The sequence below is a fragment of the Salmonella sp. SSDFZ69 genome, assembly GCF_004010755.1.
GTDB lineage: Bacteria > Pseudomonadota > Gammaproteobacteria > Enterobacterales > Enterobacteriaceae > Salmonella > Salmonella enterica.
Genome location: NZ_CP034831.1, coordinates 2,354,908 through 2,412,201, shown reverse-complemented (window position 1 = coordinate 2,412,201; position 57,294 = coordinate 2,354,908). Strand labels below are relative to the sequence as shown.

Annotated in this window: 59 protein-coding genes (2 of these 59 cut by a window edge); 20 read left to right on the top strand and 39 right to left on the bottom strand. The window is 50.7% G+C overall.

The genetic code is table 11. The annotated features are described in order from the left end of the window. The 11 genes from clcB to EOS98_RS11940 all read right to left on the bottom strand — a co-directional run. A protein-coding gene (clcB, locus tag EOS98_RS11990; protein ID WP_126524093.1) for a voltage-gated ClC-type chloride channel ClcB crosses the window boundary here: on the bottom strand, positions 1-572 show its beginning. It extends 718 nt beyond the left edge of the window; 572 of the gene's 1,290 nt are visible here — the first part of the coding sequence; it begins with the start codon at positions 570-572; its stop codon lies beyond the left edge, outside the window. 135 nt (positions 573-707) lie between these two features. Further along, complete coding sequence (gene osmV / locus EOS98_RS11985; protein ID WP_000593092.1) at positions 708-1,856, bottom strand: osmoprotectant ABC transporter ATP-binding protein OsmV; 1,149 nt, start codon at positions 1,854-1,856, stop codon at positions 708-710. Beyond that, complete coding sequence (osmW, locus tag EOS98_RS11980; RefSeq protein WP_000379677.1) at positions 1,856-2,503, bottom strand: osmoprotectant ABC transporter permease OsmW; 648 nt, start codon at positions 2,501-2,503, stop codon at positions 1,856-1,858. Before osmW ends, osmV begins: the two co-directional genes overlap by 1 nt. A gap of 9 nt (positions 2,504-2,512) precedes the next feature. Then, positions 2,513-3,415, bottom strand: a complete 903-nt coding sequence (osmX, locus tag EOS98_RS11975; protein WP_001211193.1) for an osmoprotectant ABC transporter substrate-binding protein OsmX — start codon at positions 3,413-3,415, stop codon at positions 2,513-2,515. Positions 3,416-3,443: 28 nt separating this feature from the next. Then, positions 3,444-4,154, bottom strand: a complete 711-nt coding sequence (osmY, locus tag EOS98_RS11970) for an osmoprotectant ABC transporter permease OsmY (RefSeq protein ID WP_000557304.1) — start codon at positions 4,152-4,154, stop codon at positions 3,444-3,446. 304 nt (positions 4,155-4,458) lie between these two features. Beyond that, positions 4,459-5,073, bottom strand: a complete 615-nt coding sequence (gene dmsD, locus EOS98_RS11965) for a Tat proofreading chaperone DmsD (protein ID WP_126524094.1) — start codon at positions 5,071-5,073, stop codon at positions 4,459-4,461. Between the two features lie 42 nt (positions 5,074-5,115). Then, on the bottom strand, positions 5,116-5,973 hold the full coding sequence (locus tag EOS98_RS11960; protein ID WP_000534704.1) for a dimethyl sulfoxide reductase anchor subunit family protein: 858 nt from the start codon (positions 5,971-5,973) through the stop codon (positions 5,116-5,118). 1 nt (position 5,974) lies between these two features. Then, positions 5,975-6,592 (bottom strand): dimethylsulfoxide reductase iron-sulfur subunit DmsB, encoded by a 618-nt coding sequence (dmsB, locus tag EOS98_RS11955; RefSeq protein WP_126524095.1) that lies wholly within the window; start codon positions 6,590-6,592, stop codon positions 5,975-5,977. Between the two features lie 10 nt (positions 6,593-6,602). Continuing rightward, on the bottom strand, positions 6,603-9,038 hold the full coding sequence (ynfF, locus tag EOS98_RS11950; protein WP_126524096.1) for a selenate/tellurate reductase subunit YnfF: 2,436 nt from the start codon (positions 9,036-9,038) through the stop codon (positions 6,603-6,605). A 98-nt stretch (positions 9,039-9,136) separates the two neighbouring features. Then, the gene (gene ynfE / locus EOS98_RS11945; RefSeq protein ID WP_126524097.1) at positions 9,137-11,575 is read right to left on the bottom strand and encodes a selenate/tellurate reductase subunit YnfE; all 2,439 of its coding nucleotides are present in this window, start codon (positions 11,573-11,575) and stop codon (positions 9,137-9,139) included. A 156-nt stretch (positions 11,576-11,731) separates the two neighbouring features. Continuing rightward, positions 11,732-12,040 (bottom strand): DUF1161 domain-containing protein, encoded by a 309-nt coding sequence (locus EOS98_RS11940; protein ID WP_000975516.1) that lies wholly within the window; start codon positions 12,038-12,040, stop codon positions 11,732-11,734. 103 nt (positions 12,041-12,143) lie between these two features. Here EOS98_RS11940 and EOS98_RS11935 point away from each other — a divergent pair, with 103 nt between their 5' ends. Further along, positions 12,144-12,854, top strand: coding sequence for a YnfC family lipoprotein (locus EOS98_RS11935; protein WP_001618776.1), 711 nt, complete (start codon positions 12,144-12,146; stop codon positions 12,852-12,854). 40 nt (positions 12,855-12,894) lie between these two features. Here the strand turns inward: EOS98_RS11935 and speG are convergent, their stop codons facing one another. Next, positions 12,895-13,455: a spermidine N1-acetyltransferase gene (gene speG / locus EOS98_RS11930; RefSeq protein ID WP_000199997.1), complete on the bottom strand. Its 561-nt coding sequence runs from the start codon at positions 13,453-13,455 to the stop codon at positions 12,895-12,897. Between the two features lie 35 nt (positions 13,456-13,490). Beyond that, positions 13,491-13,832 carry a DUF1283 family protein gene (locus EOS98_RS11925; protein WP_001066440.1) on the bottom strand — a complete coding sequence of 114 codons (342 nt, stop codon included), beginning with the start codon at positions 13,830-13,832 and terminating at the stop codon, positions 13,491-13,493. A 152-nt stretch (positions 13,833-13,984) separates the two neighbouring features. Between EOS98_RS11925 and EOS98_RS11920 the strand changes: the two genes are divergently transcribed. The 5 genes from EOS98_RS11920 (at position 13,985) to EOS98_RS11900 (ending at position 19,720) form a co-directional block, all read left to right on the top strand. Continuing rightward, positions 13,985-14,311: a YnfA family protein gene (locus EOS98_RS11920; RefSeq protein ID WP_000921389.1), complete on the top strand. Its 327-nt coding sequence runs from the start codon at positions 13,985-13,987 to the stop codon at positions 14,309-14,311. Positions 14,312-14,432: 121 nt separating this feature from the next. Beyond that, positions 14,433-15,647: a starvation-sensing protein RspA gene (gene rspA, locus EOS98_RS11915; RefSeq protein WP_000706270.1), complete on the top strand. Its 1,215-nt coding sequence runs from the start codon at positions 14,433-14,435 to the stop codon at positions 15,645-15,647. Between the two features lie 10 nt (positions 15,648-15,657). After that, a complete protein-coding gene (locus EOS98_RS11910; RefSeq protein WP_000836494.1) occupies positions 15,658-16,677 on the top strand; it encodes a Zn-dependent oxidoreductase in 1,020 nt (339 codons plus the stop codon). A 53-nt stretch (positions 16,678-16,730) separates the two neighbouring features. Further along, the gene (locus tag EOS98_RS11905; protein WP_000192118.1) at positions 16,731-18,110 is read left to right on the top strand and encodes an MFS transporter; all 1,380 of its coding nucleotides are present in this window, start codon (positions 16,731-16,733) and stop codon (positions 18,108-18,110) included. A gap of 143 nt (positions 18,111-18,253) precedes the next feature. After that, positions 18,254-19,720: a mannitol dehydrogenase family protein gene (locus EOS98_RS11900; RefSeq protein WP_076735657.1), complete on the top strand. Its 1,467-nt coding sequence runs from the start codon at positions 18,254-18,256 to the stop codon at positions 19,718-19,720. A 66-nt stretch (positions 19,721-19,786) separates the two neighbouring features. Here the strand turns inward: EOS98_RS11900 and ydfZ are convergent, their stop codons facing one another. The 3 genes from ydfZ to ydfG all read right to left on the bottom strand — a co-directional run bounded on the left by ydfZ (position 19,787) and on the right by ydfG (position 21,734). Beyond that, positions 19,787-19,990 (bottom strand): putative selenium delivery protein YdfZ, encoded by a 204-nt coding sequence (gene ydfZ, locus EOS98_RS11895; protein ID WP_000989267.1) that lies wholly within the window; start codon positions 19,988-19,990, stop codon positions 19,787-19,789. A gap of 181 nt (positions 19,991-20,171) precedes the next feature. Next, complete coding sequence (locus EOS98_RS11890; RefSeq protein WP_000215563.1) at positions 20,172-20,858, bottom strand: GntR family transcriptional regulator; 687 nt, start codon at positions 20,856-20,858, stop codon at positions 20,172-20,174. A 129-nt stretch (positions 20,859-20,987) separates the two neighbouring features. Next, entirely contained in the window at positions 20,988-21,734 is a 747-nt protein-coding gene (gene ydfG, locus EOS98_RS11885; protein WP_000636564.1) for a bifunctional NADP-dependent 3-hydroxy acid dehydrogenase/3-hydroxypropionate dehydrogenase YdfG, read from the bottom strand. Positions 21,735-21,872: 138 nt separating this feature from the next. Here ydfG and dcp point away from each other — a divergent pair, with 138 nt between their 5' ends. Next, a complete protein-coding gene (dcp, locus tag EOS98_RS11880) occupies positions 21,873-23,915 on the top strand; it encodes a peptidyl-dipeptidase Dcp (RefSeq protein WP_017441367.1) in 2,043 nt (680 codons plus the stop codon). 344 nt (positions 23,916-24,259) lie between these two features. After that, complete coding sequence (locus EOS98_RS11870) at positions 24,260-24,442, top strand: general stress protein (protein WP_000807642.1); 183 nt, start codon at positions 24,260-24,262, stop codon at positions 24,440-24,442. Between the two features lie 119 nt (positions 24,443-24,561). Here the strand turns inward: EOS98_RS11870 and EOS98_RS11865 are convergent, their stop codons facing one another. Next, positions 24,562-25,089, bottom strand: coding sequence for a 2-oxo-tetronate isomerase (locus tag EOS98_RS11865; RefSeq protein ID WP_001235357.1), 528 nt, complete (start codon positions 25,087-25,089; stop codon positions 24,562-24,564). A gap of 426 nt (positions 25,090-25,515) precedes the next feature. Here EOS98_RS11865 and EOS98_RS11860 point away from each other — a divergent pair, with 426 nt between their 5' ends. Further along, entirely contained in the window at positions 25,516-25,908 is a 393-nt protein-coding gene (locus EOS98_RS11860) for a YdeI family stress tolerance OB fold protein (protein ID WP_000776348.1), read from the top strand. Positions 25,909-26,255: 347 nt separating this feature from the next. Here the strand turns inward: EOS98_RS11860 and mgtS are convergent, their stop codons facing one another. Further along, a complete protein-coding gene (mgtS, locus tag EOS98_RS11855; RefSeq protein WP_000901531.1) occupies positions 26,256-26,351 on the bottom strand; it encodes a protein MgtS in 96 nt (31 codons plus the stop codon). Positions 26,352-26,598: 247 nt separating this feature from the next. Further along, positions 26,599-27,786 (bottom strand): efflux MFS transporter YdeE, encoded by a 1,188-nt coding sequence (gene ydeE, locus EOS98_RS11850; protein WP_064013360.1) that lies wholly within the window; start codon positions 27,784-27,786, stop codon positions 26,599-26,601. 227 nt (positions 27,787-28,013) lie between these two features. Here ydeE and eamA point away from each other — a divergent pair, with 227 nt between their 5' ends. Continuing rightward, complete coding sequence (gene eamA, locus EOS98_RS11845) at positions 28,014-28,916, top strand: O-acetylserine/cysteine exporter (protein WP_000987750.1); 903 nt, start codon at positions 28,014-28,016, stop codon at positions 28,914-28,916. Positions 28,917-29,034: 118 nt separating this feature from the next. On the opposite strand, the gene marB is transcribed toward eamA, so the two are convergent. From marB to marR, 3 genes are read right to left on the bottom strand one after another with little or no spacing between them, the layout of a single operon-like run. Then, positions 29,035-29,250 (bottom strand): multiple antibiotic resistance protein MarB, encoded by a 216-nt coding sequence (marB, locus tag EOS98_RS11840; RefSeq protein WP_000783049.1) that lies wholly within the window; start codon positions 29,248-29,250, stop codon positions 29,035-29,037. A gap of 28 nt (positions 29,251-29,278) precedes the next feature. Then, the gene (gene marA / locus EOS98_RS11835) at positions 29,279-29,662 is read right to left on the bottom strand and encodes an MDR efflux pump AcrAB transcriptional activator MarA (protein WP_000091194.1); all 384 of its coding nucleotides are present in this window, start codon (positions 29,660-29,662) and stop codon (positions 29,279-29,281) included. A gap of 19 nt (positions 29,663-29,681) precedes the next feature. Further along, on the bottom strand, positions 29,682-30,116 hold the full coding sequence (marR, locus tag EOS98_RS11830) for a multiple antibiotic resistance transcriptional regulator MarR (RefSeq protein ID WP_000843434.1): 435 nt from the start codon (positions 30,114-30,116) through the stop codon (positions 29,682-29,684). 258 nt (positions 30,117-30,374) lie between these two features. On the opposite strand from marR, the gene EOS98_RS11825 reads away from it, so the two are divergent. Next, a complete protein-coding gene (locus EOS98_RS11825; RefSeq protein WP_000968968.1) occupies positions 30,375-31,040 on the top strand; it encodes a MarC family NAAT transporter in 666 nt (221 codons plus the stop codon). 46 nt (positions 31,041-31,086) lie between these two features. Here the strand turns inward: EOS98_RS11825 and EOS98_RS11820 are convergent, their stop codons facing one another. Then, positions 31,087-32,277 (bottom strand): sugar transporter, encoded by a 1,191-nt coding sequence (locus EOS98_RS11820; RefSeq protein WP_000154617.1) that lies wholly within the window; start codon positions 32,275-32,277, stop codon positions 31,087-31,089. Between the two features lie 115 nt (positions 32,278-32,392). Then, on the bottom strand, positions 32,393-33,265 hold the full coding sequence (gene ptrR, locus EOS98_RS11815; protein ID WP_000366537.1) for a putrescine utilization regulator PtrR: 873 nt from the start codon (positions 33,263-33,265) through the stop codon (positions 32,393-32,395). Positions 33,266-33,367: 102 nt separating this feature from the next. Between ptrR and sad the strand changes: the two genes are divergently transcribed. From sad to EOS98_RS11795, 4 genes are all read left to right on the top strand, one after another. After that, positions 33,368-34,756, top strand: a complete 1,389-nt coding sequence (gene sad, locus EOS98_RS11810; protein WP_126524098.1) for a succinate-semialdehyde dehydrogenase — start codon at positions 33,368-33,370, stop codon at positions 34,754-34,756. 72 nt (positions 34,757-34,828) lie between these two features. Continuing rightward, entirely contained in the window at positions 34,829-35,755 is a 927-nt protein-coding gene (glsB, locus tag EOS98_RS11805) for a glutaminase B (RefSeq protein ID WP_000090081.1), read from the top strand. Then, positions 35,755-36,114, top strand: a complete 360-nt coding sequence (locus EOS98_RS11800) for a DUF4186 domain-containing protein (protein ID WP_000992449.1) — start codon at positions 35,755-35,757, stop codon at positions 36,112-36,114. The genes glsB and EOS98_RS11800 overlap by 1 nt, the downstream gene beginning before the upstream one ends. A gap of 257 nt (positions 36,115-36,371) precedes the next feature. Next, positions 36,372-37,286, top strand: coding sequence for a bestrophin family protein (locus EOS98_RS11795; protein WP_268651560.1), 915 nt, complete (start codon positions 36,372-36,374; stop codon positions 37,284-37,286). A gap of 55 nt (positions 37,287-37,341) precedes the next feature. On the opposite strand, the gene EOS98_RS11790 is transcribed toward EOS98_RS11795, so the two are convergent. After that, a complete protein-coding gene (locus tag EOS98_RS11790; protein ID WP_047606206.1) occupies positions 37,342-37,884 on the bottom strand; it encodes a YybH family protein in 543 nt (180 codons plus the stop codon). A 716-nt stretch (positions 37,885-38,600) separates the two neighbouring features. Here EOS98_RS11790 and ompC point away from each other — a divergent pair. Continuing rightward, on the top strand, positions 38,601-39,719 hold the full coding sequence (gene ompC, locus EOS98_RS11785; protein WP_000758336.1) for a porin OmpC: 1,119 nt from the start codon (positions 38,601-38,603) through the stop codon (positions 39,717-39,719). 129 nt (positions 39,720-39,848) lie between these two features. Here ompC and hypA read toward each other — a convergent pair whose 3' ends face one another. The 9 genes from hypA to EOS98_RS11740 are packed head-to-tail and all read right to left on the bottom strand — an operon-like array spanning position 39,849 to position 47,079. Then, a complete protein-coding gene (gene hypA, locus EOS98_RS11780; RefSeq protein ID WP_000544772.1) occupies positions 39,849-40,190 on the bottom strand; it encodes a hydrogenase maturation nickel metallochaperone HypA in 342 nt (113 codons plus the stop codon). 12 nt (positions 40,191-40,202) lie between these two features. Further along, positions 40,203-41,090 (bottom strand): ATP/GTP-binding protein, encoded by an 888-nt coding sequence (locus tag EOS98_RS11775; protein WP_126524100.1) that lies wholly within the window; start codon positions 41,088-41,090, stop codon positions 40,203-40,205. Beyond that, positions 41,078-42,139, bottom strand: coding sequence for a hydrogenase expression/formation C-terminal domain-containing protein (locus EOS98_RS11770; RefSeq protein ID WP_126524101.1), 1,062 nt, complete (start codon positions 42,137-42,139; stop codon positions 41,078-41,080). The genes EOS98_RS11775 and EOS98_RS11770 overlap by 13 nt, the downstream gene beginning before the upstream one ends. A gap of 17 nt (positions 42,140-42,156) precedes the next feature. After that, positions 42,157-42,567 (bottom strand): hydrogenase, encoded by a 411-nt coding sequence (locus tag EOS98_RS11765; protein ID WP_126524102.1) that lies wholly within the window; start codon positions 42,565-42,567, stop codon positions 42,157-42,159. Continuing rightward, complete coding sequence (hypC, locus tag EOS98_RS11760; protein WP_000334904.1) at positions 42,564-42,863, bottom strand: HypC/HybG/HupF family hydrogenase formation chaperone; 300 nt, start codon at positions 42,861-42,863, stop codon at positions 42,564-42,566. The genes EOS98_RS11765 and hypC overlap by 4 nt, the downstream gene beginning before the upstream one ends. Beyond that, positions 42,863-43,471, bottom strand: coding sequence for a HyaD/HybD family hydrogenase maturation endopeptidase (gene hybD / locus EOS98_RS11755; RefSeq protein WP_000852664.1), 609 nt, complete (start codon positions 43,469-43,471; stop codon positions 42,863-42,865). Before hybD ends, hypC begins: the two co-directional genes overlap by 1 nt. Before the next feature lie 5 nt (positions 43,472-43,476). After that, positions 43,477-44,220 carry a Ni/Fe-hydrogenase, b-type cytochrome subunit gene (cybH, locus tag EOS98_RS11750; protein WP_000924456.1) on the bottom strand — a complete coding sequence of 248 codons (744 nt, stop codon included), beginning with the start codon at positions 44,218-44,220 and terminating at the stop codon, positions 43,477-43,479. Continuing rightward, on the bottom strand, positions 44,171-45,973 hold the full coding sequence (locus EOS98_RS11745) for a nickel-dependent hydrogenase large subunit (RefSeq protein WP_000331200.1): 1,803 nt from the start codon (positions 45,971-45,973) through the stop codon (positions 44,171-44,173). The genes cybH and EOS98_RS11745 overlap by 50 nt, the downstream gene beginning before the upstream one ends. A 2-nt stretch (positions 45,974-45,975) precedes the next feature. Then, positions 45,976-47,079: a hydrogenase small subunit gene (locus tag EOS98_RS11740; RefSeq protein WP_001194448.1), complete on the bottom strand. Its 1,104-nt coding sequence runs from the start codon at positions 47,077-47,079 to the stop codon at positions 45,976-45,978. A 427-nt stretch (positions 47,080-47,506) separates the two neighbouring features. Here EOS98_RS11740 and EOS98_RS11735 point away from each other — a divergent pair, with 427 nt between their 5' ends. Together EOS98_RS11735 and EOS98_RS11730 are read left to right on the top strand one after the other, a co-directional pair. After that, positions 47,507-48,598, top strand: a complete 1,092-nt coding sequence (locus EOS98_RS11735; RefSeq protein WP_000976500.1) for a choloylglycine hydrolase family protein — start codon at positions 47,507-47,509, stop codon at positions 48,596-48,598. A gap of 45 nt (positions 48,599-48,643) precedes the next feature. Beyond that, positions 48,644-49,435: a FadR/GntR family transcriptional regulator gene (locus EOS98_RS11730; RefSeq protein WP_000388417.1), complete on the top strand. Its 792-nt coding sequence runs from the start codon at positions 48,644-48,646 to the stop codon at positions 49,433-49,435. A gap of 58 nt (positions 49,436-49,493) precedes the next feature. Here EOS98_RS11730 and EOS98_RS11725 read toward each other — a convergent pair whose 3' ends face one another. From EOS98_RS11725 to EOS98_RS11705, 5 genes are all read right to left on the bottom strand, one after another. Further along, positions 49,494-50,519 (bottom strand): zinc-binding alcohol dehydrogenase family protein, encoded by a 1,026-nt coding sequence (locus EOS98_RS11725; protein WP_023216425.1) that lies wholly within the window; start codon positions 50,517-50,519, stop codon positions 49,494-49,496. Next, positions 50,494-51,780 (bottom strand): MFS transporter, encoded by a 1,287-nt coding sequence (locus EOS98_RS11720; RefSeq protein ID WP_000824240.1) that lies wholly within the window; start codon positions 51,778-51,780, stop codon positions 50,494-50,496. The genes EOS98_RS11725 and EOS98_RS11720 overlap by 26 nt, the downstream gene beginning before the upstream one ends. 176 nt (positions 51,781-51,956) lie before the next feature. Further along, the gene (locus EOS98_RS11715; protein ID WP_076932805.1) at positions 51,957-53,513 is read right to left on the bottom strand and encodes a PhoPQ-activated pathogenicity-related family protein; all 1,557 of its coding nucleotides are present in this window, start codon (positions 53,511-53,513) and stop codon (positions 51,957-51,959) included. A gap of 69 nt (positions 53,514-53,582) precedes the next feature. After that, entirely contained in the window at positions 53,583-54,824 is a 1,242-nt protein-coding gene (locus EOS98_RS11710) for an MFS transporter (protein WP_126524103.1), read from the bottom strand. Continuing rightward, entirely contained in the window at positions 54,814-56,322 is a 1,509-nt protein-coding gene (locus EOS98_RS11705; RefSeq protein ID WP_001644426.1) for an FAD-dependent oxidoreductase, read from the bottom strand. Before EOS98_RS11705 ends, EOS98_RS11710 begins: the two co-directional genes overlap by 11 nt. A 44-nt stretch (positions 56,323-56,366) precedes the next feature. Between EOS98_RS11705 and EOS98_RS11700 the strand changes: the two genes are divergently transcribed. After that, the gene (locus EOS98_RS11700; protein WP_001293634.1) at positions 56,367-56,855 is read left to right on the top strand and encodes a MarR family winged helix-turn-helix transcriptional regulator; all 489 of its coding nucleotides are present in this window, start codon (positions 56,367-56,369) and stop codon (positions 56,853-56,855) included. A gap of 192 nt (positions 56,856-57,047) precedes the next feature. Beyond that, on the top strand, positions 57,048-57,294 hold the beginning of the coding sequence (locus EOS98_RS11695; RefSeq protein ID WP_001728244.1) for an S-adenosylmethionine:tRNA ribosyltransferase-isomerase. It continues 833 nt past the right edge of the window; only the first 247 of its 1,080 coding nucleotides appear in the window; its start codon is at positions 57,048-57,050; its stop codon lies off the right edge, out of view.

Below are 57,294 nucleotides of genomic sequence, written 5' to 3'. Positions count from 1 at the left end.
ATTAAGGTACCGAACAGGATCTCCGCGATAAACAGGCTGCCCGCCAGCGGCGCATGGTAAGCGCCCGCCATGCCCGCAGCGGCGCCGCTGGCGATCCATAATTTCCATTCCTCACGCGGCGTGAAGCGTCGGGCAAAGCTGGATGCCGCCAGCGCGGCGAGGAGGATCATTGCGCCTTCGCGACCAATTGCGCTGCCGCTGACCACGACCAGCAGCGAGGCCAGCGATTTCACCAGACTGGCGCCAACGTCAAATTGCCCGTCGGTTTGCAATGCTTCCATATAGTCAGTGGGCGCATGGGGACGCTGTTGGTTCATTTTTTGCCACCCCCACAGCAACAGACCAGCGGCCAGGCCGCCAAGCGCCGGCGTAATCAGCCGTCGCCAGGGCGAAAGCCCCTCAGCCGCATTCACCAGACTGCCGGTGTCATTACTCAGGAAAATCCACTCCAGCAATTGCATCGCATGACGGAAGGCGGCGACAGCCAGCGCCGCGAGAATACCGATGAGCGTAGCGATCAGCAGGCGACGAAACATCGCGCGCAGATCCGGGTAAGCGTGTAAACGATGCATGAGCGGGTAAACAGGGAGTTTCAGGATAGCCTATTCTGCGGGGAAATGGCGTCAGACGCAAAAGCACTATGTGCGATATAATATTGCGTACAATAATGATATTGCCGGATAGCGAGAGGCCATCCGGCGGCAGCGTTAGCTGTTTTCGTGAATATTTAACGCCCGACGCGTGCGGCCTGAGCTGAGATAATCGGCGATGTAATCCTGAGAGATTTCACCGTTATAGCGTCCGTCTTCATCAACGATCGGCATCCAGCTGGTATTACTTTCGTACAATCTGGACAGCACAATACGCAGATTATCTTCCGCTTTGCCCGTAATACGGAAAGGATGGGTGATATCGGCGCAGATTCCGCTGGCGTTCCGCGCCTCCCGGCGCTTCACAAATCCCAGTGGCTTACCGTCGTTGTCAATGACGGTAATGGCGCGAATATCGTGATCATCCATAATGCCGAACGCCTCGCTTAACGGCGTGGAAGGCCGCGCGGTAATGGTTGGCTGTTGGTCGGTAACATCGCCCGCGGAGACCAGTAGCAAACGCTTTAACGTTCTGTCCTGACCGACAAACGACCCGACAAACTCGTTAGCCGGCTTGGCCAGCAGTTCATCAGGACTGGCGCACTGTACAATTCGCCCCTGACGGAACACGGCGATACGGTCGCCGAGTTTTAGCGCTTCGTCGATATCATGGCTGACCAGCATCACGGTCTTTTTTAGCTTACGCTGCATATCCAGAAACTGGTTCTGGATCACTTCGCGGTTAATGGGGTCCACCGCGCCGAAGGGCTCATCCATCAGCAGTACCGGCGGATCGGCGGCCAGAGCGCGGATCACGCCAATGCGCTGCTGCTGTCCCCCGGACATCTCCTTTGGATAGCGATGCAGAAATTTTCTGGCATCCAGCGCCACCATGTCCATCAACTCTTCGGCGCGTTGCTTGCAGCGTGCTTTGTCCCAACCCAACATGCGCGGCACAACGGTAATATTTTCTTCAATCGTCATATTAGGAAACAGGCCGATCTGCTGGATAACATACCCAATATTGCGGCGTAGCGTTACCGTATCCATATCGTTGGTATTCTCGCCGTTGATAAGAATATTACCGCTGCTGGGCGCGATCAGCCGGTTGATCATCTTTAACGTGGTGGTTTTGCCGCAGCCGGAGGGACCGAGCAAGACGCACATTTCGCCTTCCGGCACGTTCAGGTTGACGTTGTCGACGGCTTTTAGCGGCTGCCCCTTTTTCTGTACAAATTGTTTGGTGAGATTTTCCAGTTTTATCATTATCGTATCCCCTTCGGTGTCAGTACGACTTGCAGACGATGCAACAGCCAGTCAAGCACAATCGCCAGTAGACAGATCATCAGTGCGCCGGCAATTAACATGCGAATATCGCTGCCGCTAATGCCGTTTAACAGTAGCAGTCCCAGACCGCCGGCGCCGATCACCGCGGCAATCGCCATCACGCCGATATTCATCACTACCGCGGTGCGGATACCCCCGAAAATAACCGGTAGGGCCATTGGGATTTCGACCCAGCGCAGCCGTTGCCAGAAAGTCATACCGATGCCGCGTCCCGCTTCACGCAGACCGGGCGGCAAACTATCAAGCGCAGTATGGGTATTACGCACAATCGGCAGTAAAGAGTAGAGAAAAACGGCCGTCACAGCGGGCAGAACGCCAATACCATGTCCGATCAGCGAAAAGAGCGGGATCATTAATCCAAACAGCGCGATAGACGGAATGGTAAGAAGTAGCGTGGCGGCGCCCAATACCGGCGTTGCCAGCCATTTGTGGCGTACAATCAAAACGCCTAACGGTACGCCGATGATAATCGCCAGACCGACGGCCAGCGCGACCAGCCAGAGATGCTGAAAGGTAAGGCTGGCGAGATAGCCTGCGTTATCCAGCATATAATGTATCGTATCCATAGGCGCTCCTTACAGCAGACCTTTGTCCTGCAAAAATTGATGGGCTACCTGTTGCGGCGTGCGATGCTCGATATCGACCTGGGCGTTTAGGGTCGATATCACATCGTTATTGAGCAGGCCTGAAAGGGTGTTTAAGGCGTCATCAAGGCCAGGATTGGCTTCCAGCACCTCTTTACGCACCACGGGCGTGACAGCGTAACTTGGGAAGAAGCCTTTATCATCTTCCAGCACTTTCAGATCAAACCCTTTCACCCGTCCGTCGGTGGTATAGACCAGCCCGGCGTCAACCAGCCCATCCCGAACGGCGTTATAGACCAGCCCTGGGTCCATCTGTCGTATTTGCGGGCGATCAAGCTGCATTTGGTAGGCTTGCTGAAGGGGCTTCATCCCATCGCTGCGCCCGGCAAATTCCAGATCGAGGCCGAGCATCCAGTTGTGGTCAGGATCGTTCTGCCGGACCTGTTCGATTTTTGCCACCATTTGCGAGATGGTGGTGATATTTTCCGACTCGGCGCGTTTGCGCTGCATCGCGAACGCGTAAGTATTGTTCATGTCAGCCGGTTTGAGCCATACCAGGCCCAGCTTCGCATCCAGGCGTTTTACCGTGTCGTAGGTTTCCTGTGGACTCATGCGCTTATCGATACGGTTGAAAATAATCAGCGATGTACCGGTGTATTCCCAGGTAATATCAATTTGTTTATTCACCATCGCATTACGTGAAATCACCGCGGCGATATTGGTTTGCGGCTGAACCTGAAAGCCTTTCTTCTGCAAATACTGAACGGTCATTGCGGAAAGAATATGCTGCTCGGTAAAGCTTTTGGTGGCGAGAACCAGCGGCGCGGCCTGCGTCTGGCTACTGAACAACAGCGTTGCGGCAAGCCATCCCAACAGGTGTTTTTTGAATCTCATTTAACGCTCCTTATTGTTATTTATGCGTTCAGACGGTATGAGGGCTAAGGCGTCGCCCAAACCAGGCAAGCAGAGTGTCAAGAATCAGCGCGAATAACGCCGTGGCCGTTGCGCCGAGGATCAACGTCGGAAAATCGTTGAGATAAATTCCCGGGAAAATCAGCTCGCCGTAGCTGCTGGCGCCAATCAGAAAGGCCAGCGGCGCGGTGCCGACATTGATGGCGGTCGCGATGCGAATACCGGACAGCATCACTGGCCACGCATTAGGTAGCTCTACCTGACGAAGCCGCTGCCATTTTGTCATCCCAATCCCGTTCGCCGCTTCAATCAGTGAGGCGGGAACGGAACAGAGGCCCGCATAGGTATTGCGGACGATAGGCAGAAGAGAAGCCAGAAATAGCGCGACAATGGCGGGCGTATCGCCGATCCCGATAATCACCATCGCTAAGGCCAGGACGGCCAGTGGCGGCAAGGTATTACCAACATTAAAGATTTGCATGACATATTCAGCAAATCCTTTTGCCGCAGGACGGCTGAGTAAAATCCCACTCGGGATACCGACCAGTAAAGCAAAAAACATGGACGTAAAGACCAGCATCAAATGCCGTTGTCCGAGATACAGCAGATCGACCTGACGTGCTTTCAGCGTCTCCAGACCGATTCCCCAGATAAACAGCGCCAGTAACAGCAAAATGACGATAGTGAACCCAAGTACACGTTTTAGGGTGAGGGTGTGCATTGCGGTGTGTCTCCCTGTTTGCATGTGTTATGGCGACGTTAAGAGTCGCGTGTTGTTATGCCATGTTCCGGCAGGGTGCTTTGAGCTATAGCAACAGGTTGGGAAGGATTCCAGCGAAGCGTGATGTTTAACACTATTAAACATCTATTAACAATTATGTTTTGCCCTTATGCGGCTTAGCGTGAACATTCACGATAAAGAATTATCTTAAAAATAGAAGTGTAGTGTGACGTTGTCACTTTTTGTAGATAAAAATAGGCCGCAATGGGAGAAAAGGCAGGTAAAATCCTGCCTTTTGTGGGGATTAACGGAATAACGGTTTTACAGCGACGGGAATAATAAGTTGAGCTTGCCATTGCGTCAGCGTCAGACGCGCCAGTTGCCCCAACGCCTGATAAAACGGATGCCCGGCATGATCGATAAATACGTCCAGAAAGCGGGACGACCACGGAAACAGATGCCAGGCCAGGAGTTGTTCGCATTCATGATGACGATCATTCTCGGCAAGCCAGGCCGCCAGCAGCAACAGCGACCCAAAATGATCTTCTGGCTCGTTTTGCTGCATTTCAAACTGAATTCCGTTTTCGCGCATCCACTGACGTAGCGCCAGCGTAGAATCGCCAAATAATACGCTCTCACGATCCAGCCAGACGGAACCCCACGGCGGAGACGGCAGAGCGTAAGGGCCGATAAACAGACGCTGCCAGGCCTGTGGCAACGACTCTTCGCTGTGGGACTTAAACATAGCCGCCACAGGCGCAAGCGCCTCGGCATCAAGCGGCCACTGCGCCTGCCAGTCGTCGGTTAATAGCGCCTGAACCAGAGGAGCGGTTTCGTGGCTTTCCGGCGAATAATAAAACAACGCGCCGAGAACACGCGCCGTTACTGCAAAATCATCACGTTGTAAAAAAGTGGTCATTCAAACAATCCCGAAAGGTGCGGGTCGCCCCGCACGCATAAATTAACCTGCGACGGCCATACCTACAGTCATATGCAGGCCATAAAAAAGTCCGCGGCCAATAATTTCGCCTGCCAGCACCAGCACGACACCGAGCAGCAAACCAACGGTATGCGGTTCGCGGCGACGGATTAGCGGACATAGCCAGCAGCCTAATCCGGCAGCAAGCAAGACAATGCGCCAGACCTGTAGCATACCGTAATCCGGTGCGAGATGGCTGGCCTGTTGCACGGAACTGTGAATGGTTGAGAGAGACAGTCCTTGTAGTACGATGACCGTCACGCACACCACCAATGCCAGGCCGCTAATACTGGCAAACGTCACGCTGCAAAATGGGACGCGCGCGATGCGTAGCAGTAACGCCGCAAACACCGGGCCGCACAGGAATGCCGTGAGGAAAAAGGCCAGCGTGGTGTAGCCATTATACCAGGTTGGCACGGTATCTATCTGATAAACGAGCGTCATTGCCCAGATGAATGCAACGCCGAGCGCCATACTGACCAGCAGCCACACTTTACCCAGCACCGGGGGCATTTTACCGAGTACCGCCACCAGCCACCAGATGCCGCCTACGGCAAAGAACACCGATCCTGCGGCGATTTCATTACTCAGTGCGGAAGCGCCTACGCGGTTAAGCGAGTTAAACGCGCGCATCGGCGAGCCGAGATGCATAATCGACGCGAGGAATCCCAGTCCCATCACTAGCCACAGAAAAAACATGCTGCGCACGATGCGCTGACGGGCGATGGTATCGTCTTTTGCCGTCAGCCAGCCCAGTCCGCTAACGATTAACGCGCCGACCACGCACTGACCAAAGACCGTGAAGATCATCAACGGCCATTCATGCCATCCACTTCCCATCTTATACCTCCTTCGGATTGGCCAGATAACCGGTAGTGTCCCCGGTCGGGCGGCTGTTGGCGTTGGGTTTAATCACAATATTCGGCTTCGTGAAATGCGCGCGCGGCAACGGCGCGACGGCAGCCAGCTCTCCGTGTTTTTTACGCAGTTCGTCTATCGGGCCAAAGTCCAGCGCCCGCAGCGGGCAGGATTCCACGCAAATCGGTTTCTTGCCGTCGGCGACGCGATCATGACAGCCGTCGCACTTAGTCATATGACCTTTGGCGGCGTTGTACTGCGGCGCGCCGTACGGGCAGGCCATGTGGCAGTAGCGGCAGCCGATACAGACCTCTTCGTTCACCACCACAAAACCGTCATCGCGCTTGTGCATCGCGCCGCTCGGGCAGACTTTGGTACAGGCCGGGTCTTCGCAGTGGTTGCATGAAATGGAGAGGTAATAGGCAAAGACGTTCTGGTGCCAGACGCCGTTATCTTCCTGCCAGTCACCGCCCGCATACTCATAAATGCGGCGGAAGTTGACGTCGGGAGTGAGATCTTTGTAGTCCTTGCAGGCCAGTTCGCAGGTTTTGCAACCGGTGCAACGACTGGAATCAATAAAAAATCCATACTGGGTTGTCATCGGTTACTCCTTACGCCTTTTCAACCTGAACAAGATTACTGTGTGACGGATTACCTTTCGCCAGTGGGGAAGGCCGGTGCGACGTCAGAATGTTAATGGAGCCGCCGCGATCGACTTTGTCGCCAAACATGTCGGCATTTAACCAGGCGCCCTGGCCGATAGCGGTGACGCCAGGCAATATGCGCGGCGTGACTTTTGCCGGAATGAGCATCTCTCCGTTCTGGTTAAAGACCCGCACGGTGTCGCCGTGCTGAATGCCGCGCGCTTGCGCATCAATCGGGTTGATCCAGATCTCCTGCGGACACGCCTGTTGCAGGACGTCGATATTGCCGTAGCTGGAGTGGGTACGCGCTTTATAGTGGAAGCCGGTTAGCTGTAGCGGGTAGCGCTGACGAAGCGGATCGTCCCAACCGTCAAAGCCTGGCGTATAGGCGGGTAAAGGATGGATAATCTCATCTTTCTTCAGCTCCCACGTGTTGGCGAGGGTTGCCAGACGCTCGGAATAGATTTCGATTTTACCGGACGGCGTTTTCAGTGGGTTGGCGGCAGGGTCTTCGCGGAAGGCGCGGAAAGCGACGTAGTGCTCCTCCGGGCATTTTTTCTTGAAAATCCCTGTTTGTTTCATCTCTTCGTAATCCGGCATTTCCGGGTTACGCGCTTTGGTTTTTGCGTGCAGGTATTTGACCCACTCATGCTGCGTGCGGCCTTCTGTGAAGGTCTGGTATACGTCCGGACCAAGCCGTTTAGCCACTTCACTGAGCGTCCAGTAAATGGGCTTTCTTTCAAATTTCGGCGAGGTGGCGGGCTGACCAAGAATGACATAGCCCATATTGCCTGCGGATTCGTGGGAAATCAGATCTTCCTGCTCGGTCGGCATTAAATCAGGCAGCAGAATGTCGCAATATTTTGCCGACGCGGTCATAAAGTGCTCGATACCGACGATCATTTCACATTTACTGTCGTCCTGAAGCACCTCGTGGGTGTGGGCGATGTCGCCATGCTGATTGATCAGCGTATTACTGGCGTAGCACCACAAAAATTTGATCGGCACGTCGAGCTTGTCTTTTCCCCGCACGCCGTCGCGTGTGGCGGTCATTTCCGCGCCATGATCGATAGCGTCGGTCCAGGTAAAGACCGAAATCTGGGTTTTTACCGGGTTCTCCAGCATAGAAAACCATTCGACGCCCAGATCCCAGGTGCCTTCGCGCACGCCGGAATTTCCGCCATTTATGCCGACGTTACCGGTGAGTACAGACAGCATGGCGATTGCGCGTGCGGTCTGCTCCCCGTTAGAGTGGCGTTGCGGTCCCCAGCCCTGGCAAATGTAAGCCGGTTTCGCCGAGCCGATTTCCCGCGCCAGTTGAATGATTTTTTCCGCCGGAATACTGGTAATCTGCGCGGCCCATTGCGGCGTTTTAGCAATACCGTCGTCGCCCTGACCCAAAATATAGGCTTTATAGTGCGCGTTACGCGGGGCCGAGGCGGGCAGAGTGGTTTCGTCGTAGCCGATGCAGTATTTATCCAAAAACGGTTTATCAATAAGATCTTCGGTAATCAGCACCCAGCCGATTGCCGCCGCCAGCGCGCCATCGGTACCCGGGCGAATCGGCAGCCACTCGTCTTCGCGGCCGGCGGCAGTGTCGTTATAACGCGGGTCAATGACGATCATCCGGGCGTTGGAGCGTTCGCGCGCCTGTTCGACATAGTATGTCACGCCGCCGCCGCTCATACGTGTTTCCGCGGGGTTATTGCCAAACATCACCACCAGTTTTGTATTGGCGATATCATCCGGACTGTTGCCGTCGTTGCCGCCGAACATATAGCTCATGGCCGCGCTGATTTGGGCGGTGCTGTAGCTACCGTAACGGCTGAGATAGCCGCCGCAGGCATTCATCAGGCGATACGGTACGTTAGAATTGGTAATATTGCCGCCGTCCACGCCGGTACCGTAAAGCACATGTACCGCTTCGTTGCCGTAGTCCTTGAGGATACGTTTCAGGCTATCGCCGATGGTATCCAACGCTTCATCCCAACTGATACGTTCGAATTTGCCTTCTCCACGTTTACCAACGCGTTTCATCGGATATTTCAGGCGATCGGGATGATTCATCCGGCGACGAATAGAACGACCGCGCAGGCAGGCGCGTACCTGATGGTTGCCATATTCATCGTTGCCCGTGGTATCCGACTCAACCCAATATACGGTGTCATCTTTTACGTGCAGGCGCAGCAGGCAGCGGCTGCCGCAGTTAACGGTACATGAACTCCAGACCGCTTTTTCTGCCACATTGCCAGATGCGAGGTCTGCTGCGGCGTGGGCGATGCGGGAGAACGGAAGGGTGAAAGCGCTACTGGCAAGCGCAAGGCTACCGATAGCGGAGGTTTTCACCAGGCTTCGTCGGCTGATACTGGCCGCCATTAATGCCTCAGGGTTGGTGATTTTCATAACAGCTCACTATGCTCATCCAAAAAAGAGTTTTAAATGTTGTTGTGTTCGCAAAACGGGGAGCTCCGGGCGCGTAAAAACGTCCCGGAGCAGGCGGCTTAGATTTTTTCGATTTCCACCAGATTTGTATGTTGAGGATTCCCTTTTGCCAGGGGGGAAGGACGCAGCGTCGTGAGCGTATTGATGCAGGCGCCGTGGTCAATTTTATCGCCAGCCATATCCGCATTATGCCATGCGCCCTGACCCATCGCGCTGACGCCCGGCAGAATACGCGGCGTGACCTTGGCGGGTAGACGCACCTCTCCACGATCGTTAAAGACGCGAACCTTATCGCCATTCGCGATACCGCGTTTTTGCGCATCAAGCGGATTTATCCACACCTCCTGGCGACAGGCGGCCTGTAGAACATCAATATTGCCGTAGCTTGAATGGGTACGGGATTTATAGTGAAAGCCAAACAGCTGTAGCGGGAAGGTGCTCCGTTTCGGATCGTCCCATCCTTCAAAAGTAGGGGTATAAATCGGCAGTGGGCTTATCACGTCGCCTTCCGCCAGCTCCCAGGTACTGGCGATGTGAGCGAGTTGGCTCGAGTAGATTTCGATTTTACCGGACGGCGTTTTTAACGGATTGGCCTGCGGATCTTCACGAAATTTTTTATAGGCGACAAAATGGCCGTTGGGATCTTTACGTTTATAGATGCCCATTTTTTTTAGATCGTCATACGCGGGCAATGCCGGATCTCTTGCCTGCATTTTGGCGTACAGATATTGCAGCCATTGCGCCTGTGTACGGCCTTCGGTAAACCGCTGATACACATCGTCGCCGAGGCGTCTGGCGATTTCGCTGAGTACCCAGTAGATGGGCTTGCGCTCGAACTTAGGCGTCGTCGCCGGTTGGATAAAAATCAGATATCCCATATTGCCGGCGTAATCATTGGGGATGATATCTTCCTGTTCGACGGTCATGAGATCCGGCAGTAAAATATCGGCGTACTTCGCGGAAGAGGTCATAAAATTGTCGATGACCACAATCATTTCGCATTTCGCTTCATCCTGAAGAATTTCATGGGTTTTATTAATATCCGAATGCTGATTAATCAGGGTGTTGCCAGCGTAGTTCCATAGAAATTTGATCGGGACATCCAGCTTATCTTTGCCGCGTACGCCGTCGCGCAGGGCGGTCATTTCCGGGCCGCGCGCAATGGCGTCCGTCCAGCTAAAGCAGGAGATGGCGGTTTTAACGGGATTCTCCAGGACCGGCAGACGTTCAATGGTAATGGTGTAAGTAGATTCGCGTGCGCCGCTATTACCGCCATGAATGCCGACGTTGCCGGTCAGAATCGGTAACATGGCGATGGCGCGAGCGGTTTGTTCGCCGTTCGCCTGACGCTGCGGGCCCCAACCCTGACAGATGTAGGCCGGCTTGACGCTGCCTATCTCGCGCGCCAGTTTGATAATCCGATCGGCGGGGATGCCGGTAATATGCGATGCCCACTGCGGCGTTTTGGCGATACCGTCTTCGCCCTGGCCCAAAATATAAGCCTTATAATGGCCATTGGGGGGCGCGTCAGCCGGAAGGGTCTTTTCATCGTAGCCGATGCAATAGTTGTCGAGAAAAGGCTGGTCAACGAGATTTTCGTTAATCAATACCCAGGCAATTCCCGCCACCAGCGCGGCGTCGGTGCCGGGGCGAATCGGTATCCACTCGTCTTCACGTCCGGCAGCGGTATCGGTATAGCGCGGATCTATCACGATCATGCGCGCATTTGAGCGTTCACGCGCTTGCTCCAGAAACCAGGTAATGCCGCCGCCGCTCATGCGTGTTTCAGCCGGATTATTGCCGAACATGACCACCAGTTTACTGTTTTCGATATCAGACGTGCTGTTGCCGTCGTTGGAGCCATAGGTGTAGGGCATGGCGCAAGAAATTTGCGCGGTACTGTATGAGCCGTATTGATTCAACGAACCGCCGTAGCAGTTCATCAAACGCTTCACCGGCGAGGCGGCAGGCGACGAGCGGGTTATGTTGCCGCCTACGATGCCGGATGAATAGTGGATATAAACGGCTTCATTGCCGTAGATCTCTACGGTCTTTTTCAGGCTGGCGCTAATGGTGTCCAGCGCTTCCTGCCAGCTAATGCGTTCAAATTTGCCTTCGCCGCGGCGGCCAACGCGTTTCATGGGATAGTTAAGGCGATCCGGATGGTTAATGCGCCGACGGATTGAACGGCCCCGCAGACAGGCGCGAACCTGATGATTGCCGTAGACATCGTCGCCAGTATTATCAGTTTCAACCCACCAGACTTCATTATCTTTTACATGCAGACGCAGAGCGCAGCGACTGCCGCAGTTGACCGAACAGGCGCCCCAGACGATTTTATCTTCTTCGTTGCGCATGGCCTGCTGCACCGCCGCGGCCGCGGTACGCATCCCAAACGGTAAAGATACGCCTCCGGCAGCCAGCGCCAGTGAGCCAAGCGCCGCTGATTTCACTAACGTCCTGCGGCTAACGCCTGTTTGTTGCTTTTCTCCGGGCATCACTCACTCCATTGTCGTTATTATTTCGCTATATATTGATAACTATAACGAAATTATTAACATGCTAATGATGTAATGAGTTTACCCCTTTGGGAGTAAGGATTATTAATCCATGTCAAAGAGCGTTACCCTCCGGACCCGGAGGGCAGGAGGAGGTTATTGCGGTTCGGCGGATGAACCGTCCTGAGCGGGAGAGGTATTGGCTGGCGCATTGCCGCTGCTGGTGCGGGTATAAAGAATTTTATGCGTGTCGTTCGCGCAATGGCCCACCACCTGTGAGTCCGGCTGATCGGCCTGGTCGTTAGGAACGATAGTGAGCGTAAAATTATCCGCCGGCACGCCGTTATTGATGATACGTTGTTCAATATCGCTTTTTACTCTCTCGCACGATCCCGGTGCCGCCATCACCAGCGAGGGGGCGCTGACTAACGCCAGAGCGGCTATTGCAGTTGCGATTTTCATCATGAACTCCTGTGATTAATGACGATGTTCTAAGCTTAGCATTTTTCGTGTAAATAACTGTATTTGCTAATATGATGATAAATATCTTTTCATCCTGGTGATACGTGTGAAGAAACCCCTTTTACTGACGTTATTGTGCATGATACTGGCAGGTTGTGATAACCCGAAATCCCTTGAGTCTTTTACGCCGGAAATGGCCAGTTTTTCGAACGAATTTGATTTTGATCCATTACGTGGTCCGGTAAAGGATTTCAGCCAGACATTGATGAGTGAGCATGGCGAAGTGGCGAAGCAGGTCACCGGTACGCTTTCACAGGAAGGCTGTTTTGATACGCTTGAGTTACACGATCTGGAGAATAATACGGGGCTGGCGCTCGTGCTGGATGCCAATTATTACCGGGATGCTCAGACGCTGGAAAAAAAGGTGCAGTTACAGGGGAAGTGCCAGCTGGCGGCGTTGCCTTCGGCGGGCGTGACCTGGGAGACGGACGACAACGGTTTTGTGGTCTCGGCGACGGGCAAAGAGATGAAAGTCGAGTATCGCTATGATAGCGAAGGTTATCCGTTAGGTAAGACAACCATAAACTCGCAGAATACGCTCTCTGTAACGGCAAAACCCTCCGCGGACCCGCGTAAAAAGCTGGACTATACGGCAGTCAGCCGGGTGGATGATCGACAGGTCGGCAACGTCACACAGAGCTGCGAATATGATGCGTACGCGAACCCTGTTGACTGCCGGCTTGTTATCGTCGATGAGAGCGTTAAGCCGGCAGTGTCCCACCATTACACCATTAAAAATCGTATCGATTACTACTAAACCGGGCGCGGTGCGACTCTCCGTGACTACCGCGCCGCGTTTACTGCGCGGTGGGTTTCAGGAGCGTAGAACCGGACGTTTTATGTTCATCCAGATACTGCTGCTGGAAGATACACATGCGGATGGTGTTACGGTATTCGCCGTTAATGAAGAACTCATGAATCAGCTCGCCTTCTACTCTAAACCCGAGTTTACGGTAGATGTGAATCGCTTTTTCATTCTCTTTATCGACGATCAAATACAATTTATAGAGATTGAGTACGGTAAATCCGTAATCCATCGCCAGTTTGGCCGCGCGTGACGCCAGGCCTTTTCCCTGGTACTCCGGCGAGATAATAATCTGAAATTCCGCCCGCCGATGCACATGGTTAATTTCCACCAGTTCTACCAGCCCGGCGTTTTCACCATCGCATTCGACGACAAAGCGCCGTTCGCTTTGGTCGTGGATGTGTTTGTCGTAGAGATCCGACAGTTCGACAAAAGCCTCATACGGCTCTTCAAACCAGTAACGCATAACGCTGGCATTATTATCAAGCTGGTGGACAAATCGTAAATCTTCACGCTCAAGCGGGCGCAGTCTGACCTTATAGTCACTTGTCATACTGTATCCTTACACTTCCTTTTAGTTATCCTGCATCAGGGCGTAATAACGCGACCTGTACGACGATCCAGACACCGCAGCGTATTGGGTTCCCAATAGGCGTTGATGTTGGCGCTTTGCTCGCATTTATCGCGGTTATCAAAGGCGGCATCGGCTTTGTCCCACTCTTTTTCTGCGCGGGTATTCACTTTCTGACGCAGACTGCGAGTGTCGTTCCATTGTTCCTTTTCCATCGCCGCTTCCTGACGACTTTGTGCGCTATCTCCCGATTCAATCACCAGTTTACTGGTTTCAGCGAATGCGGAAGTAGTATATACAACGGCCGCCAACGTAAGCATTGCCGTCAGGCACAGGCGTTTGCTCAGCGTATTGTTCATCACAACATCCTTTCATTAGAGGGGAAAAAGCGGTAAACCACCTGTAAATTCTACACCAATCCTTATGCCTGGCATATACACAAGAATGGCCGGATAACCGTAACGATATTCTGTTGTATTATCACTTATCATTTCGTAACCAAATGAATCTCATGCTAAAGACGACTCTGCTTTTCTTTGTCACCGCCCTCTGTGAAATCATTGGATGTTTTCTTCCCTGGCTATGGCTTAAGCGCGGCGCCAGCGTGTGGTGGCTTCTGCCCGCTGCCGCGTCACTCGCGTTATTCGTCTGGCTTTTGACCTTGCATCCGGCGGCGAGTGGGCGGGTTTATGCGGCTTACGGTGGGGTATATGTCTGTACTGCGCTCCTGTGGTTACGTGTTGTCGATGGCGTCCGGCTCACGGTTTATGACTGGTGCGGCGCGCTGATCGCGCTGTGTGGAATGCTGATTATCGTCGTCGGATGGGGACGTACGTAACATTGCCGCGCGACCAGAACATTTTGTGATCTGGCAGCGCTTTTTACATCAATATACTTGTATGGTAGTAGCTCAGTTGGGTAAATTTCCTGCATCCCATAATGCGATGTAAGGAATAAAAATGAAGATTGTAGGGGCTGAAGTTTTTGTTACGTGTCCAGGGCGTAACTTCGTCACCTTAAAGATAACCACGGAAGACGGGATCACCGGTCTGGGGGATGCCACCCTGAACGGACGCGAGCTCCCGGTGGCCTCGTACCTTACCGATCACCTGTGCCCACAGCTCATCGGGCGGGATGCTCGCCGCATCGAAGATATCTGGCAGTTCTTCTACAAAGGCGCGTACTGGCGCCGTGGCCCTGTCACCATGTCCGCCATTTCCGCGGTTGATATGGCGCTATGGGATATTAAAGCCAAAGCTGCCAATATGCCGTTGTATCAGTTACTCGGCGGCGCTTCGCGTGAAGGCGTCATGGTGTATTGCCATACCACAGGCCACACCATCGACGATGTGCTGGAAGACTACGCGCGTCATAAAGAGCAAGGGTTCAAAGCAATCCGCGTGCAGTGCGGCGTTCCGGGGATGAAAACCACCTACGGCATGGCGAAAGGCAAGGGGCTGGCCTATGAGCCCGCGACAAAAGGCCAGTGGCCGGAAGAACAATTGTGGTCAACGGAAAAGTATCTCGATTTTACGCCAAAGCTGTTTGACGCCGTGCGTAATACGTTCGGGTTTAATGAACATCTTCTGCACGATATGCATCACCGACTGACGCCTATTGAGGCTGCCCGCTTTGGCAAAAGTATTGAAGACTATCGTTTGTTCTGGATGGAAGACCCGACGCCGGCTGAAAATCAGGCGTGCTTCCGCCTCATCCGCCAGCATACGGTCACGCCGATTGCCGTAGGTGAAGTCTTTAACAGTATCTGGGATTGCAAACAGCTCATTGAAGAGCAATTGATTGACTATATCCGCACCACGCTTACCCATGCCGGTGGTATTACCGGGATGCGCCGCATTGCCGATTTTGCCTCGCTCTACCAGGTGCGTACCGGTTCGCATGGGCCGTCCGATCTGTCGCCGGTTTGTATGGCCGCTGCATTACATTTCGACCTGTGGGTGCCTAACTTTGGCGTACAGGAGTATATGGGCTACTCCGAACAGATGCTGGAGGTTTTCCCGCATAACTGGACGTTCGAGGGCGGCTATATGCATCCGGGCGACAAGCCAGGACTGGGCATTGAGTTCGATGAAAAACTGGCGGCGAAATATCCGTACGATCCAGCCTATTTGCCGGTGGCCCGCCTGGAAGACGGCACACTGTGGAACTGGTAAGGAGCGAAAAATGAAAAGCATCGTAATCGAAAAACCGAATACATTAACTATCGAAACGCGCGCGCTTCCGCAGCCTGCGCCGGGCGAAGTTCGTATTAAAGTGAAACTGGCGGGTATCTGCGGTTCCGACAGTCATATTTATCGGGGACATAATCCCTTTGCAAAATATCCCCGTGTCATAGGCCATGAATTTTTCGGTGTCATCGACGCGGTAGGCGACAACGTCAATCGCGACCGGATAGGAGAACGGGTATCCGTCGATCCGGTGATCAGTTGCGGGCATTGTTACCCTTGTTCAGTCGGTAAACCCAATGTGTGTACCTCGCTGGTGGTGCTGGGCGTGCATCGTGACGGCGGTTTCAGCGAGTATGCGGTGGCGCCGGCCCGTAATGCTCATCGCATACCGGACAACATCGCAGATCATCATGCCGTCATGGTTGAGCCGTTTACCATTGCGGCAAATGTGACGGGGCAGGTGAATCCGACCGAGCAGGACGTGGCGCTTATCTATGGCGCAGGCCCGATGGGACTGACGACCGTACAGGCGCTGAAGGGGGTTTATCAGGTTAAAACGGTCATAGTCGTTGATCGCATTGAAGAGCGTTTAGCGATGGCGAAGCAGAGCGGCGCTGACTGGACCCTCAATAATGGTCAACATTCACTGGCGGAATTTCTACAGCAGAAGGCGCTAAAACCGACCTTGATTGTCGATGCCGCCTGTCATCCCGCTATCCTGCAAGAGGCGATTACCCTTGCATCGCCTGCGGCACGCATTGTCCTGATGGGATTTTCCAGCGACCCGTGTGAGATTGTACAGCAGGGTATTACCGGAAAAGAGCTGGCTATTTATTCATCGCGTCTTAATGCCAATAAATTCCCGGTCGTGATTGACTGGCTGAATAAAGGGCTTATTGATCCGGATAAGCTGATAACGCATACATTTGATTATCAACATGTCACCGACGCGATTGAGCTTTTCGAGAAAGACCAGCGTCAATGCTGCAAAGTCTTACTCACGTTTGCGAAATAATATAAATAATTGCGAGTAAGTGGTACGCATCTTACCTCTTAGAGATTGCCTATATGACACAAATAAAACATGAACGATCGACTCAGGATTTAGTGCGCGCTGCCGTATCTGGCTGGTTAGGCACCGCGCTTGAATTTATGGATTTTCAGTTATATTCACTAGGCGCGGCTCTGGTCTTCCATGAGATATTTTTCCCGGAACAGTCTGCCGCGATGGCGCTTATTCTGGCAATGGGCACCTATGGTGCAGGTTATATAGCCAGAATTATCGGCGCCTTTGTTTTTGGTAAAATGGGCGACCGCATCGGACGAAAAAAAGTATTGTTTATTACTATCACCATGATGGGGATCTGCACCACGCTGATTGGCGTACTGCCGACGTATGCGCAAATCGGCATTTTTGCGCCAGTATTACTGGTGACATTGCGAATTATACAGGGGCTGGGCGCCGGGGCGGAAATTTCCGGCGCGGGTACCATGCTGGCCGAGTATGCGCCGAAAGGAAAGCGTGGCATCATTTCCTCGCTGGTCGCGATGGGCACCAACTGCGGTACGTTGAGCGCGACGGCGATCTGGGCGGTGATGTTCTTTGCGCTTGAACGCGAACAACTGATCGCCTGGGGATGGCGTATTCCTTTCCTGGCGAGCGTCGTTGTTATGATATTCGCGATCTGGCTGCGAATGAATCTGAAAGAAAGTCCGGTATTCGAAAAAGTAAGCGAAGGCGAAAAATCGCCAGCGTTAACGCCTGCGTCAGAAAATACATTGGGCGCGATGTTTACCAGCAAATCTTTCTGGCTGGCTACCGGTTTACGTTTTGGGCAGGCGGGCAATTCCGGGCTTATTCAAACCTTCCTTGCCGGATATTTAGTTCAGACGTTATTATTTAACAAATCTATCCCAACCGATGCGTTAATGATAAGTTCCGTAATTGGTTTTATCACTATCCCACTCTTGGGGTGGTTGTCCGATAAATACGGTCGTCGGCTGCCGTATATAATATTGAATATCTCCGCGATTATCCTCGCCTGGCCGATGCTGTCTATTGTGGTAGATAAAACGTATAGCCCTGGCGTAATTATGGCGGCGCTCATTGTTATTCATAACTTTGCCGTGCTGGGATTATTTGCGCTGGAAAACATCACCATGGCGGAAATTTTCGGATCGCGTAATCGCTTCACCCGGATGGCGATTTCAAAAGAGGCAGGAGGCCTGGTGGCGGTCGGTTTTGGCCCCGTCCTCGCAGGGATCTTTTGTAACATGACCGATTCCTGGCTGCCCATCTTAATTATGCTGGTGCTCTACTCGTGTATTGGTCTGATTTCTGCGCTGTTGATGCCGGAGGTCAGAGATCGCGACCTGAGTTTGCCTGAGGATGCGGCGGAAGCGACAGCGGCAGAGAAGTTACGCCACTCCGCAACCCAGACGAGTTAAATCGTGTCGACGGTATGGCCGGAACGCTAATGCGGTTTCGGCCATGCTGTCCGGTCACTTTTGTTTAATTAGCGTAAATCCAAATGCACCAGGGCAGGCGTTACTCTGCGACTGTTCCGCTTTCAGAATATAGAGGTTATAAAATGCAAAACAGGCTTTTATCGGCAAAGGCGACGCTTCCTGATTACGATCGCGCGGCGCTGGCGGCGCGGATGGTCCATCTCGGTTTTGGCGCGTTTCATCGCGCGCATCAGGGGGTTTACACAGATATTCTGGCTGCGGAGCAGCATAGCGACTGGGGCTATTATGAGGTTAATCTTATTGGCGGCGAACAGCAGATTGCCGATCTAAAGCAGCAGGATAACCTCTATACCGTGGCGGAGATGTCGGCGGAAGCCTGGACGGCGCGTGTGGTGGGCGTCGTCAAAGCGGCGTTGCATGTTCAGGTTGATGGTCTGGAACGTGTGCTGGCGGCGATGTGCGAACCGCAAATAGCGATTGTGTCTCTGACCATTACCGAGAAAGGGTATTGTCATTCGCCAGCCACGGGCCAACTTCTGCTGGAACATCCCATGATTGCCGCCGACCTGCAAAATCCGCATCAACCGCTAACGGCACCGGGTATTATTGTCGAAGCGTTAGCGCGTCGTAAAGCCGCAGGCTTACCGGCATTTACCGTGATGTCCTGCGACAACATGCCGGAAAATGGGCATGTGACGCGTCAAGTTGTGACGGCTTACGCCCGGGAGGTGGATGCGGAACTGGCGATATGGATCGAGCAAAACGTGACATTTCCGTCAACCATGGTTGATCGGATTGTCCCTGCGGTCACGCCGGAGACGCTGGATAAAATCGAACAACTGACCGGCGTGCGCGATCCGGCGGGCGTCGCCTGCGAACCGTTTCGTCAGTGGGTGATAGAAGATACGTTTGTGGCGGGGCGTCCGCAGTGGGAAAACGCGGGCGCGACGTTGGTCGCCGACGTGGTTCCGTTTGAAGAGATGAAACTGCGAATGCTTAACGGCAGTCATTCATTCCTGGCTTATCTGGGGTATCTTGCCGGCTATCAGCATATTAATGACTGCATGGCTGACGACAACTATCGTCTGACCGCGCAGGCGTTAATGTTACGCGAGCAGGCGCCAACGCTGAAAGTCCAGGGGGTAGATTTACAGCGTTATGCCGATCAGTTGATTGCGCGTTACCGTAATCCGGCGCTGCGTCATCGTACCTGGCAGATTGCGATGGATGGTAGCCAGAAACTTCCGCAGCGTATGCTGGACTCCGTTCGCTGGCATCTTGCTAATCATAGCGATTTTGATTTGCTGGCGCTGGGCGTGGCGGGGTGGATGCGTTACGTTGGCGGCGTGGATGAACAGGGCAAGGCGATCGACATTAGCGATCCGCTATTGCCGGTTATTCAGCGCGCCGTGGCAAACAGTGAAGAAGGCGCCAGTCGTGTTAAGGCGCTGCTGGGAATGGCTGAAATTTTCGGCAACGATTTGCCGCAGGTGGCGCGGTTTACGCAAAAAGTGCAAGAAGCCTATGACAGTTTACTGACATATGGCGCGAAAGCGAGCGTGGCGAAATATGCCGAGCGGTTGAAATAGCGTAACAGAGACCCGGTAGCATTATGCTACCGGGAAGGCCGGAGCGGTTCTTAGCGGCCAGTGGTATCAGTTCATGCCAAGACGAATCAGTTCGACCGGCGCGAATTTACCTTCACAACCTTCGACAATCACCGTTTTGCCGCGGCGAATTTGACCTGCATCCAGACCTTCGCTCTCAATGGCTTTGATAATCCCGGTATGACCCGTGCCGCTTATCATGACCCGGCTACCGGTAGTGATTGCGTTACGGTTACGATCGTATGTCATCATGGTGTTTTCTCCTTTCAAACTTACAGCCAAAGCCCGCAGGTTTCCCCGCATGACGGGCGACATATAAATACGCTTATCGTTGCGAATTTTTTTTGTTTTTGATCAAGCTCACGGCTTTTTAGGCGGGAATGTGCAGGGTGAGAAAGCGGAGAAGGCGTCTCACCCCGACGTTAAAGGGGGTTTACTCTTCGCTAAACCAGCCGCTGTTTTCCTGACGGATAAGCTGAACGGATTCGCTAATTTCCTGCAAATGCTGGGTCATTGCGCTCTCAACCGCATTGCCGTCACGATTTTCCAGCGCGGAGAAAATATCATGGTGCTGGCGCAACAACATCTCCGGTGGAGAAACATGATCCAGACTCATATAGCGAACCCGGTCGATTGTCGCTTTGATATTTTCAATGGTATCCCACGCTAACTGGCAATCGGCGATCTGCGCCAGTTTTTGGTGGAAATCGTCATCAAGCTGGAAAAAATCATCAATCTGTTTGCGCTCGATAGCAATATGTTGCAGGTGCAGGTTTTGTGCCAGTTGATAGCACTGATTATCGGTGATCATCGCCGCCGCACGGCGGACCACCGCGCATTCGATCGCCTGCCGAACAAAGCAGCCATTCTGTACCTGAGAAAGCGAAATCTTATTCACATAACTACCGCGCTGAGGGCGGATCTGAATCAACCCATTTTCCGCCAGCTTTATAAAAGCCTCGCGCACCGGTTGACGCGAAACGTTAAAACGGGTTGAGACCTCTTTTTCTGATAGCGGCGTGCCAGGCGGGATAAGACAATGCACGATATCACGCCGAAGAATACGGTAAATTTGCTGGTTGACAGGCTGTGTAGGGTTAAGCTGCGTTTCGACGGTCATTCATTCTTACTTTTTAGGCGGTTGACCCGGATACTCTACCACTTTTCCGTGGTGGTCTATACCGATCATGTTCTTGGTTGCAGATACGTTTGCCAGGGATTACCCGGCCCGCAGACCGGGTATAACCTCTTAGCTACGGTGGACGCTGAGCCCTGCGAAAGATTGGGTAACAGGCATCATTTCAACGGTATTAATATTCACATGCGCGGGGAGTGTGGCCACCCACCATACCGCTTCGGTAATGTCTTCTGGCGTGAGCGCGGTGGTATTTTCGTAAGTTTTACCCGCTTTCTCATCGTCGCCTTTGAAACGGACGCTGGAAAACTCGGTACCGCCAACCAGACCCGGTTCAATGTCGGTCACGCGAACCGCCGTGCCGTGTAAATCCGTGCGCAAATTCAGGCTAAACTGGCGCACAAAGGCTTTCGTCGCGCCATAGACATTGCCACCAGCATAAGGCCAACTGCCGGCGGTCGAACCGATGTTAATGATATGACCGCGATTACGTTCGACCATTCCTGGCAGCACGGCGCGGGTCATATAAATTAAGCCTTTATTATTAGTATCGATCATAGTTTCCCAGTCTTCTACGCTGGCTTTATGCGCCGGTTCAAGACCCAGCGCCAGACCGGCGTTATTGACCAGCACATCAATATCGCGCCACTGCGCAGGCAGAGAGGCCATCATCTCTTCGATGGCCGCGCGGTTGCGCACGTCCAGTTGGGCGGTCAATACGTTCTCGCCAAGCTCATCTTTTAACGCTTGCAGGCGTTCATGACGACGTCCCGTGGCAATGACTTTATGTCCATTCTCAACAAAACGGCGTGCAATGCACTCGCCAAACCCTGCGGTTGCTCCAGTTACTAAAACGATCATCACACAGTTCCTCAACGCTTTTTGTGTTGTATTACCATAGCACGCGGCGTTTATGAAAGGGTAATCCTGGTTAACACGGTTGCGGTCAGCATAGGGGGAAGCTTACTCTTATGATCAACCTATTTTCAGGAGTGAAAAATGTCGACGAATCCTTTGTTAGACCAGAGTATGTTGCCTTATCAGGCACCGCGTTTTGATCGGATCAAAGATTGCCATTATCGTCCTGCTTTTGATGAGGGCGTGCGGCAAAAACGCGTAGAAATCGAGGCCATCGTCAATCATCCGGCGGCCCCTGATTTTACGAATACGCTTCTGGCGCTGGAGCAAAGCGGGGCGCTTCTGTCACGCGTCACCAGCGTTTTTTTCGCGATGACGGCCGCGCACACTAACGATGAACTCCAGCGGTTGGATGAGGCCTTTTCTGCCGAGCTGGCGGCGCTCTCCAACGATATTTATCTGAATAGCGCGTTATTCGCTCGCGTGGACGCCGTCTGGCAACAGCGTCACTCACTGGGGCTGGATGATGAGTCGCTACGGTTGGTCGATGTTATCCATCAGCGTTTTGTGTTGGCAGGCGCGCGGCTTGCCGAAGAGGATAAAGCGCGACTGAAGGTATTGAATACTGAATCCGCGACCTTAATGAGTCAGTTTAATCAGCGTCTGCTGGCGGCAAGTAAAGCGGGCGGGCTGGCGGTAGATGACGCGCATTGCCTGGCAGGATTAAGCCCGGAAGAAATGACCGTCGCTGCTGAAGCGGCGCGTGAAAAAGGCCTGGAGGAGCGCTGGTTCATTCCGCTCCTTAATACGACGCAACAGCCTGCGCTTGCTACGCTGCGCGATCGCCAGACTCGCGAAAATTTATTCGCAGCGTCATGGACTCGGGCGGAAAAAGGAGATGCCCACGATACCCGCGCTATCGTTCAGCGTCTGGTAGAGATTCGTCGCTGTCAGGCAAAACTGCTGGGTTTCCCCAATTATGCCGCATGGAAAATGGCCGATCAGATGGCGAAAACGCCGCAAGCCGCACTGAGCTTTATGCGTGGCATTGTGCCGCCAGCGCGTCAGCGTGTACTCAATGAACAGGCGGAAATTCAGAACGTCATTGATGGTGAGCAGGGCGGCTACACCGTTCAGGCCTGGGACTGGATGTTCTATGCTGAACAGGTACGGCGGGAAAAATATGCGTTAGATGAAGCGCAACTGAAGCCCTATTTTGCCTTAAATACGGTGTTGCAAGAGGGGGTTTTCTGGACCGCCAACCAGCTATTCGGCATCACCTTCGTCGAGCGTTTTGACATTCCGGTGTACCACCCTGATGTTCGGGTGTGGGAGATTTTCGACTCCGATGGTGTCGGCATGGCGTTATTTTATGGCGACTTCTTCGCGCGGGACTCGAAAAGCGGCGGCGCGTGGATGGGGAATTTTGTCGAGCAATCCACACTCAATGAAACCCGGCCCGTTATATACAATGTATGTAACTATCAGAAACCGGTTGATGGGCAGCCTGCATTACTGCTTTGGGACGACGTTATTACGCTCTTCCATGAGTTTGGCCATACGTTACATGGTTTGTTTGCCGTTCAGCGCTATGCCACGCTTTCAGGTACCAATACGCCCCGCGACTTTGTCGAGTTTCCCTCCCAGATTAATGAGCATTGGGCGAGCCATCCACGCGTGTTCGAACGCTACGCGCGTCATGTCGACAGCGGTGAAAAAATGCCCGCTGATTTACAGGAAAAAATGCGCAAGGCGAGTTTATTTAATAAAGGTTACGATATGACTGAATTGCTCGGCGCCGCATTGCTGGATATGCGCTGGCATATGCTGGAGGAGAGCGTAGCAGAGCAGTCTGTCGCTGAGTTCGAGCAGCAGGCGCTGGCCGCCGAGCATCTTGATTTACCGGCGGTGCCGCCCCGCTATCGCAGCAGTTATTTTGCCCATATCTTCGGCGGCGGCTACGCAGCGGGATACTACGCCTACCTGTGGACGCAAATGTTAGCGGATGACGGTTATCAATGGTTTGTAGAGCAGGGCGGCCTGACGCGTGAAAACGGGCAGCGTTTTCGTGATGCTATCCTTTCCCGGGGGAATAGTACTGATTTAGAAACGCTTTATTCAGCCTGGCGTGGACATGAACCGCATATTGACCCCATGTTGCAATATCGTGGGCTCGATCGCTAAGCTGATACGGTTGTTCGGCACTGTCGAACAACCACCTGAAAATGAATCCTGCACTTCTGATGACAGCCAGTTAAATTTATGGGGTTAAATTGTCTGAATATAAAGAGGGCGTGCATTCGGATTTTTCTAATTATTTTCCCGTGGTGGCTTGATTGCCAAAGATTTATTACCGCTTCGCTGTTGATGTTTTCAAAAAATATATTTTCCGCTATGTGTCGGCGTTATGTAAATAATGCAGAAATGAATTTGACACTGCGCACAGGGCGACTAGATTTAGAACTGTATCACATGATATGAGAAGACATATCATATTTAAAACGCAACATCATCATGAGGATTATATTATGGCAGAACATCGCGGCGGTTCCGGTAATTTTGCAGAAGATAAAGAGAAAGCCTCAGAAGCAGGTCGTAAAGGCGGCCAGCATAGCGGTGGGAACTTTAAAAACGACCCACAGCGTGCATCTGAAGCGGGTAAAAAAGGTGGCCAGAATAGCCACAGTGGCGGACGGAAATCCGGCAATTAATTTTACTGCTGATATTTCATAAATATATTCTGAAATATTGCGCATACGATGCGGGCCATAGGCTCGCATTTTTTTATTCTGACCGGGAGTTATTCTGACCGGTCAGATGAAATTATTGTTTATGCTTTCTTCGTTAACAGAAAAAGCAATTCAGCGAGGGCGAAGCGTACGCATTTTTCCAATACTTCCTGACAATCTCCGTTGAAATGTTGTCGGCTTGTAAAAGTTGTATTGTTAATATTCCAGGCAAACCAAACTGTGCCCGCCGGCGTGCCATCTTCGCCGCCTTCCGGACCGCCATAGCCGCTGATTGCTATGCTGATATTGACCTCAGCCTGATCCTTAGCGCCCTGTGCCATTTCAGTAACGACCGCTTCGCTGACGGCGGTATGTTCGGCAAGACTGTGGCGTTGTACGCGTAAGATTTTTGCTTTGGCTTCATCAGTAAAGGTGACATAACCCACACCGTAAAATGAGGGCGTATCTTCTGCTGCGCACAATGCTGAAGCCAGTTTCCCGCCAGTGCAGGATTCTGCAGTGGTCAGACGGAGTTTCTGGTTAACCAGTAAATCACCAAGTTTTTTTGTCAGGCTATCGACGGATTCGGCTTCATCAAGGGTGACAATATCGTGCTGTTCTAATCTCATCGTTTATTTTTCCGTTACAGAGACAAATGAAATCTGTTCGTTCTTCTCAAGTATGGCATATTTATTTTATGACATTGTCAGTGAATGATTATTTTATCCAGTTACCAACAAACCCGCTGTTGCATAACTTGCTTACTTTCTTACGGCGATGACTGTCATTGATTATGCGTAAGGCCATTATCCTCAAAAAATAAAGCCGATTATTCTGAATTGCTATCCAGACGTTGATGCATATGACTTCAGCTATGTGGCAAGTTAACTATTACGCCGTTACGCTTTCGCGCTCACCGGCGCTGATGTCGGTTGCATATTAATCCGGATGGGTTGATTTTATTGCTTAATATTCTTCGGGTAAATTCATGTTTGTAAAAACTAAAAATAGCGGCCAGACTTAATACGTCAAATAGACGTTATTAAGGAGAGAGCATGAAACTACAGGTGGCTGCATTTTTAAGTTTTCTGATAATGCCTTACGCGCTAGCGGATGATCAAGGGGGATTAAAAAAAGACGTGGCACCGCCGCCGCCTCATGCTATTGAGGATGGTTATCGCGGTACGGATGATGCAGAAAAAATGACCATCGAACAGGCAAAAACCCTGCATGATGGCGCGACCGTTTCGCTGCGCGGCAACCTTATTGATCATAAAGGCGACGATCGCTATGTATTTCGTGATAAATCCGGCGAGATTAACGTGATAATTCCTTCCGCCGTATTTGATGGGCGGGAAGTTCAGCCGGATCAAATGATCAACATTAACGGTAGTCTGGATAAGAAAGCGAAGGAACCGCTTGTTCGCGTGAACCGACTGCAAAAATAACGCGCGCTAACCGGCAATATCCAGGTCAGCCATACGGGGCATGCGGCTGGCCTGATACCATGGGTCTTGTAAAAGCGCCTGGGGGACAAAAGGTCTCATAATGTCTTATTCAGGTCTGGTTGCGTATCGTTTAAGCTTCATTGATATTGACGGTGCTACAGTCGTTAGCGATCCGTTATCCTCGCAAGAATTTGCCCGGTAGCGTATAAGCAAAACACAAATCTATCCATGCAAGCATTTACCGCTGGTGAACCGGCGGTTTTTTTTTGCCTGCCATCCAGACAAAAGCGGCCCCTTGCGCAACGATGCAGCAAGGGGCCGGCTCTGCGAGGGATTATCTCCGTTCATTAATCATCCCATTTGTGACTGAACCAGGCGGCCAGAAATCCGGAAAATAAAATAATTCCTAATACAACGATAAAAAGGTTAATACTGCCTAACATCTCGTTTCTCCTTATTTTAGCGTGCATCCTCTTTTTTAAAAAACCTCGTACAGACTATAGTACTAATTTATACTTAAGCAAAGTCTGAATTGCGTATTTATTTTACTGGAAGGGTAAAGCATTAGAATATTTTCGTCAGCGCCCAGGAATATTCCTGAATTACCGCAGTGACAGCAGATAATTAGCCTGCAATATATAGGGTTAACCCAGTGCGCCAGAAACAGCGCACATGACTGGCTGCAGATAATTAACAGGTGATAGCCTGTTGCGTAGGGGTAATCCGCATTCCTTTTAACATCAGTGCCCAGGCGAACACAATGGCGATTATCAGGACAACGAAAAGCGACCAGGCGGGAAGCGTCGTCAGGATGACGCCGCTGGCCAGCGGGTTTACCGCCGCACCCAGCCAGCCCAGCGATTGCGCTGAAAAATAGCTGGCTTTCATCCCGGCAGGCGCAATGTTGTCAATTAACATATATTCGCCGGGGGCATAAATAATTTCGCCAATCGTGAATACTGCCGCTGAAAGCCCCCAAAAAAACAGATTGTCGCCTGAAAAAATAAATCCGATGAGCCCGGCGATAAAAAAGACGGTGCCGGTCGTCATCATTGGTCGAATATTGACGGCGGTAAGTCGACGGCCCACGGCGTATTGCAAACTGACCACAATAACCGCATTAATCGGCAGGACGACGGCTACCACTTTTTCCGCGAAGCCGCTATCGGCAACGACCATAACGTACTGTGAAATACAGGACGCAAAGGCGCCCCCCACAAAGGAGGCCAGAAATGCCGAAAGCGTAAACCACAACAATGCTTTGTCGCGCAGCAGAACGGAGGGAGACCAGATAGCGGCATTTTTCCCCTCGCTGGCGGCAACCGATCGTGTCACCCATACCTGAATAAAGACCAGCGGGAATGCGGAACAGATGGCGGCAAGCCAGAAGGGTAAATTGATGCTTTGCATCACCAGCAGCGTGCCGAGCGGCGGGCCAACCGTCCAGCCGATATTGAGTACGGTATAGTTGAGCGAAAAAATCCGTGTTTTTGTTGTCGCGGTGAGATTATCGGCGAACCAGGCCTTCAGGACGGTAGAAAAAACCGAATAGGCGCAGTTAATAAGCGCAAAAAGCAGGACAACCAGTACGACATTGTGCACCATTGGGATGGCGATAAATCCGCAGGCGAAGGCGATAATCGCGAGTAACATGTAGCGCTTTTTATCAAACTTGTCCGCCAGAATCCCAAAGCCAAGACTAAAGACGACGCCGATCGTTAACGCGCTGGTCAGCGCGTAGCCAATCAGATCCACGCCTAAACCGTACTGACGGTTAAGATAGATGGTCATAAAGGGGAGCGTGGCGCCGCGTCCAATTGTCAATAACAGCGATGAGGCGAGTAGAGCCAACGTCGAACGTCTCAATCCTGGATTCATTTTTCCTGCCTGAAATGGAGGTTACGTATCGGGACGTTTTAATCTACCGTGCCCGCAAAAGCATGATGTCTGTACGCTATAGCGTAGTCTTAACATACCATAACGCAGGATTTTGCCCATCGTGTGTTGTTCAATGCCATGCTCACGGTAAAAAGAAAAGTCCTGTTATGGCGCACTGATTTCCGATAACTTACCTTTTTACAAAATTTTAATAATGACAGGGGCCGATGATGTCGCGTAAAGACGGTTTTTTGGCGTTACTGGTGGTTGTCGTATGGGGGCTCAATTTTGTTGTCATCAAAGTAGGCCTGCACCATATGCCGCCATTATTGCTGGCAGGATTACGATTTTTACTGGTGGCGTTTCCGGCAATTTTCTTTGTCGCCCGGCCTAAAGTCCCGCTTACGCTGTTGCTGGGCTATGGGCTGACGATAAGCTTTGGGCAGTTCGCCTTTCTCTTTTGCGCGATAAAGTTTGGTATGCCCGCAGGACTGGCGTCGTTGGTATTACAGGCGCAGGCCTTTTTTACCATGGCATTGGGGGCGTTTGTTTTTAGCGAGCGGTTACAACGTAAGCAGTTGGCGGGGATCGCCCTGGCGATTATAGGTGTACTGGTATTGATTGAAGCCAGTCTCAACGGACAGCATATAGCGATGTCGGGATTTATGCTGACTCTGGCGGCGGCATTTAGCTGGGCCTGCGGCAATATCTTTAATAAAAAAATTATGCAACATAGTCCGCGCCCGGCGGTGATGTCGCTGGTGGTCTGGAGCGCGCTGATCCCGATCCTGCCGTTCCTGCTGTCATCGCTGCTACTGGAGGGGGCGGATCACATTACGCAAAGCCTTATTACCATCGATATGACGACGATATTGTCGCTGCTTTATCTGGCTTTTGTCGCCACTATACTTGGCTACGGCATCTGGGGCGCGTTACTGGGGCGCTATGAGACCTGGCGCGTGGCGCCGTTATCATTGCTGGTGCCGGTAGTCGGGCTGGCGAGCGCCGCGGTGTTACTCGGGGAAACGTTGACCGGGATGCAGCTTGCGGGCGCAGTACTGATTATGGCTGGACTCTATATCAATGTGTTTGGATTTCGTGTGCGCCGTACTGCGCGCGTCAGGGGATGAGGCATTATGTTACTAAGAAGACAAACGCTAATTTTAGACCATGCCGCAAGGTAATAGCGACGGACTTGTCATCGCCAGACGGTACTAAAAAAATGCCCCGCAAAACGGGGCAAAGAGGTTAAAGGTGTTGGTCGTTATAATAGGGCACGCCTAATTCATCTGACTTATCGCTGTTCACGCTCACGGGGTGAAGGTCATTTGGCGGATCGCCTACACAGGGCAGCAGCATCACATCGCGGCTATTTTGCGCCACAGGTAACAAAGTTTGTTCTGCAATGCCATATCCGGAGGCGATAAGTAACAGACCCGGCAGGGCGGGAAACAGCATTTTCATGGTGCTCTTCGCGTGGCGCATAAACAAACTAGTAGTTGCCATGGTTCAGCGGCAGCATATACCGTGATTCGCCATGCATATTGGTGATCCGGTATTTGTGTGGCGGCACATCAAAATAGTTTTTGAACGTCCGGGTCAATGTTTGCTGTGACTCAAAGCCATAGCGTTCCGCCAGATAGAGAATGGGCTCGTTGCTCTCTTTTAATTTTTGCGCGATTTCCGTCATTTTACGGCTGCGGATGTATTGGCCTAATGAATGACCGGTCTCTTTTTTAAACATCCGTTGCAGGTGCCATTTGGAATATCCTGAACGCTCAGACACTTTTTCCAGTGAGAGCGGCGACTCCAGGTTATCCTCGATCCAGTCCAAAATGCTATGAATAGTAATAGCGTCAGTGTTGCGTCTGGACATCGTCATACCTCTTTTTTGTCTACGGCAGAATTTTCTTGAGCAAATACTCAAGCGTTGCCACTTCGTCCGCCGTTAAGTTTTTTGTTAATTCCTGATGCAGGTCTTGCCCTGGTCGTTGATGACATTGCTCACAAATTGCCGCGCCGTCCGGCGTTAGCTTCACCAGTACGCCGCGTTTGTCATTAGGATTCGGCAGTCTTTCGATCCAGCCTTTGCACAGCAGGCGGTCGAGCATCCGCGTCAATGCGCCGAGATCGACAGACAGCACTTTTTTAAGTTCAACCGGGGTAATACATCCCGCGCAGCGTATCGAGCACAGCACTTTAAACTGTGTTGCGGTGATATCCAGCGGGGATAAATAGTTATTTAACAGGCGATCTTTTTTTTGATTTACCATGTAGATCAAGCGACCCAGCGGAATGATTTCATTGAACAGATCACTGGTGCTTTTCAAAATGGTTGCCCCGGCAAGTAATTAATTTCGTCAGATACTATTGCTCAGGCAAGTATAAGTCAACTAAATGAATTGGCCGATGCCACGATTTGCTAAAAGGCGTCCGGAGTATTGTGCTGTGATAACTTGTAACTAATTGATAATTACAGGTTATAGGTTGTAGAGGATATTAATTTGCACACTGGCGAAATGGCGCGCCTGGGCAATTTCACTTTATACTTCCGGTTCATGAAACGCTGATGGGTAAGAGATAGTATTATGATGGATTTGTTTAAAGCGATTGGATTGGGGCTGGTCGTACTGCTCCCGTTAGCCAATCCGCTAACCACCGTGGCGCTGTTTCTTGGCCTTGCGGGCAATATGAATAGTGCGGAACGCAACCGGCAGTCCTATATGGCTTCGGTTTATGTCTTCGCTATTATGATGGTGGCGTACTACGCCGGGCAGTTAGTTATGAACACCTTCGGTATTTCGATTCCAGGGCTACGGATCGCCGGGGGGTTAATCGTGGCGTTTATCGGCTTCAGAATGCTTTTCCCGCAGCAGAAGGCGCATGAGTCGCCGGAAGCGAAAAGCAAATCGGAGGAGCTGGCAGACGAACCGACGGCCAATATTGCGTTTGTTCCACTGGCTATGCCAAGCACCGCAGGACCGGGGACCATCGCAATGATCATCAGTTCCGCTTCCACGGTGCGTCATGGCGGCGAGTTTCCCGACTGGGTCATTATGGTCGCGCCGCCGATTATTTTTCTTGCCGTGGCGGTGATCCTGTGGGGATGCTTACGCAGTTCTGGCGCTATTATGCGGCTGGTGGGTAAAGGGGGGATTGAAGCGATCTCCCGCTTAATGGGATTCCTGCTGGTGTGTATGGGCGTGCAATTTATTATCAACGGCGTGTTGGAAATTATTAAAACGTACCACTAAGGCGCATTGTCGTCTGCCGGAAACCTGTTCCCGGCAGACGAATGTCTTAATGCGGTTGTTCTTCCAGCGTCACTGGCCATTTGCGGAATATGAGCACAGCCCATACCAGCGCGGCACAGGCGGGTATGGCGCCAATATAGCCGATGGCCGACATTGACCAGTGCAAACTCACCTGATTACCTACCAGCGCGCCAGCGCCAATACCAATATTAAAGATGCCTGAAAATAGCGCCATTGCGACATCGGTCGCGTCCGGGGCCAGCGCCAGTACTTTTACCTGCATACCGAGCCCTATCACCATAATCGCGATGCCCCAGAAAATGCTCAGTATGGCCAGATGCGCTTCGCTATCCGCCGCAGGCAGCAGCAGAAGCAGACAGACAACCAGCAGGGCAATAGCGATACTGACGAGCGACGAGGCATGGCGATTACCCAGTTTACCAAACACGAGGCTGCCGATGATCCCGGCGCCGCCGAGGATCAGTAACAGGACGGTAGCAAAATTCGCACTGAGCCCGGCGACATTCTGAACGAACGGTTCAATATAGCTATAAGCTGTGTAATGCGCAGTCACCACAACGACGGTCAGTACATAGAGGCTCATCAGCGCCGGGCGTCGGAATAGCAAAGGTAAACTTTTTAGTGAGCCGGAATGCTCGCTCGGCAATTTCGGTAGAAGCTTAATCAGACATAGCAGCGTAATTAATGCGCCCATGCCGATGGCAAAAAAGGTGGTGCGCCAGCCAAAATACTGACCAACAACGCGTCCTATCGGCAGCCCAAGCACCATGGCCAACGCGGTGCCGGTCGCTATCAGACTTAATGCCTGCGCGCGTTTCCCGGCAGGGGCCAGGCGGATCGCCAGCGAGGCGGTTATCGACCAGAAAATAGCGTGGGCGAAAGCGATACCAATACGGCTAATGACCAGCACGGTAAAGTTCCATGCCAGGAAGGAGAGCACATGGCTGGCAATAAACAAAACAAACAGACAAATGAGTAGCTTACGGCGCTCCATTTGACTGGTAAGAAGCATAAAAGGCAGCGACATGACGGCAACTACCCAGGCGTAAATGGTTAGCATGATGCCGACCTGCGCGGTTTGCATATGAAAGCTTTCAGCAATGTCTGACAGCAAACCAACCGGCACAAATTCTGTGGTATTGAAAATAAAAGCGGCAATAGCAAGCGTAACTACCCGTAGCCACGCGACCTTGCGGGAAACTGGATTGATTGTCATAAAAATATTTCGGGTTAGTTGCGAGAAGGTGAGGCCGCGATCTTAAAACGTTTACTGGCGAAAAGACAATCATTTTGTGACCTGCTTCTCATTTACTTCGCAGGCCGTTTCGTCTTCAGTCGGCGCTCGCCAGTTGGGCGTTAAGTAACTCGATAAAGGCCTCAAGCTGACGCGTCATCGCCCCGCGCCGCCACATTAGCCATGTGTTAAGCCAGCGCCACTTCTCCGCCAACGGCCAGGCTTCCACCTGATGATGTCCTGGCATACTGTTGAGCATACTTGCTGGCATCAGCGCAATACCTGCGCCGGCAATTACGCACGCCAACATTCCATGATATGACTCCATTTCGTGAATCGTACCGGGGGTCGCGCCATCGGCATGAAACCAGCTTTCGAAATGCCGTCGGTAAGAACAGTTGGCGCGAAAAGCATAGATGTTATAACCATTCACCTCGCTGGCCCGCGAAACGACGGAATGGCCGTGTGGCGCGACGATCATCATCTCTTCCTGGTAAGCCGGTATACCTTCCAGCCCCGGATGCATTAGCGGGCCATCAATAAAGGCGGCGTTCAGCTTTCCCTCGAGCACGCCATCCAGCATGGCGCCGGAAGGACCGGTCGTTAACGCGAACTGAATTTTAGGGTAACGCTGGTTATAACCCGCCAGCAGCGCGGGGATACGTACGGCGGCAGTACTTTCTAACGCGCCGAGTGAAAACAGTCCTTGCGGTTCCTCTCCGGCAACCACCATGCGGGCTTCATCGACCAGCGCCAGGATCTGCTGGCTGTAACGTAAAAAGTTATGCCCGGCTGGTGACAGCCTGAGCCGCTGGTTTTCGCGAATAAACAGAGAGACGCCCAGGTCGGCTTCAAGCTGGCGGATACGCGTGGTCAGGTTGGACGGAACGCGGTGCACTTTTGCCGCCGCCTGCGTAATGCTGCCCGTCAGAGCGACAGCGTTAAACATTTCCAGTTGCGTCAGGTCCATGGTTTTCTCAATTCGTGAATAGTCTGGTTAATATTATTCATTTTTCAGAAAGGGTAAAGGGCGTCATGATGGTACAACTCCCCTGATAACGAGAGAAAGAACATGACCATGATGACTGCAACACAGGCGTTATCCGTGAATCCTGCGACCGGCCAGACGCTGGCGGCAATGCCCTGGGCTAACGCGCAAGAGATTGAACATGCGCTGAGTCTGGCGGCGAGCGGTTTCAAAAAGTGGAAAATGACATCGGTAGCGCAACGGGCGCAAACATTACGCGATATTGGTCAGGCGCTTCGCGCTCATGCAGAAGAGATGGCGCAATGTATTACGCGTGAAATGGGTAAACCCATAAAGCAGGCGCGTGCGGAAGTGACGAAATCCGCCGCGTTATGCGACTGGTATGCGGAACATGGCCCGGCAATGCTGAATCCTGAGCCTACGCTGGTAGAAAATCAGCAGGCGGTGATTGAATACCGTCCGCTGGGCGTCATCCTGGCGATAATGCCGTGGAATTTTCCTTTATGGCAGGTGTTACGCGGGGCAGTGCCGATACTGTTGGCGGGGAATAGCTACTTGTTAAAACATGCGCCCAATGTCACGGGGTGCGCGCAGATGATAGCCCGAATCTTGACGGAAGCCGGTACTCCCGCTGGCGTCTATGGATGGGTGAACGCCAATAATGAGGGCGTGAGTCAGATGATTAACGATCCGCGAATCGCGGCGGTGACGGTGACCGGTAGCGTGCGCGCCGGCGCGGCGATTGGCGCTCAGGCTGGGGCGGCGCTGAAAAAGTGCGTACTGGAACTGGGTGGCTCGGATCCGTTTATTGTACTCAATGATGCCGATCTCGAACTGGCGGTAAAAGCCGCAGTTGCCGGACGCTATCAAAACACCGGACAAGTCTGCGCCGCCGCCAAACGTTTTATTGTCGAAGAGGGCATTGCGCAGGCGTTTACCGATCGTTTTGTGGCGGCTACCGCAGCATTAAAGATGGGTGATCCTCTGGTTGAAGAGAATGACCTGGGGCCGATGGCGCGCTTTGATTTGCGTGATGAACTCCATCAACAGGTGCAGGCTTCCGTCGCCGAAGGCGCACGGCTACTGTTGGGCGGGGAGAAAATCGCCGGGGAGGGCAACTATTATGCCGCGACCGTTTTGGCGGATGTCACACCTGACATGACGGCATTTCGTCAGGAACTTTTTGGGCCTGTTGCCGCCATTACCGTTGCAAGAGATGCGGCGCACGCCCTCGCGCTGGCGAATGACAGTGAGTTTGGCCTGTCGGCGACGATCTTTACCGCCGACGATACGCTGGCCGCGGAGATGGCGGCGCGTCTTGAGTGCGGCGGGGTATTCATTAATGGGTACAGCGCCAGCGATGCGCGTGTGGCATTCGGCGGGGTGAAGAAAAGCGGCTTCGGTCGCGAGCTTTCGCACTTTGGTTTACACGAATTTTGTAATGTGCAGACCGTCTGGAAGAACCGCGTCTAATCGCCCTGACGTCGCGTGGCGCCCTCTGCTATACTCGCAGGCCTTTTCAGACCTGCGAGCAAGGAGCATGTTGTGGCCAGGGCCATGGATAATGCAATTTTAGAGACGATTTTACAGCGCGTTCGCCCCCTCATTGGCCAGGGCAAAGTCGCTGACTATATTCCGGCATTAGCGTCCGTCGAAGGTTCAAAGCTGGGGATAGCGATTTGTACCGTGGACGGGCAGCATTATCAGGCGGGCGATGCGCACGAACGCTTCTCTATTCAGTCTATTTCGAAAGTGCTCAGTCTGGTGGTGGCGATGCGTCATTATCCGGAAGAGGAGATCTGGCAGCGCGTCGGAAAAGATCCTTCCGGCTCGCCATTCAATTCGTTGGTTCAGTTAGAGATGGAACAAGGCATCCCGCGTAATCCATTTATTAATGCGGGCGCGCTGGTGGTATGCGACATGTTGCAAGGGCGGCTTAGCGCGCCGCGTCAGCGGATGCTGGAAGTTGTGCGCGCGCTTTGCGGCGTATCGGATATTACGTATGACGCTACGGTCGCGCGCTCTGAATTTGAGCATTCCGCCCGTAACGCCGCTATTGCCTGGCTGATGAAATCATTCGGTAATTTTCATCATGATGTGCCTACCGTGTTGCAAAATTACTTCCACTATTGTGCGTTGAAAATGAGTTGCATGGAACTGGCGAGGACGTTTGTCTTTCTGGCGAATCAGGGCGAGGCGTTTCATCTCGACGAGCCGGTAGTGACCCCCATGCAGGCCCGGCAAATTAATGCGCTAATGGCGACCAGCGGGATGTATCAGAATGCCGGAGAGTTTGCCTGGCGGGTGGGATTGCCCGCTAAATCCGGCGTGGGCGGCGGTATTGTCGCCATTGTGCCGCATGAAATGGCGATTGCCGTCTGGAGTCCGGAGCTGGATCCTGCGGGAAACTCTCTGGCAGGTATCGCCGCGCTTGAACAATTAACACAAACGTTAGGACGTTCGGTATACTGATGAATGCGCTTGAACCGCTCTTTGCCCGCCTGGCGCGATCGACATTTCGTTCGCGTTTTCGTCTCGGGATAAAAGAAAGACAATATTGCTGGGATAAAGGCGCGGAGGTGATTGATAAACACGCCGCCGATTTTATCGCCCAGCGACTGGCGCCAGCTCACCCGGCGAATGATGGTAAGCAAACGCCGATGCGGGGCCATCCGGTATTTATCGCGCAACATGCGACGGCAACCTGCTGTCGCGGGTGCCTGGCGAAGTGGCACCAGATACCTCAGGGAGAACCGCTGAGCGAAGCGCAGCAACAGTATATTGTCAGCGTTATCCATTACTGGCTGGTCATACAAATGAATCAGCGGTAGAGCGGCGCGTCGTTGCTGACGCTTTCCCCGATAAATCACCCTATACCACTGATAGCAGCCGTTGACCGTCATATATCTCATGTGCTGAAGTGTCTTTTTAGTTACAACATACATTTGGTTGTTTTTTTTTCAATACCTGTCAGCATCGTGCAAAAAAAATGTTCTACAGGGCAGGGGATCCGTGTATCACCAGAAGCTTGCAACCTTGATCTGGATCACGTTTAATGACAGTGCTTTTTTACCTGCTGAAGATAATCATGATCGTTAGACCACAACAGCACTGGATTCGCCTGATATTTGTCTGGCATGGTTCCGTGTTATCTAAAATCTTTTCACGACTGCTCCTTAACTTTCTTCTTTCTATCGCCGTTATTATCATGCTGCCCTGGTACACAATGCTGGGTATTAAGTTTACCCTTGCGCCGTTTAGCATACTGGGCGTCGCTATCGCCATTTTTCTTGGGTTTCGCAATAATGCCTGTTATGCGCGTTACGTCGAAGCGCGACATTTGTGGGGGCAGTTGATGATCGCTTCACGCTCAATACTGCGAGAGGTGAAAACAACCTTGCCTGATGAACGCGGTATCGAGGATTTTGTTCGGTTACAAATCGCTTTTGCCCACTGTTTGCGTATGACATTGCGTCGACAGCCTCAGACGCAAGTTTTGGGCAACTATCTTGACCAGGAGGCGTTACAGAAAGTTGTCGTTTCCCATTCCCCCGCTAACCGTATCTTATTGCTGATGGGAGAGTGGCTGGCGATTCGCCGCCGCAGCGGAAAGCTTTCCGATATTTTATTTCATAGCCTCAACAACCGTTTAAATGATATGTCGTCAGTGTTGGCCGGCTGTGAACGCATCGCCAACACACCGGTGCCTTTTGCCTATACGTTAATTTTGCATCGTACGGTTTATCTTTTCTGCATTATGTTGCCATTTGCACTGGTGGTTGATCTGCACTATATGACGCCGTTTATTTCGGTGCTTATTTCTTATACGTTTATCGCGTTGGATGCGTTAGCGGAAGAGTTGGAAGATCCGTTCGGTACTGAAAATAATGATTTACCGCTGGATGCGATATGCAATGCGATAGAAATCGATTTACTGCAAATGAATGATGAAAGGGATATTCCGGAAAAACGGATACCGGATAAGCACTATCAACTGACCTGAGCTCGTCTTAACTGGCGCAGAATGTTCATCTGCGCCATAACCTGAAGAGCAAAGCTTAATAGCCTTCTCCAACGCCGGTTTTGGCTGGACCGGAGTAGTGGACATGAACGATTCGCCATCCTGTGTTTGGTATCTTCGCCCACACCTGGCTTTCGCGGCCTGTCGTGTGTTGAGTCTGCCCATTATCACGGCGTACCGCGGTAAAATGCCAGTCGAACTCTGCAACGGCGGCATTGCCATACACATGAATAGCCGGGGGAGCGTCCAGTTTTAACGTGCGTTTGCTGAAGGTTTTACCCATAGTGGTGCCATAAAAATTTTCAGCGATCTGCGACCATCCGCGTTCGTGACCGCGTGGATGAATAAAACTGGTATCCGGTGAAACATAAAAAAGCTGCTTGCCTAACGTTGGGTCTGCCTTATCTATTGAATAAAGGTAACGGTTAATGCCTTCTGTAATTTCTTGTTTAACGGTCGACGTAGCTTCATTTTGTGCGGCGGTTGGCGTTGCCGCTGATGCCGATGACGCCATCAGAGTTAACGTTATCGCGGCGGCCGAAAACAATAGTGACGTTTTTTGCATAATAGTTATACCCATATGGTCTGTTTTTGAGACGCTTTATCTTTCCTGTTACGTTCACCTTTATACTAAAGGAGCATGACTCACGAACAATAAAAAACATCCTTCTATAAAATTACCCCGAAAAGGGAGTAGTGCAATTAAGAATATCGTATTTGTTTGTAACGGCATGACTCAAAATATCAACATTTAGAGTTTCAGTATTGTTGTTGTCCATTGACTTACTTTTATGTTTATTACCACTGGTAAATAGTTAATCTTATGAATAGTGATACACAAATGACCGTTTGCGCTATGTGATAATTAACCATAGTAAAAATACACGAAGCGAAGAAGTGCTATTTCAGTAGTACTGATATTTTCATAACGCTAATTTAAAAATAAATGTAAACGTAACAAATTATACACAAAAATAAGAAGGGCTGTGGCCTCAACTGACTTGATTATGATTCCGTCTTAACGAATGCCAGCCGAGTGTTAAGTGCCATTCTCGCCCTGGCATCCCCGACCGTAAGCCAGTTCTCTACTGGTAACCCCCTTGTTATTACAGCAGAAAACAGGGCATATCATTGATGTAGTCATGCTTAACTTGCATTTTAACATCACTAATACATAGCAAGCTAATATTACACTTTGAAACTTAACGCACGGTAATTGTTAGTGATATTGTCCTGGACAGTTCCGCGAGCAGGTTTTGCGGAAAGTCCAAAAATAAGACAAATAAGGCATATAAAATGAAAAAAGTAGTGGTGTTATCTGCGGTAGCCGCAGCCGTGATGATGGCTGGAGCCGCCAACGCAGCAGAAATCTATAACAAGGATGGCAATAAACTGGATTTGTATGGCAAGGTCGACGGCCTGCATTATTTTTCCAGTAATCATAGTACGGATGGCGATCAATCTTATATCCGTATGGGTATTAAAGGCGAGACTCAAATTACCGATCAACTAACCGGTTTTGGACAGTGGGAGTATCAGGTCAACGCCAATCGTCCGGAAGATGGTGACTCCAGCGGTTCCCCGCAAAGCTGGACGCGTCTCGGTTTTGCTGGTTTGGCATTTGCCGATATGGGGTCTGTTGATTATGGTCGTAACTATGGCGTGTTATACGACATCGGTTCATGGACTGACGTACTGCCTGAATTTGGTAATGATTCGTATGAAGCTTCCGATAATTTTATGACCGGACGCGCGAATGGCGTTCTGACTTATCGCAATAATGATTTCTTTGGTCTGGTTGATGGTCTGAATATTGCGTTGCAGTATCAGGGTAAAAATGACGGCCTGTCGAAAGAAGGCGATCCTTTAAGTAATAATGCCAGAAAAAGTATCGCGTACCAGAATGGCGATGGTTTCGGGGCATCAGCGACATATGATTTGGGCATGGGGGTGAGCCTGGGGGCAGCCTATACCAGTTCCAAACGCACGCTTGATCAGATGACGCAAGATAAATACGACAATGGCGACCGCGCTGAAGCCTGGACTGGCGGCGTGAAGTATGATGCCAATAATATTTACCTGGCGGCAAACTATACCCGTACTTATGATATGACCTATATGGGCGATACATTGGGCGGCTTTGCACATAAAACCGATAACTGGGAAATGGTAGGGCAATATCAATTTGATAATGGCTTACGCCCATCACTGGCGTTCCTGCAATCCAGAGCCAATGATGTTAATGGACTGGGTTCGTTCGACCTTGTGAAATATATTGATGTGGGTTCCTATTACTACTTCAATAAAAATATGTCCGCGTATGTTGACTACAAAATCAATCTGCTAAAAGATGGCAACCCATCGAATCCTAATACAGACAACACCGTGGCGCTCGGCTTAGTCTACGAGTTTTGATAAAACTTGCTGATTAAGACAGTTTAGGGATACCCTCCTTTTCCCAAAACTGGGTCACTGCTTAACCTTTATTATTGTTAATTTATTCTTTTATTATTTCAGGACGCTTCTGGCGTCCTTTTTTATTGACTATTCGACTTCGATCTCGCGAATGCGCATTCTGCTACTGTCATCTATCTGCACTTTGCCTGAATGACAAAAGGGACAACAGAGTGTGGATGTTTGAGAGGTAAAGGGTTGATTACAGGACAGACACCAACCTTGCGCCGGTGCGATAGTAATGTGGAAACGCGCATTGTCAGCAAGGGTATGACGAGCGGCGACATCCAGGCCAAAATGCAGCGCCGGCACCTCAACACAGGCCATAACGCCAATCTCCAGCCAGACTTGCTTTACCTTGCTGAACTGGTGATTTACTGCCTGTTCCTCCAGCAATTCGATAATATTTTGCGCCAGGGCTAATTCATGCATGGGCCAGCTCCTTCATTCAACAATATTTACGGCGACACAAGGATCAATTACCTGTAACTGTTGCGACCACAATGAGAGTGGAATAGTGGCCAGTTCGCGAGCAATGACGCCGTCAGATTGGGCGTGACGTGTGGTAGGCGAGATAATACGGTAATCAAGAATATTGCCCGACGTCGTCAGTCTGGCCTGATGAACTAACCATCCTCGCGCGGTTTCCACTACCGCTATTTTCCATTCGCCATCATCAAAACGATTCCAGCGCAGGGTAGGAAGGGCGCTCAAACTTCGGGCGAGCGTAATGCAGCGGGCCAGCAGACGTAGCGCAGTCGTTTTTCCGCTAAGACAACAGGCTGACAGTAGCGGATATTCGATAGCCAGAGGCGAGACATCCAGGGGACCATGGGTTATTAACGTATGGTCCGGGGACGACGCCATCGGTAGTGTAGGTGTAATGATATTCTGTACTGCCGCCAGCCAGCGGGCGGTTTCAGAACGCTCTTGCAAAAACCAGGCTTCCCAGCCCTTTAAGCCAGCGGCAAGCCAGGTCTGAGGATCATCGTCAAAAAAGATTGTGCTTGCCAGCGGGGATAACTCTCCGCGACGTAACAACGCCCATTCTTCAGCGGTTGCCTGTCGGTGGCTAAACAGGGGGAGCCAGTCGGTCAACGCGCGACGGAGCGTTTCTCGCGCCAGCTCTTGTTGTGCGGCCTGCATATCTGGCTTCTCTTCAGGAAACAACAGTAAAGCCGCCGCCGCGCTGTGCGCCTGAGCGCACAACGTAAACAAACGTGAAATAAGCGTTTTTGCGTATACCGGCGTTGCGCCCTGTAACAAACGACCGATCGGCGCCTCCTGCCAGGTAATCCGTAGCGGGTGAGAATAGACGGTCAATCTTTGCACGAATTATTACCTTCACCGATCACCATAAACCCGGACTTACTGGTTTCGCAAACCGGACAGCACCAGTAATCAGGTAACTGGTTGAAGGGCACGCCGGGTGGAATTTGCCATACATCATCGCCCAGCGCAGGGTCGTAAACCCACCAACATACTTTGCACTCCATGCGCACCACTGGCTCATTTTCTGTGACCGGGTATTCTTTCAACCATTCCAACGTATTTTTTAGCCCCGCGTAGGCATCTTCGATATCGTCGATGCCTGCAACGGCGATATCAGGAATGTCCGCTATCTCAATCATATCTTGCAGTAATGTGTTCATATCATTGAAATAATTGACCCGCCATACGCCGGGAAAATGCGTGCTTACAATCCGGCATTTACCATATCCGCGTGAAAAAATAGCGCTACAGCCTTCGCCTAAAAAATGATCCAGATACTCGCGATCGGCATCGTTTACTGGCAATAGCGTTAAGTTAATGATATGCGGCTCTTTTACCGGCTGTTTTACGCGCTCGGCTATTTCATGCGCGATAAAGGCGCCATTCATCAATCCCGCCGGTTGTGGCGGCAATTCTGGTGTAATCGGCGGCTGCGGATGCGTCTGCCAGATGCTCTCCGGGATCGGGCCAATGATAATTTCATCGGCAACCCGTTGCTGGTCAGCGTTATATTCACGTACACGCCAGACGCCCGTAAAAACCGTCTCCTGAATACGCTGTTCTTTTCCATCGGATAATAGTACCCGGGCGGAGATTTCACCTTCGCCGAGCAGTTGATCCAACAAACCGCTATTCTGTTGCTCAGTGGCATTCAGCTTATAGCTCAGGGGAAAGGGGAGAGTTGCTACCGGGTTATCCATATCGCGAATAAGCGTAGTCAGGATGTGTCTGGCAACACGAAGCTCAGCGGGCAGCGCCTGTTCCGGTAAAACCGGCGTCCGTGGGAGATTAATGCCGGCGGGGATAGGAAGAAAGTTAAAGTCTTCCTCTTCTGGCTGCGAGCCTGGTCCGGCAATATTAACGACTGGAATAGTTCTGGAATGATTCACGTGTGTTACCTTTCATTCTATTGCGTAATAACGGGAATATCCTGACGATAGCCCGGTGTGGTCAGCAATGCGGCCACCCGCTGAGAGTATTCTTGCCAGCTATATAATCCCGCCAGACTGCCGACAAAACGGTGCTGGCGAAAGAAAAGCAGCGCCGGATATTTCAGAATGCGATACTCCCGGGCGATCAGTTCACTCTGTTCGCTATCCGCAAATGCCGCGGTATAAGACATCGCCGGAAATTGCTTGAGGATCTCCGGGATAATGACCCAACTGTCGGCGACTTCCGGATGTTTGTTGGGGTCGCTTTGCAGCAAAACCAGCACAGTCGGATGCGCATTAATCAACGACGGGAGCGTTTGTGCATCGGTAACCAGAAAGCCTTTATCCGCCAGTGGACAAACAGAATTTTGGGGTGAGATAGTCATTTTTTTAAATGCTCCGGTAATTCAGGCGTGCGAGACAATAAATCGGCAAAACCGGTCAGCGGATCGCTTTGCGTGAGCATGGCCTGTTCCAGTGAGTCCAGCGCCGCCAGTACCTCAGCGGCTTCCGCTTCGTCCATTTCTCGTCGCGCTGCGCCGCCAAATGTCAGCAGCCATGCGCCTGCTAAGGGGGGAGCCACAAGCCGAATATCAACGTCGATAAGCTCGCCGTGTCGGTCGCGGCATTTGGCGAACCACTGACCGGGTGAAATAACCTGCACAGGAACGCCGATACACATTATGATTTCTCTCTCTGTAGCACCCGAATATCGCCGACCCGGCAAGCGCTTTGCGCATCTGGCCGTTCATCTTCGTAGCGTTCCATACACAGGCTGTAATGATTGAGTCTTTCAGTGGGCAAGGCCGCTGAAGAGGCGGTGATACCCCATTGCGCCAGCACTTCCTGCGCGAGATAGACCGCAGGCATCAGTTGCGCCTTTACCTGCGGCGTAAGACTTCCGCCATAGTCATCCAGACATTCCGGCTGCACGCCAATCAGCACAATCTCCGATAACTGGCCGCCGGTTAATTGCAGCAATGCCAGCACTTCAGAAAAACTGGTCTGATGTAAACTGAGTTTTTTCGCCGTCAGATAGGCGGGAACCTGTTCATCACGAAACATCGCCAGCGAACCTGGCGCCATACCAAAATCGATAGCATCCATGATTAACAGTTTTTCGGTTTGTTGCAGCCAGGGCAGCAGCGCCAGCCCCTGCGTACCGCCATCAACAACGTCAACTTTCTCGTTATCGGCATACTGTTCAAACAGCTTTTCCGCCGCTCTGACGCCGAACCCTTCATCTGCCCAAAGCAGGTTGCCAAGCCCTAAGATTGTTACTTCTGCCATTGTTATCACCTGAACCAGCGCCAGCCGCTTATCATGACGGAGATCACGCTTTGTCGGCTCATAATGTCTTCACGGATAGCGGTATAAACATGCGCAATGACGAAGGCGATAATGAACCACATGCCCAGCCGGTGCCAGAAATGCAGCGCGAGGCTATCGTTGCCAGTCAGGCGAATCATCCAGCCAAACCATTGATACGCCCAACTGTCTGTTCCAAGTCCTTCGCCATAGAGCGCAAAGCCGCTACACACCATCAGTACGGACATCCAGAAATAGAACATTACCGCCAGTCCCGCTACCGGATTATGTCCATAGTAACGATGGGCCTCTTTTTCGAGGAAAAAATACCAGCGGATTTCGCTGATAACGCCTTTACGCCAGGCGCGACGCCAGAACGGAACCAGAAACATCTCCCTGGCGTACTCATTGCCGACACATGCCCAGTAAATACGAAACAGCAGCGCGACAGTAAAAATATACGCCGTGGTAAAATGGATCAGTCGTATCCAGCCCATCCAAAACATAAAGGTCGCTTCACCTTGAATCGATGGCAGGGGGCGGCCAATGAAATATCCTGTAACAGCCAGGACGACAATGGATAACGCTGTGATCCAGTGCCATAAACGGACCGGCGCTTCATAGATATAGTACCCCTGGCTGGTTATTTCTTTGAGATGCATTGAGACCTCCGAATCGTCGTCATCGTACCTGAACCCTGACCAGCTCCCCTCCATGATTATCAATAACATGGGTGGAGCAGGCCAGGCAGGGATCGAAGCTGTGCAGAGTACGTAAAATCTCCAATGGTTGATCGGGAACGGCGAGTTTAGTCCCCATTAACGCCGCTTCGTACGCGCCAATTTGACCTTTATCATCACGTGGCCCGGCATTCCAGGTCGTTGGTACCACACACTGATAGCTGTCGATTTTCTGATTTTCAATTTTTATCCAGTGCCCCAGCGCGCCACGCGGCGCCTCGCTGAAACCAACGCCTTTTGCCGATGTAGGCCAGGTATCGGGTTCCCAGAGCGTGACGTTTGCCGTCGCCGTATCGCCGGACTTGAGGTTACGCATCAGACGATCGAAGAAATATTGCAGCGTATTGCCTGCCCATACGGATTCCAGCGCACGCGCGGCAGTACGTCCTAATGTAGAAAAGAGCGCTTCTTTAGGCAGCTTTAATACACTCAGCAGTTGATCCACGGGCTCTTTAAATTCCGGTTTATTTTGATGATATCCAATCAGATAACGCGCCAGCGGACCTACCTCCATCGCATGTCCCTTCCAGCGCGGCGATTTAATCCATGAATATTTAGCGGACTCATCCACCTGTTCGATAAAAGTTTTTGTGCCTTTATAGTGTTCGCCCATGACCAGTTGCGGTTCGGTCAGACCATCCCAGGGATGCAGGCCCTTATCGTTATTGCCGTTACCATAGGTATACCAGGAGTGAGTGACAAACTCCTGAATCTCATCGGGGGCGGTTAAATCGACAGGATGAATTTCGTCGAAACGACCGTTAATGATAGCCCCACGCGGAAGCAGAAGATTACTGGCGGAATAATCGTTAGGGTTATCCGGAAACTCGCCATAAGCCAGCAGGTTCATGCTCGATAACCCGCCGCCGATTTTTGCCCAGTCTTTGTAATAACTGGCAATCAGCAAGACGTCCGGAAGATAAACCTGTTCGCAGAACTGGCGAGCTTTTTGGATGATGGAACTGACAAGGTTCAGGCGTTCCATATTCACTGCGCCGACCGCGCCCGTTTCGTCAAGGTTGATGGCGCAAGGAACGCCGCCCACCAGCCAGTTAGGATGCGGGTTTTTACCACCGAAAACGGTGTGAATTTTTACGATCTCTTTTTGAAAATCGAGCGCTTCAAGATAGTGGGCGACCGCCAGCAAATTGGCTTCCGGCGGAAGTTTCATCGCCGGATGTCCCCAGTAGCCATTACGGAAAGGGCCAAGTTGACCGGACTCGATAAACCGCTTCAGTCGATTTTGCAAATCGCGGAAATATCCCGGCGAGGATAGCGGCCATGCGGAAAGGCTTTGCGCGATGGCGGAGGTCTGATGCGGGTCGGCTTTCAGGGCCGCAACCACATCAACCCAGTCCAGCGCGTGCAGATGATAAAAATGCACCAGGTGATCGTGAACGTGTAGCGTAGCCTGCATCATATTACGGATACAGTTTGCGTTGTCAGGAATCGCGATTCCCAGCGCATTTTCTACGGCACGGATTGAGGTCAGAGCGTGTGTACCGGTGCAGACGCCGCAAATGCGTTCAACGAATGCCCAGGCGTCTCGCGGATCGCGACCTTTCAGGATAACCTCCAGGCCGCGCCACATGGTGCCGGTCGACACGGCGTTAGTAATAACATTATTACTGTCGATATTCACTTCGCAGCGCATATGCCCTTCGATGCGAGTAACCGGATCGACCACAATTCGCCGTCCGCTATTGTCCAGCGTAAAACCCTGAGTCTGATAAGGATATGCCATAATTATTTTTTCTCTTCCGGAGCGTTTTCTGATGACGTGTTGTTTTTATTGCGGGCATGTTTTATGGCGCTCACCGTGGCGTGAGCGATGGCGGCAGCGCCCGCGACGCCAGCAACGCCCAGTCCGATTTTATCGGCGGTAGCCTCAATGCCGGTTTGCGGAATGCCCGTTGCCCGGCTGTAAAAAGAACCGTAATCCCAGAATCCATCTTCCGAACATCCGAGGCATCCATGACCCGACTGGATAGGAAAAGACACGCCATCATTCCAGCGAACGGTTGAACAGGCGTTATAGGTGGTCGGGCCTTTACAGCCCATCTTGTACAGGCAATACCCTTTTCTGGCGCCTTCGTCATCCCACGCTTCCACAAACTGACCGGCATCGAAATGCGCGCGTCGGTAACATTTGTCATGAATTCGCTGGCCATAAAACATTTTTGGTCGTCCAAGACGATCAAGGGGAGGGATGCGATCAAATGCCAGCATATAGGTGATAACGGCGGACATCACTTCAGGTATAGGCGGGCAGCCTGGCACTTTAATAATGGGTTTATCGGTAATTAATTTGTGAACCGGCGTGGCTTTAGTTGGGTTGGGACGGGCTGCCTGCACGCAGCCCCATGATGCGCAGGACCCCCAGGCGATAATCGCTTTAGCATCCGCGCTGACGCGTTTTAACTTCTCCAGGAACGGCTCGCCAGCCAGTATGCAAAACATCCCATCTTCATTCAGCGGCGCGTTACCTTCCACGGCAACGATATAATTTCCTTTGTACTCACGCATCACATCCGCCAACGCCTGCTCGGCTTGTTGCCCTGCGGCGGCCATAATGGTGTCGTCATAATCCAGGGAAATGAGCGACAAAATGGCATCTTTTGCCAACGGGTGCGCAGAGCGAATGAAAGATTCGGTACAACAGGTACATTCAAGACCATGCAGCCATATCACTGGCGTACGCGGTTTATTCTCCAGGGCATAAGCTATTTGAGGAATCATCGAACTGCTCAGGCCTAAAGACGTTGCGGTAAGGCTGCAAAACTTGAGGAAGCTACGCCTTGTCACGCCGTGTCTACGCATAACTTGATAAAATGTATCTTGTGTTTGCATAACGTTTATCCCAAACCACTATAGTTAGTGTGGGCATCATATGTTGCATTTCTTGTCTTTCTCAACGTGTTTTAGTAGCAATTATGTTTCTAATTCGTAACAACCGATTACATGTGTGCTACTCACATTACTCAAAAACATAAATTAATTTAATGTTATTGGTGTTGTAGAGTAAATATAGCGTTGTGAAGATATCTCTTAATGTTGATAAGAAACCGTGTTTTTTATTTATAACATGGTGGGATTTTTTAAAATGGTCACACGAATAACGCGTTTCATGTTAGTTCGCTGTGTTTAACTCTCCTTTAAACCCGTCAGTTAAATTTATTAGCTTGTAAAATAAGATCACAATTAATTACGTGCCGCATAACCATTGATAGGTTTAATTTAATATATTCATCCAATCCATTTTACAAACAAGGAGAGCATGATGAAAAAAAGTAAAGCAATGTTATTTATCGCTCCGGCGCTGTTTTCATACGCCCTGGCTGCACAGGCCTGCACAACCCTTGCTATTCAGGATAAACAAGGCGATATTTTTCATGGGCGTACGCTGGAATATATGCAGGATTTACCCTCATGGTTAACGTATTACCCGGCGGGAACACAGTTTGATAAAAAAACGCCGGATGGCAGCCAGGGGATAAGCTATCAGGCGAAGTATCCGATACTGGCCATTACTTCCACCATTACTGATGGCGATAGCAGAGACATACTTGAAGGCATGAATAGCGCGGGATTGTCATTTAGTGAAAACATGATCATGAATGCGCAGTTGCCGCCATTGCCCGCGAGTGAATATAAACAGGCAATTCCTGTCACCTCGTTGGGAGAATGGGCGCTGGCCCGTTTTGCTACTGTCGGCGAGGTAAAACAGGCAATAAAAGAGGGCAAATTCTGGTCACCGGAACTGCATCGGTTTGGCGATCTGAAATCGCCATTTCATTATGCGTTTTACGACAAGAAAGGAGGAAGCATTGTCGTTGAAGTGGAAAATGGCAAATTCCATGTCTATGACAATCCCACTCGCGTGATGACAAATGGTCCCGCATTCCCCTGGCATCTGACAAATCTGAATAATTATACGCAATTAACCAATGTGGACCGCTCTTCAGGCACACTGGGCGGGATAAAAGTGATGCAGCCTGATAGCGGGATTGCTATTGCAGACTTGCCATCGTCCGATACGTCGGTTTCCCGTTTTATACGCGGCGTTTATTACACCACATATGCGCCGCAAGCGACATCTGCCCACGATGCAATGAATACGCTTGCGCATATTATGAGCCGTTTCGATCGTCCGAAAAATATTACGGTTGACTATATGGGGAGTGAAGGGGAAGGCAACGCCACCCGCAAACCGGTCTCAGAATATACGGTCTGGACAACGCTGTCTGACTTAACGCACGGTGAGATGATGGTGCGCGGCTACAATGATATCAACTATAAAACCTGGTCTCTTTCTCAGTTTAAGAACGCGACAGCGCCCGTGTTCGAGAAAATCAACGTCAAAGGATAAATAGCTCATCTCGGTTTAGTTTCCCCGGTAGTCTCGGCGAAGGTAATGGAGGCTACCGGCGGTTGCTTCTCTTTATCATGCACGGTAATTAATTATCACGATCACCAGCGCCAGGATGGTATGCTAAATCCATTCAAAATCCCCTGGATATGGATTGGAGGGCGCATGGTTATACCTGAGGTCAGGCAGGAGAGGCTCTATCAGAAGATAGCCAACCTCATCATTAAGCTGATCAATGATAATATTTTTCCACCGGGAACTTTTTTACCGCCAGAACGCGAACTGGCAAAACAGCTTGGCGTGAGCCGCGCCTCCTTGCGAGAAGCCCTTATTGTACTGGAGATCTCCGGATGGATCGTGATTCAGTCCGGTAATGGGGTTATCGTTTCAGATAAAAAACACCTTGCCAGCGACTATACCATCGAAGAAATTCTCTCTACTCGCGAGCTGGTCGATAGCCATTGTGCGCGCTTAGCCGCACAAAACGATAACGTTGACGTCATCAATCAAATAGAGGCGATTTATCATCGTATGGATCAAGCCATTAACGATAATAACGTCCACGGCTTTTACTCGCTGGATAAAGAGTTTCACCTTGCGATCTCTGAGGCCAGCCGTAACCGGGTGTTGTTCGATATGTCCCGTATGTTATGGGAACAACGGATTAATATCCCTTATGCCGGGCTCGATGAGCAGTCTGGAGACAGAAATGTTTTACTTAATCTCAACAAACAACATAAAGCGATAGTGGATGCGATGCGCCAGTCTGATGCTGACAGCGCCTATGAGGGATCTCTGGAACATTTACGCTATGTGAGAAAGATTGTCGGCGGCTAAGTTTGTCGGTAAATAACACCGCATGGCGGATATGCCATGCGGTAGAACTCGCCGTAAATCAATGGAAAACAGCATTAATCTTTAAGTAGCGCTCCGGATAGCGATCAAGTTCTTTAACTGCATCAGGGATCTCATCAAGATTGACGACCTTACTGACAATATCTTGCGGATTAATCTCCAGCGTTGACAGCATGCGTAATGCCTCATCAAATTCACCGGCACTGGTGCGGGAACCGCGTAAATCCAGTTCTTTGTAGGTGATCAGGTTCGTCGGCAGCGACGTTTCCTGTTTTGGCCATCCGGTAAACGAAATACGACCAGCAAACGATGCTAAATCAAGCGTATTTCGAATAGCGCTATTTGCGCCGGAGGCTTCTATCACGACCTGCGCCATGGTGCCGTGGGTGATATTTTTAATAGCGTCGATAACCTGATCGTCAGCGGCGTTCAGCACATAGGGAACGCCAAGCTTTTGCGCATAGCGTAACCTTTCTTCCACAATATCGATCAGAATAGGCGTTGCCTTGTAATGTCGCGCGCTTAATGCCGCCATAAGACCAATGGCCCCCGCGCCGATGATGGCAACATATTCCCCAGCCTTAACGTTTGCCCGGTGCAGCGCGTGCAGAGCGATGGTCAGCGGTTCTGCCAGCGGCGCCATTTCAGAAGGCACATTATCTGGTATTTTATGAATTAAATGTGCGGGATGAGTAACCACCTCCTGCATTGCGCCATCGACATGCACGCCAATGACGTTTAAATTTTCACAACAGTTAGTTCTGCCGACAGAGCAAGGGTAGCAGTGACCACAATAAATATAGGGGTCAACAATCACGCGGTCGCCTTTTTTAATATTGTCCGGCATTCCGGTACCTTCCTGAAGAACAATTCCGGTCACTTCATGCCCAATAATTCTTGGGTAAGTAACCAGTGGGTTCGTTCCACGAAAAGCCCCGATATCCGATCCGCAAATGCCTGCGGCATCAACCTTAATTAATACTTCATTTTCTTTCTTATGGGGATAATCCACCCAGCGGGTTTCAACTTCACCAGGCTTATTAATGAACACAGCTTTGACTTTCATTGGCTTTGAATCCTTTACTTTTTACAAACACGAAGACCAACAGGCTTGAAACGATAGCGATAGCACCAGCCAGATAGAACGCATAGTCATATTTACCGCTAAATTGAACGATAAAACCGGTGACAAGCGGACCGATAATGCCAGATATATTAGCCAGGCCATGCATGGCTCCGCCGACGCTCCCTACCTTATCTTTATGAACAACATCCTGAATAACCGCCCAATAAATTGGGCCCGTTAAATAGAGCAGGAAGAGTGAAACTGACATGAGCGTAATTGCGCTGCCGATAGTGCTAACAGTACCGGAAACGGCAACACATACCGCCGCGCCTGCCAGACATACGCCCAGAATAAGTCGACGTGAGAGCAGAGCATTACCGGTAATCCGATAAATTACATCAGAACAGACGCCGCCGAGCACCATACCAATGGCGCCGATGACCCAGGGAATTACCGTGGCGATACTAATTTCTTTAATATCGAGATGTAACGAATGGTTCAGATAACTTGGGAACCAGGTCAGGAAGAAAAAAAGAATATAGTTGTAGCTGAAAAAAGCCAGAGTTGTCGCCCATACCATTGGTTGTTTCATGTAATAGCCGAGTGAAGGCGTAGCCCGGCCATCATCAGATAAAATAACGTCCTCATGATTTTCAAAATCAATGCGTTCTTCCGGCGCCAGGCGTTTACTCATTGTTGGCTTATCGCTAACGATAAAGTACCACAGCAGTACCCAGACCAGGCCAAATAAGAAAATAATGCCAAATGCGGGGCGCCAGCCTAAGGATAACGCCAACAGGCCCACAATCGGCCCGGACACCGCGCCGCCGAGCGGGGAACCGGCGCTAAAAATTCCGATCGCCGTGGCAGACTCCTTTCGGGAAATCCAGTTATTGATGATTTTATTACCGGCAGCGCTGACCGGTCCTTCAGCCATACCGAAAAGAACGCGCACGATAAGCATTGTCCACAATCCGGTGACTAAACCAGTTAAGCCACAAAATACAGACCATAGTAACGCTGCGATGAGAAAAACCGTTTTTGGCCCAACTTTATCGCTGGCCCAGCCACCAATAAAATTAAACAGGGCGTATCCGATAAAAAATGCGCTGAAGATCATTCCCATCTCCGCGGCGTTAAATCCTAACTCCTTTTCGATCAAGGGGGCAGTTATCGACAATGCTGAACGATCCATATAGTTGAGCATGTAAACTATAAATAGAAGAAAAACGATAAGCCATCCCATTGTTTTTCTTTTCATGATTAATCCTCTTATTGTGGTCTAGCGGCCTGACCACAATATTTTAAGGTTATTTTCAAATCACCTCTCTTGTGGTTAGAACGTGATCAATATAACAAAAATTTATCGCAGAGGATTTTTATCCATCGCAAGCGTGATGGATAAAATTATTTAAAATCAGACAATTACTTAAAAATTCAATCGGGGCTATCGTTTTCCCCTAATCCACGCCCCGGTAACGTTTGACATGCGGCGTTAACGGAAGGTGGTGCTGTCTGTGGGTATTTTTCATCGGGCGTAATATAAACCTGACTCGTGGCGACATAGCCATCATTAAAAGTGGCTTCGATATAGGTAGCTTCCCAACCTGTCTTCGGTTCATTTAACGTAATACTGATCTTATTGTTGGCGGGAATATCTATTGTAAGCGGCTGATAGCGGATGCCACAGGCATAACGGAAATCACGCGCATTTGGATTGTTGGCTGTCCAGCGAACGACTTTTACCGGCGCTTCTGAGAAATAGACCGTAAGAAGATGGTGGTGAATAAGGCCGATCAACTGTGGTAATGTTTTTTTACTTTGAAACCTATTAATAAAAGGAACGAGGCTTTCTTCAGCGAACTGGTTAATTGAGTAGTGGTTCATATTAGGCACTATACGTAATGATTTTACGCCAGGAAGTTTGCTATAATAAAAGCGAGTATTGTCTGGTACGAAAAAATCATCGCCGCTTGCATTAATAATATATTTCGGTATTGCAAGGCGGGGTTGATAAATAGTGTTGAGATATCTTAGCGGATCTATTATTTGCCTTAGCTGGGTAAATGTGGGGGATTTTATTTTCTCATCTATGCCTTGCTGGTAGTAGGGGTAGAATGTAATGGGCCAATTTCCACCGTATGATTGATAAATATGCTCAAGTGAAGCATCAATATCAAGTAGATCAATGGCGAAGGGAACAATTGCTTCAACATCAGGATCGGCAATAGCTGACAACCAGGTGGTCCACCCACGCTTTGAAATACCTGTAATGATAAAGGAATTTATATTCCATTGCGTTAACTCCTTTTTTGCTAATCTCATCGCTTGCGATATGGCAGTGACCATAGGAATATTTAAAGGCATTAACTCACGTTTCTCCGGCGCTTCCATAAATAATGCCCAGCTTCGGGAAACGCTCTCGTCCTCTTTCAATGGTTTTTTATCATCCTGAAAGGTTAAATATTGGTTAGGTATATCACTCACTGATATTACGATGGTATTCGTATCACGGGCGATGCTTGCCAGTGTTTGCTGAGTAAAATCAACGGGTTTACTGGGGATTTGTACGCCTTTTTCATAATTAATTCCGTTGTTTACAACCACCAAAGCATGGTGCTCTTTTGCCGTTTCAGGGATATAAATATCAACGTTATGTCGCCATTGCGCAGGGGTTACCATGTCATCTGGCGACCAGTGTTGCGATAATAATTCATAGTGTCTGACTACCACCTGTGCTAATGGAGCTGTACTAATCAAGGTATATTTTAGCGGTGTGCCTGAAATCTGCTCCCGGTAGTCGGGGAGAACATGAGACAAATCACACTCCGGGCTGTTTCGACAAAAGAAGATGTTGTTATGAAGTAGTGTATAAACTTTTGTAGAAATAAAAAACAGTACGATAACAACGAGATATATTTTTTTCATGCTTTCCCCGCGCGTTACAAGGGCAAATGCCAACCAGCATAATTTCCATAAATACCTCTTAAACATTCAATATAAGTACAATACTTTTGATAAATAAGGGAAGAAGGGAGTAATAATGCTTGTGACGTTGTCACATTATTCTGTTTCTGGTTTCGCTATTAGCGATGAACTTTTTGAAAGGTAAATCATTGCCGTCACCAGACCAATAATGGCGACAGAGATAGCTATACCGATCCAGACGCCATACAGGGCATAACCCAGGACAAATCCGCCCAATACGGGGGATATAAAATCAGCGATTGCGATTAATGCCTGTGCCGTTCCGATGACGATACCTTGTCGGGCAGGCGATACATGGACGGACAAGGCGGCAAGATAAGTGGGTTTGGCTAGCGCATCAGCGATGCTAATACAAACGATAGCAAAAATAAGCACTGGTATGGTCGTGGCGATACCCGCAGTGAGAAATCCAGTACAAAGAAGGGCGAAGATGAGGATAATTAGCTTTCGCTCCGAAAAATATTGGCTCACCCAACCTAACAGAAATAGCTGAACGAAAATATTAATAACCCCGTCCGCCATTAACAGATAGCTTAACGCTTTTGGCCCAAAGGGAAGCCCATTCCAGATGAAGGTGTCAGAAAGAAAAACAGGTAATTGTGAAGAGTACATGCCATAGGCGAAGAAATGACAAAGCATTACGATGATTAAGACGCGAAGGACTGGCATCTTTAAAATAGCGCGGGCAGAGAACGACGCTATTTTATCTGTGGTACGTGATGTTGTGGAAGGGTCTTTTAACCCCCAAATCGCGACCAGGGCAGCCCCAAGGACAAGTATAAAGGCGGCGTAGATCGGCGCACCCAGACTGATACGCGATAGCCACCCGGAAACGCCTGCCCCGACAATACCGCCTAAACCAATGCAGCCTGTGAGGATACCGATTGCCTGACGCCGATTTCTGACGTGCGTACAATCGGCAATATAGGCTGCGGCGGCTGACAAATTTCCGGCGCTAATGCCAAAAAGCGTGCGGGCGAGCAGGATAAACAGGATACATTGCGCGTTGGCGAGTAATAGTAAACTTATCGCCGCAATAGCCAGCGTGACAATCAGTATTCGCTTGCGGCCAACGCGATCGGAAAGGTGGCCAATCAGGGGCGCCGCACAAAATTGGCTAAAAGCTTCAGTGGCGATGATGATTCCAATGATAAGCGGCGAACCGCCCATCTCGCGGATATAAAAAGGCAGTACCGACATTACAGCCGCGGTACTGGCGGCATAAAGGCCGACAAGCAGGAAAACAGGCAAAATACGCCGCTTGTTGAGCGGGGTGATAGTTTCGCTGTCGGTGTTCTCATAGACATTAGTATTCATCTTTAATCCCTATGGCAAAACGAGAGAGATAATTTTCAATATCGTTGCTCTGTTTGCCGTGAAAGAATGCGCCGACATAGCCATCGGGTCGGATCAGCACGCATTGACCCGGCGCCAGTTGATAGGACTCCCGGAAGTGCCCCAGGGTATCGATGAGCTCGTCCTGCTCGCCAATGTGATGAATACGCAGATTTCGCCGCGCATCGATGACCTTACCGTGGGTTTCGTAGGCCAACAGATTCCAGTCCGGACCTTGTAGTAACTGAAATAATCGTAATGATTGGCCGCCAGCGCCCAAAAGAGGAGCATCCGGAGCTCTTTCTCCCGCTTGTAACCCATGCTGACGTTCGGGCAACGTGTGGGCTAAGGGGGAGTTGGTATACTGGATGTCAAGTTGTTGAACGTCGCGTTCTCGTTTGATGCCACCCTGTTTTTGAGATTCAAGTAATCGGGTAGAAAGGTGGAGCAGTGATTCGGCTACCGGGCGGCGTTCCTGTTCATAGCTATCGAGAAGCTCTTCTCCTGCGCCCCGTAGCGAGGCTGCCATTTTCCATCCCAGGTTATAGGCATCCTGGATGCTGGTATTTAACCCTTGCCCACCCGTCGGCGGATGCACATGAGCAGCATCACCGGCTAAAAATACCTTACCCACACGGTAATGTTCCGCTATGCGCGCATTCATCTGGTACTTCGATACCCAGGGAATCGAATGGATGCGAACATCCGTCCGCCCGATTCGTTCAGTAAGAAAAGCAGTGAGCACGTCGGCTGAGAAATTCTGCGAGTCGTCCGGGGCCAACAACGCCTGGATTTGAAAGAGCTGCGTGCCGGCGAGAGGGCAAATCGTTATCATCCGCGCCATATCGCCATCGTTAAAATGGTGCCATACATCCCGGTTCAGACCGGAAAGTGAAGCGTCAGCCACAAGCGCATGGATTCCCAACGTACGACCGGGGAAGCTGACGCCTAATTTTTTTCTGACAAAGCTTCCGCCGCCATCCGCACCTATCAAATAATGCGCGATGATGACCTCTTCTCCAGCCGGCCCGGCAACATACGCGGTGACTGTGCGTGGGGTTTGCGCAAAATGTCGTAACTCGCAGCCGAACTCCACCCGATGTCCCCATGCTTTTAATTGCTCTCGCATAATCGTTTCTGTCACGTTCTGTGGAACCATCAATGGCAGATGGTAGGGTTCGGCGTGGGTCGGTTTTGTATGATGCGCAATATCTGAATCTACATAGCTTCCGTCGTGACGGTAGGTTCGTAGTCGGGGATAGAGCCCGCCGGCGGCGACCACTTTATTGAGTATTCCAAGATCCTCGAAGATTTCTTGCGTTCGCGGCTGAATACCTTTACCGCGGGAGCCGATAAAAGGCGTCGTTCTTTTCTCAATCAGGCGAAATGAGACCCCGTGACGCGCCAGTTCGATGGCTAAAGTAAGCCCGGTAACGCCAGCGCCGCAGATCAGTACATCTGTAGTGGTGTATCTTGTCATCGTCTCTCCGATATGTGTATTATGCACATAAGAGGAGACATGCTATGTCAGAAAATAAAAATGTGCAAGATACACATATTTCCGAGCAAATGAAGGCGCTTCACGGTGCGTTGATTCGCGTGGTGAGCGCGCTTAACCGGCCTCGTAATGATGAGAAATTAATTGCAGAGGCGGGGATACAACTCGATCGTGCGCTATTTTCGATCCTTATTAGTATCGAACGTTTAGGGCCGATTGGCGTTGTTGAGTTAGCCGAACGTGCCGGTCGTGATTATACGACGGTAAGCCGACAGGTCGCCAAACTGGAGAAGCTGGGGTTGATAATACGGCAGCATAATGCCATCGATCGTCGTATACGCGAGGCCGTTATCTCCCGTACAGGAAAGGCGATGACGGAGCGTATAGACGCTGCGCGAGAGCAAATGGGCAAAGTTGTTTTTAAAGACTGGCCTCAGGATGAACTTGATGTCTTTGTTCGGCTAATGCAAAAGTTTGCCGATGCAATGGATAGCGATGCTTCAATGCCGGAATAAGCAAAAGAAAAGGGCGGTCAAATCCGATCGTCCAGGCTAATATCGGTATCTGACATTGATTAAATAGCCAGCAAAGTAAATATAACAACAACATTTATCGAGTTAATTTTCACCCTTTGAAAGGCCAACGTATACTGCAGAATACGGCTATATAACAATCGCCGTATCAATGGTTTTTCAAAGGGTAAATATATGCTTACCGAAAAATATGATTTTCGCATTACCGATCAGATGACTATCCCACTCAGACCTCATTGGATAGCCAATGATTCATACAGGGAAAAGTGTAAAATGCTTGTCCTCAACCGGAGTAAAGGGGAAATTCATAAGGTAGACTTTAGTAAATTAACAGATTATATCAAAGAAGGTGATGTAATCTGTTTTAACGACAGTACTATAATAAACCATATGTTTATCTGTAAAACAAGACAGAATAGGT

Coding starts and splice junctions, on each gene's coding strand:
- EOS98_RS11800 (WP_000992449.1), top strand. CDS start 35,755: ATGAATGCGCTTGAACCGCTCTTTGCCCGCCTGGCGCGATCGACATTT.
- EOS98_RS11735 (WP_000976500.1), top strand. CDS start 47,507: ATGATGAAAAAAAGTAAAGCAATGTTATTTATCGCTCCGGCGCTGTTT.
- hybD (WP_000852664.1), bottom strand. CDS start 43,471: ATGGCAGAAGTAACAATCTTAGGGCTTGGCAACCTGCTTTGGGCAGAT.
- EOS98_RS11925 (WP_001066440.1), bottom strand. CDS start 13,832: ATGAACAATACGCTGAGCAAACGCCTGTGCCTGACGGCAATGCTTACG.
- EOS98_RS11745 (WP_000331200.1), bottom strand. CDS start 45,973: ATGGCATATCCTTATCAGACTCAGGGTTTTACGCTGGACAATAGCGGA.
- EOS98_RS11700 (WP_001293634.1), top strand. CDS start 56,367: ATGTCAGAAAATAAAAATGTGCAAGATACACATATTTCCGAGCAAATG.
- EOS98_RS11820 (WP_000154617.1), bottom strand. CDS start 32,277: ATGACAATCAATCCAGTTTCCCGCAAGGTCGCGTGGCTACGGGTAGTT.
- ydfZ (WP_000989267.1), bottom strand. CDS start 19,990: ATGATGACATACGATCGTAACCGTAACGCAATCACTACCGGTAGCCGG.
- speG (WP_000199997.1), bottom strand. CDS start 13,455: ATGACAAGTGACTATAAGGTCAGACTGCGCCCGCTTGAGCGTGAAGAT.
- marB (WP_000783049.1), bottom strand. CDS start 29,250: ATGAAAATGCTGTTTCCCGCCCTGCCGGGTCTGTTACTTATCGCCTCC.
- EOS98_RS11860 (WP_000776348.1), top strand. CDS start 25,516: ATGAAACTACAGGTGGCTGCATTTTTAAGTTTTCTGATAATGCCTTAC.
- hypA (WP_000544772.1), bottom strand. CDS start 40,190: ATGCATGAATTAGCCCTGGCGCAAAATATTATCGAATTGCTGGAGGAA.
- osmV (WP_000593092.1), bottom strand. CDS start 1,856: ATGATAAAACTGGAAAATCTCACCAAACAATTTGTACAGAAAAAGGGG.
- rspA (WP_000706270.1), top strand. CDS start 14,433: ATGAAGATTGTAGGGGCTGAAGTTTTTGTTACGTGTCCAGGGCGTAAC.
- EOS98_RS11795 (WP_268651560.1), top strand. CDS start 36,372: ATGATCGTTAGACCACAACAGCACTGGATTCGCCTGATATTTGTCTGG.
- EOS98_RS11765 (WP_126524102.1), bottom strand. CDS start 42,567: ATGACTATCTCACCCCAAAATTCTGTTTGTCCACTGGCGGATAAAGGC.
- marA (WP_000091194.1), bottom strand. CDS start 29,662: ATGTCCAGACGCAACACTGACGCTATTACTATTCATAGCATTTTGGAC.
- osmX (WP_001211193.1), bottom strand. CDS start 3,415: ATGAGATTCAAAAAACACCTGTTGGGATGGCTTGCCGCAACGCTGTTG.
- osmW (WP_000379677.1), bottom strand. CDS start 2,503: ATGGATACGATACATTATATGCTGGATAACGCAGGCTATCTCGCCAGC.
- mgtS (WP_000901531.1), bottom strand. CDS start 26,351: ATGTTAGGCAGTATTAACCTTTTTATCGTTGTATTAGGAATTATTTTA.
- osmY (WP_000557304.1), bottom strand. CDS start 4,154: ATGCACACCCTCACCCTAAAACGTGTACTTGGGTTCACTATCGTCATT.
- ydeE (WP_064013360.1), bottom strand. CDS start 27,786: ATGAATCCAGGATTGAGACGTTCGACGTTGGCTCTACTCGCCTCATCG.
- EOS98_RS11940 (WP_000975516.1), bottom strand. CDS start 12,040: ATGATGAAAATCGCAACTGCAATAGCCGCTCTGGCGTTAGTCAGCGCC.
- EOS98_RS11865 (WP_001235357.1), bottom strand. CDS start 25,089: ATGAGATTAGAACAGCACGATATTGTCACCCTTGATGAAGCCGAATCC.
- EOS98_RS11920 (WP_000921389.1), top strand. CDS start 13,985: ATGCTAAAGACGACTCTGCTTTTCTTTGTCACCGCCCTCTGTGAAATC.
- ynfF (WP_126524096.1), bottom strand. CDS start 9,038: ATGAAAATCACCAACCCTGAGGCATTAATGGCGGCCAGTATCAGCCGA.
- EOS98_RS11825 (WP_000968968.1), top strand. CDS start 30,375: ATGATGGATTTGTTTAAAGCGATTGGATTGGGGCTGGTCGTACTGCTC.
- EOS98_RS11900 (WP_076735657.1), top strand. CDS start 18,254: ATGCAAAACAGGCTTTTATCGGCAAAGGCGACGCTTCCTGATTACGAT.
- EOS98_RS11740 (WP_001194448.1), bottom strand. CDS start 47,079: ATGCAAACACAAGATACATTTTATCAAGTTATGCGTAGACACGGCGTG.
- hypC (WP_000334904.1), bottom strand. CDS start 42,863: ATGTGTATCGGCGTTCCTGTGCAGGTTATTTCACCCGGTCAGTGGTTC.
- ompC (WP_000758336.1), top strand. CDS start 38,601: ATGAAAAAAGTAGTGGTGTTATCTGCGGTAGCCGCAGCCGTGATGATG.
- ptrR (WP_000366537.1), bottom strand. CDS start 33,265: ATGGACCTGACGCAACTGGAAATGTTTAACGCTGTCGCTCTGACGGGC.
- EOS98_RS11870 (WP_000807642.1), top strand. CDS start 24,260: ATGGCAGAACATCGCGGCGGTTCCGGTAATTTTGCAGAAGATAAAGAG.
- EOS98_RS11710 (WP_126524103.1), bottom strand. CDS start 54,824: ATGAATACTAATGTCTATGAGAACACCGACAGCGAAACTATCACCCCG.
- EOS98_RS11905 (WP_000192118.1), top strand. CDS start 16,731: ATGACACAAATAAAACATGAACGATCGACTCAGGATTTAGTGCGCGCT.
- ydfG (WP_000636564.1), bottom strand. CDS start 21,734: ATGATCGTTTTAGTAACTGGAGCAACCGCAGGGTTTGGCGAGTGCATT.
- EOS98_RS11705 (WP_001644426.1), bottom strand. CDS start 56,322: ATGACAAGATACACCACTACAGATGTACTGATCTGCGGCGCTGGCGTT.
- sad (WP_126524098.1), top strand. CDS start 33,368: ATGACCATGATGACTGCAACACAGGCGTTATCCGTGAATCCTGCGACC.
- EOS98_RS11890 (WP_000215563.1), bottom strand. CDS start 20,858: ATGACCGTCGAAACGCAGCTTAACCCTACACAGCCTGTCAACCAGCAA.
- dmsB (WP_126524095.1), bottom strand. CDS start 6,592: ATGACAACCCAGTATGGATTTTTTATTGATTCCAGTCGTTGCACCGGT.
- dcp (WP_017441367.1), top strand. CDS start 21,873: ATGTCGACGAATCCTTTGTTAGACCAGAGTATGTTGCCTTATCAGGCA.
- ynfE (WP_126524097.1), bottom strand. CDS start 11,575: ATGCCCGGAGAAAAGCAACAAACAGGCGTTAGCCGCAGGACGTTAGTG.
- EOS98_RS11725 (WP_023216425.1), bottom strand. CDS start 50,519: ATGAAAGTCAAAGCTGTGTTCATTAATAAGCCTGGTGAAGTTGAAACC.
- EOS98_RS11715 (WP_076932805.1), bottom strand. CDS start 53,513: ATGTTTAAGAGGTATTTATGGAAATTATGCTGGTTGGCATTTGCCCTT.
- dmsD (WP_126524094.1), bottom strand. CDS start 5,073: ATGACCACTTTTTTACAACGTGATGATTTTGCAGTAACGGCGCGTGTT.
- EOS98_RS11960 (WP_000534704.1), bottom strand. CDS start 5,973: ATGGGAAGTGGATGGCATGAATGGCCGTTGATGATCTTCACGGTCTTT.
- EOS98_RS11790 (WP_047606206.1), bottom strand. CDS start 37,884: ATGGGTATAACTATTATGCAAAAAACGTCACTATTGTTTTCGGCCGCC.
- eamA (WP_000987750.1), top strand. CDS start 28,014: ATGATGTCGCGTAAAGACGGTTTTTTGGCGTTACTGGTGGTTGTCGTA.
- EOS98_RS11730 (WP_000388417.1), top strand. CDS start 48,644: ATGGAGGCTACCGGCGGTTGCTTCTCTTTATCATGCACGGTAATTAAT.
- EOS98_RS11720 (WP_000824240.1), bottom strand. CDS start 51,780: ATGAAAAGAAAAACAATGGGATGGCTTATCGTTTTTCTTCTATTTATA.
- EOS98_RS11910 (WP_000836494.1), top strand. CDS start 15,658: ATGAAAAGCATCGTAATCGAAAAACCGAATACATTAACTATCGAAACG.
- cybH (WP_000924456.1), bottom strand. CDS start 44,220: ATGTTATTGATAATCATGGAGGGGAGCTGGTCAGGGTTCAGGTACGAT.